Annotated in this window: 44 protein-coding genes; 38 read left to right on the top strand and 6 right to left on the bottom strand. The window is 54.1% G+C overall.

The genetic code is table 11. From position 1 onward, the window contains the following. The first annotated feature begins 412 nt into the window (after positions 1-412). The 6 genes from ACR0JR_RS21870 (at position 413) to ACR0JR_RS21845 (ending at position 5,111) form a co-directional block, all read left to right on the top strand. Complete coding sequence (locus ACR0JR_RS21870) at positions 413-712, top strand: hypothetical protein (protein ID WP_480458142.1); 300 nt, start codon at positions 413-415, stop codon at positions 710-712. 55 nt (positions 713-767) lie between these two features. Next, positions 768-1,382: a hypothetical protein gene (locus ACR0JR_RS21865; protein WP_480458141.1), complete on the top strand. Its 615-nt coding sequence runs from the start codon at positions 768-770 to the stop codon at positions 1,380-1,382. Between the two features lie 60 nt (positions 1,383-1,442). Further along, entirely contained in the window at positions 1,443-1,748 is a 306-nt protein-coding gene (locus ACR0JR_RS21860) for a hypothetical protein (RefSeq protein ID WP_480458140.1), read from the top strand. A 42-nt stretch (positions 1,749-1,790) separates the two neighbouring features. After that, the gene (locus ACR0JR_RS21855) at positions 1,791-1,964 is read left to right on the top strand and encodes a hypothetical protein (protein ID WP_480458139.1); all 174 of its coding nucleotides are present in this window, start codon (positions 1,791-1,793) and stop codon (positions 1,962-1,964) included. Between the two features lie 782 nt (positions 1,965-2,746). Further along, positions 2,747-4,180 (top strand): hypothetical protein, encoded by a 1,434-nt coding sequence (locus ACR0JR_RS21850; RefSeq protein ID WP_480458138.1) that lies wholly within the window; start codon positions 2,747-2,749, stop codon positions 4,178-4,180. Further along, positions 4,170-5,111 carry a metallophosphoesterase family protein gene (locus ACR0JR_RS21845; RefSeq protein WP_480458137.1) on the top strand — a complete coding sequence of 314 codons (942 nt, stop codon included), beginning with the start codon at positions 4,170-4,172 and terminating at the stop codon, positions 5,109-5,111. The genes ACR0JR_RS21850 and ACR0JR_RS21845 overlap by 11 nt, the downstream gene beginning before the upstream one ends. Here the strand turns inward: ACR0JR_RS21845 and ACR0JR_RS21840 are convergent, their stop codons facing one another. Next, positions 5,112-5,870: a DUF4956 domain-containing protein gene (locus ACR0JR_RS21840; protein WP_480458136.1), complete on the bottom strand. Its 759-nt coding sequence runs from the start codon at positions 5,868-5,870 to the stop codon at positions 5,112-5,114. 182 nt (positions 5,871-6,052) lie between these two features. On the opposite strand from ACR0JR_RS21840, the gene ACR0JR_RS21835 reads away from it, so the two are divergent. The 5 genes from ACR0JR_RS21835 (at position 6,053) to ACR0JR_RS21815 (ending at position 11,371) form a co-directional block, all read left to right on the top strand. Continuing rightward, positions 6,053-6,985: an SdiA-regulated domain-containing protein gene (locus tag ACR0JR_RS21835; protein ID WP_480458135.1), complete on the top strand. Its 933-nt coding sequence runs from the start codon at positions 6,053-6,055 to the stop codon at positions 6,983-6,985. A gap of 218 nt (positions 6,986-7,203) precedes the next feature. Next, the gene (locus ACR0JR_RS21830; protein WP_480458134.1) at positions 7,204-8,748 is read left to right on the top strand and encodes a ShlB/FhaC/HecB family hemolysin secretion/activation protein; all 1,545 of its coding nucleotides are present in this window, start codon (positions 7,204-7,206) and stop codon (positions 8,746-8,748) included. 832 nt (positions 8,749-9,580) lie between these two features. After that, a complete protein-coding gene (locus ACR0JR_RS21825; RefSeq protein WP_480458133.1) occupies positions 9,581-9,877 on the top strand; it encodes a hypothetical protein in 297 nt (98 codons plus the stop codon). Positions 9,878-10,122: 245 nt separating this feature from the next. Then, on the top strand, positions 10,123-10,497 hold the full coding sequence (locus ACR0JR_RS21820) for a DUF4345 domain-containing protein (protein WP_010443491.1): 375 nt from the start codon (positions 10,123-10,125) through the stop codon (positions 10,495-10,497). 106 nt (positions 10,498-10,603) lie between these two features. Further along, a complete protein-coding gene (locus ACR0JR_RS21815) occupies positions 10,604-11,371 on the top strand; it encodes a DUF302 domain-containing protein (protein WP_480458132.1) in 768 nt (255 codons plus the stop codon). A gap of 109 nt (positions 11,372-11,480) precedes the next feature. Here ACR0JR_RS21815 and ACR0JR_RS21810 read toward each other — a convergent pair whose 3' ends face one another. Continuing rightward, a complete protein-coding gene (locus tag ACR0JR_RS21810) occupies positions 11,481-11,804 on the bottom strand; it encodes a hypothetical protein (protein ID WP_480458131.1) in 324 nt (107 codons plus the stop codon). A 124-nt stretch (positions 11,805-11,928) separates the two neighbouring features. Between ACR0JR_RS21810 and ACR0JR_RS21805 the strand changes: the two genes are divergently transcribed. Then, positions 11,929-12,750 carry a hypothetical protein gene (locus ACR0JR_RS21805; protein WP_480458130.1) on the top strand — a complete coding sequence of 274 codons (822 nt, stop codon included), beginning with the start codon at positions 11,929-11,931 and terminating at the stop codon, positions 12,748-12,750. Positions 12,751-12,938: 188 nt separating this feature from the next. On the opposite strand, the gene ACR0JR_RS21800 is transcribed toward ACR0JR_RS21805, so the two are convergent. Further along, entirely contained in the window at positions 12,939-14,471 is a 1,533-nt protein-coding gene (locus ACR0JR_RS21800) for a phospholipase D family protein (protein ID WP_480458129.1), read from the bottom strand. Between the two features lie 194 nt (positions 14,472-14,665). Between ACR0JR_RS21800 and ACR0JR_RS21795 the strand changes: the two genes are divergently transcribed. Then, complete coding sequence (locus ACR0JR_RS21795) at positions 14,666-15,847, top strand: adenylate/guanylate cyclase domain-containing protein (protein ID WP_480458128.1); 1,182 nt, start codon at positions 14,666-14,668, stop codon at positions 15,845-15,847. A gap of 118 nt (positions 15,848-15,965) precedes the next feature. Here the strand turns inward: ACR0JR_RS21795 and ACR0JR_RS21790 are convergent, their stop codons facing one another. Beyond that, entirely contained in the window at positions 15,966-17,576 is a 1,611-nt protein-coding gene (locus ACR0JR_RS21790; protein WP_480458127.1) for an arylsulfatase, read from the bottom strand. A gap of 243 nt (positions 17,577-17,819) precedes the next feature. On the opposite strand from ACR0JR_RS21790, the gene ACR0JR_RS21785 reads away from it, so the two are divergent. Together ACR0JR_RS21785 and ACR0JR_RS21780 are read left to right on the top strand one after the other, a co-directional pair. After that, positions 17,820-18,806 (top strand): DMT family transporter, encoded by a 987-nt coding sequence (locus ACR0JR_RS21785; protein ID WP_170547144.1) that lies wholly within the window; start codon positions 17,820-17,822, stop codon positions 18,804-18,806. Between the two features lie 108 nt (positions 18,807-18,914). Continuing rightward, positions 18,915-19,382, top strand: coding sequence for a transglycosylase SLT domain-containing protein (locus ACR0JR_RS21780; RefSeq protein WP_480458126.1), 468 nt, complete (start codon positions 18,915-18,917; stop codon positions 19,380-19,382). Positions 19,383-19,793: 411 nt separating this feature from the next. Here ACR0JR_RS21780 and ACR0JR_RS21775 read toward each other — a convergent pair whose 3' ends face one another. Further along, positions 19,794-20,447 (bottom strand): GntR family transcriptional regulator, encoded by a 654-nt coding sequence (locus ACR0JR_RS21775; protein WP_480458125.1) that lies wholly within the window; start codon positions 20,445-20,447, stop codon positions 19,794-19,796. Positions 20,448-20,656: 209 nt separating this feature from the next. Between ACR0JR_RS21775 and ACR0JR_RS21770 the strand changes: the two genes are divergently transcribed. The 12 genes from ACR0JR_RS21770 to ACR0JR_RS21715 all read left to right on the top strand — a co-directional run bounded on the left by ACR0JR_RS21770 (position 20,657) and on the right by ACR0JR_RS21715 (position 34,717). Further along, positions 20,657-21,739 carry a Gfo/Idh/MocA family protein gene (locus ACR0JR_RS21770; protein WP_480458124.1) on the top strand — a complete coding sequence of 361 codons (1,083 nt, stop codon included), beginning with the start codon at positions 20,657-20,659 and terminating at the stop codon, positions 21,737-21,739. Between the two features lie 102 nt (positions 21,740-21,841). Further along, on the top strand, positions 21,842-22,852 hold the full coding sequence (locus ACR0JR_RS21765; protein ID WP_480458123.1) for a sialic acid TRAP transporter substrate-binding protein SiaP: 1,011 nt from the start codon (positions 21,842-21,844) through the stop codon (positions 22,850-22,852). 29 nt (positions 22,853-22,881) lie between these two features. After that, the gene (locus tag ACR0JR_RS21760) at positions 22,882-23,457 is read left to right on the top strand and encodes a TRAP transporter small permease (RefSeq protein ID WP_480458122.1); all 576 of its coding nucleotides are present in this window, start codon (positions 22,882-22,884) and stop codon (positions 23,455-23,457) included. Further along, on the top strand, positions 23,454-24,749 hold the full coding sequence (locus ACR0JR_RS21755; RefSeq protein ID WP_170473842.1) for a TRAP transporter large permease: 1,296 nt from the start codon (positions 23,454-23,456) through the stop codon (positions 24,747-24,749). Before ACR0JR_RS21760 ends, ACR0JR_RS21755 begins: the two co-directional genes overlap by 4 nt. Then, positions 24,716-26,638, top strand: coding sequence for a bifunctional sugar phosphate isomerase/epimerase/4-hydroxyphenylpyruvate dioxygenase family protein (locus ACR0JR_RS21750; protein WP_480458121.1), 1,923 nt, complete (start codon positions 24,716-24,718; stop codon positions 26,636-26,638). Before ACR0JR_RS21755 ends, ACR0JR_RS21750 begins: the two co-directional genes overlap by 34 nt. Then, the gene (locus tag ACR0JR_RS21745; protein WP_480458120.1) at positions 26,638-27,453 is read left to right on the top strand and encodes a citryl-CoA lyase; all 816 of its coding nucleotides are present in this window, start codon (positions 26,638-26,640) and stop codon (positions 27,451-27,453) included. Before ACR0JR_RS21750 ends, ACR0JR_RS21745 begins: the two co-directional genes overlap by 1 nt. Beyond that, the gene (locus ACR0JR_RS21740) at positions 27,443-28,630 is read left to right on the top strand and encodes a Gfo/Idh/MocA family protein (protein ID WP_480458118.1); all 1,188 of its coding nucleotides are present in this window, start codon (positions 27,443-27,445) and stop codon (positions 28,628-28,630) included. The genes ACR0JR_RS21745 and ACR0JR_RS21740 overlap by 11 nt, the downstream gene beginning before the upstream one ends. Further along, positions 28,620-29,294, top strand: coding sequence for a hypothetical protein (locus tag ACR0JR_RS21735; protein WP_480458117.1), 675 nt, complete (start codon positions 28,620-28,622; stop codon positions 29,292-29,294). The genes ACR0JR_RS21740 and ACR0JR_RS21735 overlap by 11 nt, the downstream gene beginning before the upstream one ends. Further along, a complete protein-coding gene (locus tag ACR0JR_RS21730) occupies positions 29,287-30,477 on the top strand; it encodes a Gfo/Idh/MocA family protein (RefSeq protein ID WP_480458115.1) in 1,191 nt (396 codons plus the stop codon). The genes ACR0JR_RS21735 and ACR0JR_RS21730 overlap by 8 nt, the downstream gene beginning before the upstream one ends. Positions 30,478-30,631: 154 nt before the next feature. Next, complete coding sequence (locus ACR0JR_RS21725; protein ID WP_480458113.1) at positions 30,632-31,546, top strand: sugar phosphate isomerase/epimerase family protein; 915 nt, start codon at positions 30,632-30,634, stop codon at positions 31,544-31,546. Next, the gene (locus tag ACR0JR_RS21720) at positions 31,527-32,936 is read left to right on the top strand and encodes an aldehyde dehydrogenase family protein (protein ID WP_480458111.1); all 1,410 of its coding nucleotides are present in this window, start codon (positions 31,527-31,529) and stop codon (positions 32,934-32,936) included. Before ACR0JR_RS21725 ends, ACR0JR_RS21720 begins: the two co-directional genes overlap by 20 nt. Then, a complete protein-coding gene (locus ACR0JR_RS21715; protein WP_480458110.1) occupies positions 32,936-34,717 on the top strand; it encodes a thiamine pyrophosphate-binding protein in 1,782 nt (593 codons plus the stop codon). Before ACR0JR_RS21720 ends, ACR0JR_RS21715 begins: the two co-directional genes overlap by 1 nt. A gap of 711 nt (positions 34,718-35,428) precedes the next feature. Here the strand turns inward: ACR0JR_RS21715 and ACR0JR_RS21710 are convergent. After that, positions 35,429-35,836, bottom strand: a complete 408-nt coding sequence (locus tag ACR0JR_RS21710; RefSeq protein ID WP_480458109.1) for a DUF6629 family protein — start codon at positions 35,834-35,836, stop codon at positions 35,429-35,431. Positions 35,837-36,172: 336 nt separating this feature from the next. Here ACR0JR_RS21710 and ACR0JR_RS21705 point away from each other — a divergent pair, with 336 nt between their 5' ends. The 11 genes from ACR0JR_RS21705 (at position 36,173) to ACR0JR_RS21655 (ending at position 46,269) form a co-directional block, all read left to right on the top strand. Further along, positions 36,173-36,346 carry a Flp family type IVb pilin gene (locus ACR0JR_RS21705; RefSeq protein WP_010443521.1) on the top strand — a complete coding sequence of 58 codons (174 nt, stop codon included), beginning with the start codon at positions 36,173-36,175 and terminating at the stop codon, positions 36,344-36,346. A 134-nt stretch (positions 36,347-36,480) separates the two neighbouring features. Then, entirely contained in the window at positions 36,481-37,296 is an 816-nt protein-coding gene (gene cpaB / locus ACR0JR_RS21700; protein ID WP_480458107.1) for a Flp pilus assembly protein CpaB, read from the top strand. A gap of 23 nt (positions 37,297-37,319) precedes the next feature. Further along, positions 37,320-38,888: a pilus assembly protein TadG-related protein gene (locus ACR0JR_RS21695; RefSeq protein ID WP_480458106.1), complete on the top strand. Its 1,569-nt coding sequence runs from the start codon at positions 37,320-37,322 to the stop codon at positions 38,886-38,888. Positions 38,889-38,893: 5 nt separating this feature from the next. Continuing rightward, complete coding sequence (locus ACR0JR_RS21690) at positions 38,894-39,400, top strand: TadE/TadG family type IV pilus assembly protein (RefSeq protein ID WP_480458104.1); 507 nt, start codon at positions 38,894-38,896, stop codon at positions 39,398-39,400. After that, complete coding sequence (locus tag ACR0JR_RS21685) at positions 39,397-40,092, top strand: TadE/TadG family type IV pilus assembly protein (protein ID WP_480458103.1); 696 nt, start codon at positions 39,397-39,399, stop codon at positions 40,090-40,092. The genes ACR0JR_RS21690 and ACR0JR_RS21685 overlap by 4 nt, the downstream gene beginning before the upstream one ends. A gap of 24 nt (positions 40,093-40,116) precedes the next feature. Next, positions 40,117-41,325: a CpaE/TadZ family protein gene (locus ACR0JR_RS21680; protein ID WP_480458102.1), complete on the top strand. Its 1,209-nt coding sequence runs from the start codon at positions 40,117-40,119 to the stop codon at positions 41,323-41,325. A 14-nt stretch (positions 41,326-41,339) separates the two neighbouring features. Continuing rightward, positions 41,340-42,728, top strand: coding sequence for a TadA family conjugal transfer-associated ATPase (locus tag ACR0JR_RS21675; RefSeq protein WP_480458101.1), 1,389 nt, complete (start codon positions 41,340-41,342; stop codon positions 42,726-42,728). A gap of 3 nt (positions 42,729-42,731) precedes the next feature. After that, positions 42,732-43,703, top strand: a complete 972-nt coding sequence (locus ACR0JR_RS21670; protein ID WP_170703700.1) for a type II secretion system F family protein — start codon at positions 42,732-42,734, stop codon at positions 43,701-43,703. A 10-nt stretch (positions 43,704-43,713) separates the two neighbouring features. Beyond that, entirely contained in the window at positions 43,714-44,715 is a 1,002-nt protein-coding gene (locus ACR0JR_RS21665; RefSeq protein WP_480458100.1) for a type II secretion system F family protein, read from the top strand. A 224-nt stretch (positions 44,716-44,939) separates the two neighbouring features. Further along, positions 44,940-45,794 (top strand): helix-turn-helix transcriptional regulator, encoded by an 855-nt coding sequence (locus ACR0JR_RS21660; protein ID WP_480458098.1) that lies wholly within the window; start codon positions 44,940-44,942, stop codon positions 45,792-45,794. Next, positions 45,784-46,269: a prepilin peptidase gene (locus tag ACR0JR_RS21655; RefSeq protein WP_480458096.1), complete on the top strand. Its 486-nt coding sequence runs from the start codon at positions 45,784-45,786 to the stop codon at positions 46,267-46,269. The genes ACR0JR_RS21660 and ACR0JR_RS21655 overlap by 11 nt, the downstream gene beginning before the upstream one ends. Positions 46,270-46,643: the final 374 nt, after the last annotated feature.

The raw sequence follows: 46,643 nt of genomic DNA, 5'->3' as shown, positions 1-46,643 counted from the left end.
TGGCGCGACAGCTGGTATCGAGTTCCTGGGCGACGAAGGCGCATTGTGAGCAGTCTGCTGCGTAGCCGATAACGGCTGCGCAGCACTGGCTTGATCTGCTGAGGTTCGACTTGGTTTGTAGAACCACCATCATCGTATTCGCGGTCCTGTACCTGTTGGCGTTGGTTGCATTCTTGACGGGCACATTTGGCTGGTTGGGACAGGAACGAGACCCCTTGTCCGGAGTGTTCCTACTGCCGTTGGGACTACCTTGGATACTTGTAGCGGAATTAATTTCGGAGTCCGCCAGGCCGTGGTTTGCAGCGATTGCGCCGATGCTCAACATTTTGGCGCTGGTTTTCATTTGCAGATGGGTTCGCAGTTTACACCAGAAATGAAGGCGGAGCTCTGTCTCACCAAAAGGGAGGAACACATGGGAAAAGTGATCTTGGGAATTGTGATCGGGCTCGTCCTCGGCGTGGTTGGGGCGATGACCTTGGGTGGTGGGGCCGCGATGGGTGTCGGCGTTGCGACAGGCTTGTCCGCCGGTGTCTGCTCCACATTGAAAGGAGCACAGGCCGAGAACCTGATCACCGCTGACCAAGCGGACCAGATCCTCAACCGCGTTAATTCCGAGATGGCGTCACTGCAAGGAATTGAAACGACAGATGAGATCGTCGGCAGTGCACAGGCATGCGATGAATTTCTGTCAAAGTTACAAGAAGCGAAGTGACGTTCCGCTTTGTACGGAACAAGACTGTAAGTACAAGCCAACGGAGAACCATCTGATGAAACCCTTTTTAATCAAACTCTTCACACCCATGTTCGCAATCGCGGGCACTGCTGCTTTTGCAATGTCAGAAGCCGACGATGCGTGTATTGACCATTTGCGGCAGGTGGGAGGACCAGACGGTCAATCAGGTACGATTGAAAGTTCACAGTTCTCGGAAGCCGGTACGCTGGTCATGCTGCGAGATGCAGGTGGAACACTTTGGCGCTGCATCGCGTACAAGGATGGAAGCATCGGCGAGATGTCGGTTGTCGAAGCGATGGATGATGGCGGTGGAGCAGCGGCAGGCGCCACCGGTTCTACCGGTAGCCAACGTGTCAAATTCGATGCTGGCTCCACCGGCGCTGAACTCGTTGATGAACTCGCGCCCGGAGCGTCGCAGCAATATATTCTCGGTGCCAATAACGAACAGTTCCTTTACGTCCGCATTGCTCCGCGAAATGGCTCTTTGGACTACGTTATTCGTAACCCCGATGGTTCTGAACTGTTAGGATTGATGTCGGCGGACAAGGAGTATCGAGGACAGCTTTGGCAAACTGGTGACCATGTCGTTGAAGTTATTAACCGGGGAAATGCGCAAGTTGACTACAACGTCATATTTGGAATCGAGTAAGACCACGCGTGAGTTGCACTGGATTTTTGGATTGCTGGAGACCAGAAACGGAGAGAAGAAATGAGAACCAATCTATCGCTGCTTGGAGGCGCAGTTTGTGCCCTTGCTTTGGCGGCATGTGACGATAACGGGGGATCAGTGGATACTGGGTCGCCAACCGTCGGCAGTTCAAGCGACCTTTCGTCTTTTGAAGGTGCGCGCGCCGGTCAGGCTGAAATGGGCATCCAAAAACTCGGATTTGAATTCATCCGAAGCGAAGGTCTCACCTCGTACTGGTTCAACCGGAATACAGGCGCTTGCGCGCGCATTACTACATCTGAGGGTCGGTATTCAGATGTCACCATGCTTCCTTCCTCCGACTGCTGAATTTTGTCCGGATTAGTTTATAAAAGTGAAGGAGGCTGAGAAATGCACTTCGATCTTGCACACGCTGTGGTGACTGTTGCAGCTTTGATAGTCACAAACCTGGCATTGAAATCTGCCGGGGTGATCAACGAAGAAAACAAACACCAATGGAACTGGAAAGTTGTTCTGGCCTACTTCGTAGTCGTCTTTCTCATCAATCTGGTGTGGCCAATTTGAAACTTCAGGACGGGAAGCCAACCGCCCGCCTTACATGGTTACCGTGAACGAGCCTCTCCGCGGGACTCCCGGCAAGAAAAGCGTGAGCATCGCTGGCTGAAAACAGAAAGGAATACGCATGCGGTTTTTGACGTCCCTCATATTCATTGGTGTTCTTGCAACCGCGGCGAATTCTGATGTGACCAGTCGAAACGGTGGCCCAAGCAACAGTCAAATGCTTTCAAAGGGTGGCGACGGAGGAGTTGATGGTGTCGCTTTTTTTCGCGTAGTCTTAAGCGGAGTATTGTATCGCTCTGGTTTCAAAGGCGGCGACAAGGACCGAACGGGCCTGAGTGAAGGACAACGCGAAACTTTGTGCAGTGAAGGGTTTTCCACCGGGTTTTACGCCGACTTTGGCAAAAACACTGAGTACGGTCGCACCAGTTGTGGAAACGAATCCTTTGACTATCAAAGTGCCAGATCCTCCCGACCCGGTGCTGTCATGGCTTCCATACACGAGGTGATTGAAAACCCTGGAAAAGGCCCTGTCCTGGTGCACTGCATGTGGGGCGTTCATTCCTCGGGTGCATTGTCGGCAATGGCGCTCGTTCAGTTTTGCGGTTGGACGGAGGAAAGGGCCAAGGAATATTGGAATGATGCCCGAAACGGGGCGCCTTGTTCAGGCGGGTGCGACCAGTGGATTGACACAAAATTCTCCAACTTCAGTGTCGACCCAAAGTTGAAAATCTCCACCGAACAACAGGCAGCGATTTGCCCTAAATGATACCGGGAGGACTATCCAAATGAAGTTCAATCTTCTGGGGTCACTTGCTCTCATTGCACCCACTGTCTTGTGGGCGAACGACGATGTTCTCGGTGAAGCCACGACATTTGATAGTCCCAACGGCGTTACTGAACGCTGTATTCGGATCGAAAAAGTCCCAACGGGCGTGTACAAGAACAGCGATCTTGAGGAAGAAACTGCCTATTGCGAAATCGATTTCTATGCCTCCGAAATTGCTATTTGCCCAAAAATCTGGAGCACCAGCCCAGGAATGGCCGTCTACGATATCTCGGAAGGACCTTACGTGGGGAACCGTTCTGAATTCGAGAGAAACGCTTGCAAGGAGGGGAAGGCAGCAAAAGATCTGGCCAAGGACAGGGTGGCCAAATTCAAATCCACTATGAACCAAAAGGGCACCAGTGGAACCTTTTCCACCTCGTCGCTGCTTTACTATCATTTCTCCAGATATTTCGACACGACTGTAAAAGTTCCAGTCGCCGTTTGGCGAAGCATGGACGCCCAGGCGCATTTTTCCGAGGTTGCAGAGCCTGGCCTTGCGATTTCTGGTGGCTCTCATGGCGGGCGCATGAACCATGAAGGCTGGCGGGTCTTTGCAGCTGCGGACGCCGATCCGAACTCATACCAACCGACCGATGATCTATTCACCGCAGATCGAGCGCAGATTTACGGTGTACTGCTTGATAGTCCTGGGCATCGATACGGTTCGGAAATCAACGGCACTCGCAAGTCTGGTTGGGGGAAAGGCCAAAACCGTGACTTTCAGGAAACCCCCGCTTTCTTGGCTTTGCGTTCTTCGAAACCCTTGTCAGAGGCCATTGCAGAGGGCGTCAGAGAAGGCAGAAAAGACCGGATGATCAACAAGGATCTCGGCCCCGATGTCAGCGACCAACAGATGGCATTTTGGATGCAAGAACTTACCGAGATTGTTCTCCTCGATTTCATCTTTAGCCAGCAGGACCGCGTAGGAAACATAGACTTTACACCCTATTGGTATTGGGTCGAAGACGGAAAGCTGAAGCATAAGAAAGCCAAGCACCATGAGCCAAACGATGGAGACGTTCCCGCCGACGCGTTATTGATCCGTCGCAGCAATCTAAACGACAACGATGCTGGTGGGCGTGTCGAGTATGCCAACTTCGCGAAATCTACCCAAATGCTGGAGAAAATTCGCCACTTCTCTCCAAGCACGTATCGGCGCTTGGTTGCTTTGAATAGTGATCTTCAATCTCAAGGTCTCGTCTACGGCTGGTTGTCGCGGAGCCTTGGGTTGTCAGATAGGCAGATTGCCCAAGTTGTGAAAAACACCGAGCTGGCAACGTCTATTCTCTGGGACAATTGTTCTAATGGTGATTTGATGTTCGACTTGGATCCTGTCGCATTCTTTTTGAGAAACGACACCGAGGTAGAGGCTGTGGACTGTAATGCCCCGTAAGCTTTCCACCCTTTTTGCGGCGTTCATTTGGACCGCTCTGCTCGCCAGCAAAGCGGCGGCATTGGATGTCATCGTCATATCGGATCTGAATGGAAGCTATGGTTCGGTAAGATACGATGCCCGCGTCGACAAAGCGATTGAGCGCATAATCGAGATTGATCCCGATTTGGTTATTTCGACCGGAGATATGGTTGCGGGACAGCGCATTCCCAACTTGTCCGACAAACAGGTCAGGGAAATGTGGAAGGCGTTTCACGAGGCCGTATCAGATCCTTTAGAGGCTGCCGGCATTCCATTTGCGGTCACGCCTGGAAACCACGATGCCTCCGCCTATCGTGGGTTCGAGCGTGAAAGAAAAATATACGCAGAGGAATGGACGCCGAGAAAACCAGGCGTCGATTTCCTGGTTTCTGATGACTACCCGTTCTTCTACGCATTTGAGATGCAGGGCATTACGTTTGCGTCTCTGAATGCAACGACCCTAGGTCCCCTATCCGGCGACCAGCAGGACCGGCTACGGGAATTGGGTGCAGACGGAGACCCTATTGTCACTTTCAGCCACCTCCCACTTTGGCCGTTCGCGATCCAGCGCGAACGAGAAATCATCGGTGACCCTACACTTGAGAAGATCTACCTGGAAAGCGGTGTCGTTCTGCATCTGTCAGGCCACCATCATGCCTTCTATCCAGGTTGGAAAGACGGTGTTGCTTACGTCTCCCAAGCTTGTCTGGGAGGTGGCCCCCGACGGCTTATCGGCTCAAAAGCCAGATCACCTCACAGCTTCACTCATGTTACGTTCCAGCCAAACGGCGAATTTGGGATAGCAGTGTATCGAGGACCTGATTTCGAAAGGTCGGTAAACTTCAAGTCGCTCCCTAAAGAGATCAGATCCCCGAATGCGGTGTTGAAACGATTAGACCTTGTCAAATGACTAGAGATTGAGTTTCAGTTCAACTTTTTCTGGGACCAGATCGTTTACCATCTCTTCGATCCGGGCTTCTGAAAGTCCTCCCGAAGTAATGAAAAGCAATGAAACGCGAGATTTGCCGGGAACGTGGTGTTTTCTAACGAGCTTCCAGCCAGCGTCTGCGGCCATGGCTTCAATGGCGCCGCTGACGTTCAATGAGTGCTCTTCGTCTGATGCCTTGAGGGAGACTTCGACACCCTTGTTGCGTCCACCAAGCCAAATGAAACACCAACACACAATCGCCACCAGAGTGGCCATCAGCGGCAAGCCCAAACCGACCGCAAGACCAAGAACAGTCACGATTATCATTTCGACAGTGTCCACCGGATCATCGAGATTGGAGCGGAACCTCAGCAACGCGCCGATGCCAAAGATAACGAAACCGATCATTGAACCGTGCTGAACTACCAGAAAACCAACCGCCATGCCGATAAGCGCATATAGAAAGAAAAGCCTTGGCATAAATATGTCGCGGACGCTTCTACGGGCTTTACGTCTCACCGGATGATAGACGATCAAACCAGCCAGAATGATCGTGACGATCACATCGAGAGTGAAGAAATACAGTTCCTGTTTGCCACGAAACTGCGTCCACCGGCGTTCGATAACGATTTCCGACCCCGAAGGCCCGGCCAGCATCGTCGCAGGGTCGACTTGTGACACCGCAGCACCTGGCAACAGCAGCATCAACAACACGGTCACAAATGTGAGGGTCGTATTCAACTTTTCTTCCTTCCTGCTCACGCCAAAGGCTTACGCTTCACCAAAGGCACATCGTGCCCTATTCAATTCAATCGCAACAGGCGGGATCAGGTAAAGAGATTACAGTGCATTCTTCGGACATCGTGTCCGGACTGTGATACGAACGCTGATACAGGGATGTGGTCCAAGCGCGAGAGAATCCAATGACAGAAAACAGATTGTTTTCGTCAAAAGCTGAAATTTCACGGTGTTTCTGCAATCTTAGAAGACTCGCTGTTGCGGCCAGCTTGGTTTCGGCAGCCTTCTTGCCTTGGACCGATTTTGCCTGCGCCGAAAGTGCTGGTTTGGTTCTGGTCGATAAATTCAAGGTGGCAGACAAATCAGAGGGATTTTCAGAGCCTTCCGGTTTAGCAATGTCTAACGCTGAAGGCTTCTTGTGGTCTGTAAGTGATGCCGAACCTAAACTGCACCTACTCGGTGTCGACGGGGTATTAGGAAACTCTTTCAAGTTGCCAGCATTGGCAGGATCAGATTTGGAGGGTGTTGCACCTCGAAAAGATGGATCTGTCTTGGTGCTTCAAGAAACTGACCGATCAATCCTAGTCGTTCACCCAACTGACCCCATTCAACTGACTACAATACCTCTCGCATCTCTCAAAGGTTACCCGACCGCCGCTGCTTTACTCATCGACAACCCTTTGAACAAGGGCCCCGAAGGCATCGCCGTTGACCCGGAATCTGGGCGGGTCTTCGTTGGCATTGAGGGACAACCAAGGTTGTTAATGGTGTTATCACCAGAGCTAGACGAAATTATTGAGATCATTCCTTTAGCCCGCAATGCAGGTTTTATCTCCGAGCGTGTAGATGATGATGAACTGGATTTGAGTGGCCTGGCATGGTCCCGGTCCTCGCGTTCTATTTGGATTGTGAGTGACAAAAGCCGTCAGATCTTCGTCTACAATCCAAAATCCAAATCAGTAAAGTCTATCAGTTTGACGTTCACAGAAGATGGAAAACAAAAAGAAGTTAAACATCCCGAAGGGATCGCTCTCGATGAGACCAGAGGGCTTCTCTATATCTTGACGGACGATGCCAAGAAATCGCGGCTTTATGTTTTTGAGCAACCCGAGTTGTGAGGACTGTCCTACTAGTTCTCTACTCTAACTGGTTGAGAAGCAGGTTTTGTAATTGAGCGCCGCCGTATGTGCGGCGTACTAAGTAATTCTGCGCTCTGTTCGATATGTTTCTAAAAAACATCACCCATCAATGTATTCGAATAGCGTCAGGTTCACATATGCGAACCACGTAATAACATCGGGTTTCAATATGCTCAGTCACCTTAAGGTTGTCAAAAATGCCCGTAACCAACTCGGTTGTAATTACGATCATTTGCACTCTTGTGGCCACTGCATCAGTTCCCAAAAGTAGCAGTGCCCAAACCTGGGACGTCGCATCCCGGCATTCTGTCAGCGGCGCAACGGTATATGATACGGATGAGCTGTTAACGTTTGCCGGTCAGTTGGCCTTTAATCGGTCAGGGCGCATCACAGCGGTGGAGGTCGCATCAACGATCACTCAGATCTACCGAGAAGACGGTTACTTCTTGGCTGAGGCCTGGCCTGGTCCCGATGGGCAGAGCATAATTGTCGATGAAGGGCGTATTCAAACCATCGAAATCGAAGGTGTAGATACGCGCACGTTCCAAACTTTGGAAAAGATCTTTCGCCCCCTCACCACCGCATATCCAATAACTCTCAAACGATTTGAGCGGGCCGTTATGTTGGCCGAGGACATACCCGACTTGGACGTGTCGACCGAACTTGATTACCCGGATCAAGCTGGTGCGCGGCTGAGGGTATTGGGAGAGCCACTGCGAAAACAAGCCGGTAGTGCGACACTCGACAACCCTCCGCGTGAGCTTGGAGAAGCGCTCAGCTTCTATGCCGTACAAGAGTTTTATTCAACGCTGACCGTCGGGGATTTGCTGCGATTTGAGGGATCAGGCAATTACAATTGGGACAAAGACGATGAACACTCTTTATGGGGCGCTCTTACCTATCGCACGCCGCTGAACAGCAATGGTCTGTACGGTGAGATCTTCTACGGGAACATAAACGCAAAACGTGACCTCTCGGGGGACTTTGCAAGAACAGATATTGACGGCGAGAACTTCACAGTCGCGATGGGTTACCCCGTGATCCGCGATGTGGCCCGCTATGGGTATCTTCTGCTGGATTACCGCATTTCCGAAGCGGACTCAGTCAGCGGCGGCGTTCCATTGTCTAGTGACGCGAGTGTCGTTGGCCTTACATATCTTTACGGGCAAAACTACCCAAAAGGACAAGCTCTGGAAGCGGGGCTAACCTTATCTTTTGGTGACAATGACAACGACACCACAGACGCAAGTTTTGACGACGGGGACTCTTCGTTCTGGCATCTACGAGGCGGCGTCGGATACGAAAGCCCGCTAACGGGTTTGTCTCCCAACACAGCTTGGCGCACCGAGATCTGGGGGCAGTACACAACAGACCGGCTGCCCTCAGTCGAGGAGTACTTCCTCGGTGATCGTTATGCTTTGCGCGGATATCGTTTTGACGAAGTGGATGGTGATTCCGGGATTTCCGCGATTTTCGAAGTGTCTCATTCCTACTTCCCCAGTTCCCAGAGCATACATCGCTTAACACCCTTTGCCTTTTTCGACGTGGGTTACATCTCGAACAATGACCCTGCGAGTTTCGAAGTTGATAATGCTACACTGGCCTCAACAGGTCTGGGTTTGGACATCGAGTTTAAGCGAAACCTATTCCTGTCCGGATATGTAGGTGTCCCTTTGAGAGACGGCCCTTTGACCGACTCTGGCGATCCTGGCGCGTATCTTGCTCTGACAACAAGTTGGTGAGGATGTTATGAAACGGAACCGCATTGCTTTGCTCGCAGCAGCTTGTTTGTTTGCAGAACTGGCCGCTACGCAGGTCGTCGCGCAGGGAAATCACTACGGGTGGTGCCGAGGCGTAGGGAACCCACACCAGTCGAGCCAAGGGTGCGGGCAGGCTGGTGGGCAAGGGGCAGGTAATCAAGTTACTGGCCCAACTCAGCCGGTGGCAAATCAGTTGCCGCCTAAGGGAACGCCGCAAACGCCCACGTCCGTTGCTGTTCCAGTCCTTGCGCCGGGCGCGGTTCCGAACGCAATTCCCGGTCAGGTTCCTATTGCGACACCGATAGCGGTTCCTGGTCAGGTTCCCACGCCGGTAGTAGCGCCGACCCTAACTCCGCCTCTGGCACCAAACGCGACACCAAACCGGGTTCCGACAGCCGTTCCAAATCAGGTTCCGCCATTGGCTACTGGTCCTACCGCGGTGCCGCCGCAAGTTCCGACTGCAACTCCCAATCAAGTTCCGATAGCTATCCCTGGCCAGGTTCCGCCTCAACCTACCGGCCCAACAGCAGTGCCGCCACTTGTGCCCACCGCAACACCAAATCAGATTCCGGTCGCAGTGCCCGGCCGTGTTCCGCAACCCAGCGGCACTACAGCGACACCACCGCTTGTCCCAACCGCAACCCCCAATCAGGTTCCCACGGCGGTTCCTGGTCAGGTTCCACAGTTGACACCGAAACCTACGGCAACTCACGTGGCAGTCCCAGGACATCCGAATCCACAAGGCGTCGTGACAATCATGCGCCCTAAGCCGAGGCCGACAACCGGTACTGTCCAGCAACCTGGCACAACACAAGTGACCCACCATTTAACCCACCAAAGCAATGCGAAGAAACACGATCACGTCGCAGCAACACCTGGACGACATGACCCGCACGACCTACCGAGATTCCGCAACGCGGCGGCCAAGGAAGACTGGGAATGCGTTGCCAGCGGATTTGGACAGCGCCGGTATGATGCTGGGCGAGGCGTATTGCTCAACAACGGAGCGTTGCGGCACCTCGGAAACGTGGACGCTATGGCACGAGATGTCCCTGCACGGCATCCAAAACACTCTGGATGCATTATCTCGGTTAAACGAAAGCAGCAGTAGCGCCAGTCTGGTAAAGGCACATCTAGAAACCTTAGAGGAATTCTTCCGAGTGGGAAGCTGGTTTCTAACCAAGGTTAAGTTGAAGAATAGACATCAACCGAAGGTGTCATCTCTCAAAAGGTTAATGAGGCATACAATATGCCTTTCTGATTGCTGTTTGGGCATCCGGCTCGGATCATCGGTTGCCTCAAAAAACCGATTGGGAATTCGCAAAAGAGCGAAACCTCTACGAGAAGGATTCCTCCATGAGTGCTAGATTGGTACTTTTGCTTGCTGCCGTCGGCCTCGTGCCAATTGCGTTATCATACGGTCTGATGCCCGGCAGTTCGATCCCAGTTTTGCTGGGATTTCCTGTGGAAGGGACGAACCAAACCCACGTGTTCCGAGCGATTATGGGTCTTTATCTGGCAAACGCTTTGTTTTGGTTAGCGGCTGTGGCGAAACCAGATTTACAACAACCGGCGCTTTGGGTTCTTTTTTTGTTTATGTCGGGACTGGCAGTTGGACGCATGCTAAGCATTCTTATCGATGGAGTTCCAAACGGGGTACTTCTATTTTTTCTTGCGGCCGAGATAGCTTTTGCAGCTCTGGCGGCGGTTTCCTTGAGAAAAGTACAATGAAACAGGAAGTGTTAAAGTGCTGAGGTTTTTCTTTGTTCTCTCGATGATTACAACCGCGTCGGTTTTGACCTCCGGTCTTGCACAATCGTCGTCTGTTCAGACTGCGGTGGACAAAAACTTTTTAGAGCTTGAGACTGCCGTTGTCGAAGCGGGAGCTACTCCAATCGCATCGATAGATCACGCGCGTTTGGCCAAAGCTGAAGGCGTAGAAATGCCAGCATCACGTGTACTCATTTTCTCTGATCCAGAGATAAACACGCCCATTCTGGAAGAGAACATACGAGCAGGTCTGGACCTTCCTTTTCGCGTTCTCTCATTCGATCAGGATGATCGCCCGCAGATCGCCTATACAGACTCTCAGTTTCTCAAAGTGCGGCATGGTCTGAATGACACCCAAGCGTTAAATACATTTGAGAGCAAGCTGCTCGAAGTTCTGAACGGCTTGGATGCAGCACCAGCGCCAACCAGCGAGTTGTTTGCCGACTATGGGGTCATCGAACTGCGATCTCAGCGCAGCGTACCAGAGGCAGTCGAACGTCTCAGGACAGCCGTAATGGGGCAGGACGATACTGTCTGGTTTGGGGAAATCGATTTTGCGACGGAAGCTTCCCAACAGGGGGTGGCGCTGCCGGATACGGTTCTCTTGCTGTTCGGCGGACCAGCACCCGGTGGCGTGGCAATGGCGGGCTTTCCGGCAATTGGTTTGGATGCCTTTTGCCAAAAACTACTGGTTTATGCGAATGAAGAGGGCGGCTCCGTAGTCATTTTCAATGACATCGCTGCCTTGGCGGAGTTGCACTACGGTTCCTCTGCGGAGCCTCATCACGGTTTGAACAAACTACTTACCTCAACATTTCGCACTGCAATTGAGTAGCCGCTGGTTGGAAGTCACAATTTTTCTGAATTGCTATATTCCGTATTTGGCTGCCCATTCTGAGCTGGGTACACTGCTCAAACTGAATTCAAAAAATGCTCTATTTCCACTAGTCCAGGTACTCAGGTTTCTTATCTATGTGAGCGCTGTGCTTGGCGTCCAAGTAGAACAAACGGCCGTCGACAAGTTTGACTTCTAGGTCTGGTGTATAAAGCTTAGGCCTGTACCGACGCCCTTCATAAGCCGCTAGCGCCGCTTCTTTGTTTGCAAATGCTCTTCCGGTTCCCATGTCGATTGTGCAAGGCTGTGGCTTAAGCGAGACCACACGAGGGTCGACCTGCATGCAACGAACCAGTGCTGCTTCCATTTGGCTTTCGAGCTGAATGACGCCTGGGAACTTGACGCCAGACATTTTGCCAGCGCGTTTTTTCATTCCGCGCTTGTGAACGCGTCGGGCCGTCGGGGGTGCGTGTCGATGTATCCTCATACGGGCTCTATACATGCATCCATTCGCATTGGCAATGGGCTTGATGCGAATAAAACAATTGCGACCGATGATGACTGAAGACGAATTTCAAGATTTGGCCAAAACTGAAAACTGGATTGCCCTCGGAGCGTGGCTGAATCGCGTTGTCCAAGACAGCCAAGCCTGCGGGTACGCGTTTCCGGACGATGCACTCCAAAGCGTTGCCGCTATTAGAGGCACAAAGCCTGCAAGCCTTCGCAATCCGATGTCCGCGGCGAAATGGTTAGAACAGAACCGACCCGATCTTTTTGAATCAAAGCCCGACTGGCTGGCCATGATGCAAGTTATTTTGCTTTCAAGGATAGATCGGTATGACCCTAGGAAATCCAAAGAGATAGCTGATGCCGTTCTTTCAGGGGAGTTATCTCAGGCGGAAACTAAGTCTATTCTTGATGAAGTTCGATTGGCGGAGAAGCCTGCGGTCGTGATTGCTAGAGGTGGTTTTGGCGGCCAGCGAAGAGCCCGAGACTTCGAAGTAAACGCAAAAATGCTTTTCAAACAGAACACTAGTGACATCTTCAATGTGGAAAATTTGACTGTTCGAGAAGGCAAAACGTTCGAGCCTCTTGCCACAGACCTAATCGTATACAAAGGCTCGGAGCCTTTTGCAGCGATTGAGATCAAAGGCCCGAGGAATAGAATTGATCCTGGCTACTTGATTGACCAACTGGCAAGAGCAGCACTTCTTTTGAGAAAGGTTCCTCAAGTACTATACGTTGTTCCTGAGCAATCTGAGTACAAACTGGGTGAACTTGTAGCGATACGAGACAAACTCGAAATCGAAGGAATTAAATTTGGGACATTGCCGGAGAAAAGTCGGCTCGCACCAAAAGATCTAAAAGTTCTGGGATGATGCATTCTCTAATGTTGGGTGTTATGCCGTGCGCGAAGGTCTGCAATGCGCAGAAAGCGGACTTTGCAAATTCTAGCTTTCGGGCAAACCAAATGACAGGCTGGAAACGATCAACAGGCGTTTTCTACCCAAGGCTGCCGTTTTACAGGCCGGAGTTCTCTGGTAGCATCGGCTATCTGCCAAAAAACCTAAAGCTGCGAACCAATTGGTAAAATACTTAGAAATCCAGCAACTATGTGATCCCAGGCCGATCCCGTCGGCTCGGATTGGTATTCAATTACATTGCCATCATCGCCTTTTGTCGTCCATTTAAGCTGACCAGCTTTCTCGAGCGTCACGTTATATGTGTATGCGGGTAGCGCGTCGTCCAAGGCACCCATGGTCTGTGTAGCCAATGCTGGCGAGTCAATCAGAATTCCCATCTCGGTGTTGATGTTGACAGAACGTGGGTCCCAGTTGAATGACCCTACGAACAAGTATCGGTCATCAACTGCAAACGCCTTGGAATGTAGACCTGACCTGGATTGAGCCCAGTTAATACCCCGGCGTTGGACCTGATAGGCGTCGGGTCGCAGCTCATAGAGTTCTACCCCACCGCGCAGAAGTGCTCGGCGTTTCTTGGCGTAGTGCGCGTAGACGGGTGCGACGTCATTAGATGCAAGTGAATTGGTTACAACCTTTACGTCGACGCCGCGGCTTTCCAATTCGGTCAACCATTTCACACCGTTGTTGCGCGGCACGAAATAGGCAGAGACGATGTTCACCTCACTGCTGGCATTCTCAAAGTACGGAAGCAATTGAGATGCCAGAACGGGACTTGAGTTCTCGAGACCGGCGGCTTTTGACGGCGGATCAGCATAAAGCTTCGCAGGCAGCCAATCCAGTGACAGGGCACCATCTGCGAAGTTCTCTTGTGCTGACTTTCTGAGAGCCGCGCCATACTGCGTTTGCTTCGCTTCATCGACCAGTTCGTTCAACCTGACTCGCGCATCACCAAGGTCAAATTCCTGAGGTTCTCCAACAACCACCCGAGCTGGTACGGCGAATTCGCTGTTCCAGTAAGAGTCAAAGCTTCGCGACACCTCGCGAACAACCGGGCCTGCGGCCAGAACATCCAGATCAGCATAGTTCATTTCTTCCCGTGCGAGAAAGTACTCGGCGCCGATGTTTCTCCCACCCACAATCGTGAACACGTTGTCTGCTGTCATTGACTTGTTGTGCATTCTGCGATTGATGCGTTTGAAGTCCGTCAGCCCCGCGATCAACAGGCTTTGATCTCGCCAAAAAGGATTGAACAACCTGATCTCAATATTTTTGTGATTGTCCAACGCGGCCGTCATCGCGTCATAACTGGACGTATCCATGTCATCCAGTAGCAATCGGATGCGAACACCCCGATCTGCCGCCTGCAAAAGACTGGCCGCAAAAAGGTGGCCCGTTGGGTCGTTGTGCAGCAGGTAGTATTGCGCGTCTATCGTTTGCTCAGCCGCAGCCGCTAACAGCAAACGTGAAACAAGCGCTTCTTCGCCGTCACTGATCAGCTTGACCCCCGACCGACCGTCTTTGGGATCGCCAAGCCGGTTGGCTGCCTGACTAAGAGCTGTGCGCGAGTTTGCCGGAAGCGAGGCCGATAACGTCTTTTCATAGGTGCGAGTTTTTGGAGCGCAAGCAACAAGAGTCAGCGCGCACCAAACACAAACCACAAACTTCCATCGCGTCATCAGCTTCCTCCATCCCCGTATCCTAGGTGACTACGCCGAGACGGGTGATTGCAAGTTTGTTCTGTAAAACATGAGGTTGTTTCGCTTGTCGTTGTTGATTTGGTGAAACCCTCAACTGCCCCATGCAGGTATGTGATTTTGACGCAACCTCAATTCAAACGTACTCTACCAGCAACCAAGCGCAAACGAGAACCATGTCTGATCCCGAACACAGAAATGACTCTGCCGCGGAACCTTCGCCGCGTGCCGTGGACGACGGTATCGGCGTGGCAACAGAGGAGTTCAGAATTTCGATGCCAATCGGGATCGGAGCTGTCTTGGCTGCTCTGGCTTCTTTGGCCACGTGCTATTCCGGGATTCTACTGACCTATTTGGTTGGTTATGAAGCGCTTTCCATAAACCCTCATGTGCAAGCGGTGCTCATGTGGGTGTTTGCATTATTGGCGGTTAGTTTCTTATGGAGAGACCGGAAACGGCATGCCAAGGAGCTTCCACTCGTCCTCGGAGGGATTGCTGCCGTCATCCTGATTGTCACGCTGTACTTCGGCTATGACGAACGTGTCGAAGCGCTCGCCTATGTGCTCTTGGTGATCGCGGCTTTGCTAAACCAGAACTTTATACTCGATGCTTTGAACCACACGGTTCGCAACCAGACACATGAAATAGAGGCATTGAACGAAAGACTGACCGAGAAGGTAAAGCGCCAGGAAGGCGAGATTGACAGGCTGGCACGACTCAAACAATTCCTTGCTCCTCAGGTTGCGGAGCTTGTCGTAGAAGAAAATTCTGACGAGCTTCTTAAAACTCATCGTCGATACATCGCTTGCCTATTCTGCGACATCCGCAATTTCACGGCGATTTCCGAGGCGATTGAGCCAGAAGATGTCATCACCCTTCTCCAGCATTTCCACGATGAAGTCGGTCATTTAGTTGCCCAACACAAGGGAACAATCGGATACCGAGCCGGAGACGGATTGATGGTGTTCTTCAATGATCCGGTGCCCTGCGATCAGCCCGTTCTGCAAGCCGTGCGGCTGGCTAAAGAAATAAGCGAAGCCTTCGAAGGAATACGAGCACCCTGGCAGAAACTCGGGCACGCGATGGGTTTGGGTATTGGGATCAGTAGTGGTTACGCGACGCTTGGGCTTATCGGGTTTCATGGTCGCGCCGACTACACCGCAATCGGTGGTGCTGTGAACACCGCATCTAGGCTTTGCGATTTTGCCAGCGACGGGCAGATCCTATTAAACCAACGGGCGCTTCTAGACATAGAACAACATGTGGAGACCGAAGAACTGGGGGAACGGGAACTGAAGGGCATCGGTAGCCCTGTGCAGATTTTTCGCGTTATCAGTCTCTTTGATCAAGCAAAGTGATGCTCTCTCTTGTTAGGACTTCAATCGTTCATTGTTTTTTGAAGGTCCGCTTAGGGCTGAGGGCAGTCATTTACTTGGAGTACAGAGATGGACGGTTATGATCCCTGCGTTAAGCCAACTATCCCTCTGCTGTTTCAATTTTCCAAGCCGCTAGCAGCCTCGGAAGCACAAGATCCCAATCCATAACACCTGTCTGTTTGGCCCAGTTATTGTATTGACTAATCAAGCCCGCCTCCAATTCGGCGTTGCTCCCTCTCAAATCAGTCAACTCCGTGCGATCCGCTTCGATGTCATAGAGTTCCCAATCTTGCCCATGCTGCCTGACAAGTTTGAACTGACCCAGCCGTACCGCCGAATTTCCTTCATGTTCGAAAAAGATAGGCTCTTCTCGTGTCCAATCCTTGCCGCGGAACAGGTCCATCAACGACTGCCCTTGCATAGGCTGAATTTCGTGACCACCAACCTCACTTTGGTACTGGCATCCTGTTGCCTCTAAAATAGTGGGTAACACATCAACGACATGACAGGCGGCGTGCGCGTTTGCTTCTGAGGCAAACCCATTGGGCCAATGCGCTATTAGCGGCGTCGATATGCCGCCTTCATGAACGTAGTGCTTGAACAACCGAAACGGCGCATTCGAGACATTCGCCCACGGCTTGTCGTAGCTCTGATATGTCTGGGCATCGCCCGGCATAATGTCGGGGCGGTTTCCCATTTCAATGGGGCGGCCGTCATTTGTAGTATCCGGGAAAAATTTTGCCCATCCGTCTTCCGCCATGAATTCCGCGCAGCCACCATTGTCAGACAGGAACAAAATCAAGGTGTCTTCAAACTGCCCCAAACGCTTTAACGCAGCGATAAGTCTACCGATAGATTGATCCATCCGGTCTACCATCGCAGCATAGGTGGCCATCTTTCGTGCCTCCCAATCGGTATTGTGTTCGGCCTCCCAGGGGTGAACGGCAACATCACGTGGAGAAATTTTCCAGTTCTTCTGAAACAGGTTCATGCTGTTCATGGTTTCGTGCCGTGCGGTACGGATTGTGTCCCAACCGCCTGAATACACCCCGTCATAGCGAGCGATGTCCTCGGGATGGGCATGCAGGGGCCAATGTGGTGCAGTATGCGCGAGATAAAGAAAAAAAGGCTGGCCGTCGGGTGTTTCCTCGATCATTTCAATTGCTTTGTCCGTGATTGCATCTGTGAAATAGAAGTCATCCGGGAATGTCATGACACGGCTGTCATCTTCGAGCATGTAATGCGGCGAGAAGAAGTGGGTGACGCCATCGACGATCCCGTAGAAGCGATCAAACCCGCGCTGTCTCGGCGTCGGATGCTCAACATCTCCGACCCGCCAGCTGTCGACTTCGCGCGCCATGAAGTCACCGGCGACATGCCATTTGCCGGACATCAATGTCCGATAGCCACCTGCACGTAGGTGTTCCGCTATGGTGGCGCTGTCATTACGTAAAAACCCCTGGTATGCGGGCGTACCCAGGTCGGCCCCCATGTGACCCACGCCGGCGTTGTGCGGATACAACCCGGTCAAAAGAGATGCCCGCGTCGGACAACAGCGAGCGCAGTTATACATTGCTGTAAGCAGCACACCATCTCTTGCAAGGCTATCGATATTTGGAGTGCGTATTTCCGATCCGGTGGCACCCAAATCTGCAAAACCCAGATCATCGGCCAGGATCAGTATCACATTCGGTCGTTTTCTTGTCGGCATTTGGGGGCTCCATTGCTGCACTTATGAGCTTACCTCATTATCGGTGATGATCTTGCCTCCAAGCGACGCGACGATAGTGGGGAGAGGGAGGTTGACGACCACGGCCGTCGGCACAGAGGCTTCGAGAGCGAGAATGGAAACGGCTCCGGAAGCGCGTCGCGGATATTTGAGCGAACCGCTGTGTCGCAAAGCGACGTGACCTACTGTGTGACCCATGGTAGTGGCCCAAAGAAAGGGCACTTCATGACAGCGGAACAAAAACTACATAACCCGACAGCTGGTATTGCGTTCGTACTGATCGGAATATTGGCGATTTCTATCAATGATATGCTGATCAAATTCCTGTCTGGCGGTTACCCCTTGCACCAAATGGTGTTTACTAGATCGTTGATCGGGATCGGGTTCAGCTTTGCCCTTGTCCAGATGGAGGGCGGTTGGCGCATCCTGAAAACCGATCAGCCGGGACTTCACCTTTTGCGGGGACTGCTGATTGTCATTGCCAATCTGACATTCTTTACGGCTCTGGCGGTAATGCCGCTGGCAGAAGCCACCGCTGTTTTCTTCGTAGCCCCCTTGATGATCACATTGCTGAGTATCCCATTGCTTGGCGAAAAAGTTGGGCCGATGCGGATTGGCGCCGTGCTTGTCGGATTTTTGGGCGTAGTGATCATGACTCGCCCATGGGAGGCCGGTGGAGAGCGTGAAGTTGGTCTGTTGATGTATGCCCTGCCGGTTCTTGCTGCTTTCACTTATGCCCTCAACAACGTGCTAACCCGTTTTCTTGGCGCAAAGTCCAAGGCCTCAGCAATGGCTGTTTACATTCAGGCGTGCTTTATCGTTGTCAGCCTGTTGTTCTGGTCAGTGGCAGGGGATGGGCGTTTTGCGAACGAGTTCGAGAACGAAAGCTTGATCTTTTTACTGCGGGCTTGGGTTTGGCCCGAAGGGTCTGACCGTTGGTTGTTTATCGGCTTAGGATTCAATTCTGCAATCATCGGGTATTGCCTTGGCCAGGCTTACCGCATGGCAGACGCAGCTACAGTGGCACCGTTTGAATATGTCGGTCTTCCCATGGCCATTTTCTGGGGATGGGTCATCTGGGGCGAGCTCCCAAACCTGCCTGTCGCTATCGGTATCGCACTGATCTTGGGGTCAGGATTGTTTGTCTTTTTGCGTGAGCGTCAGAAAAAGAGGCATGTCGTTACTGAAAAGAGAGTGCACCGTCGGTACTAGGTGCCAAATCGAATCTGGCTAAATCCCGCCCAACAATACCTTGGGATATTGAATATCAATCGTAATTGAGCGCTGATGAATCTTGTAGTTAATGAGATGAGAATTTTGATGCGATACACAGTCATTCTTGCCGCGCTATTTATTACCGCTTGCGGCAAGGAACCCGCAGAGCCAATTACCCGACTTTATCCCGGTGAGACCCCTGAGCTGCGTCTGATGATCGACGAAACTGCGGATGCAAACGGTGTGCCGAGGAGCCTGGTACACCGTGTGATCCAACGAGAAAGCGATTATCGTCCCAATGCTCGAAATGGCCCATACTACGGCCTGATGCAGATTCTGCCTGCGACAGCGCGCCAGATGGGATTTCGCGGACAGCCTTCCGACCTCTTGGACGCTCAGACCAACCTGACATACGCCGTGAAATACTTGCGCGGAGCTTGGATGGTTTCAGATGGAAACGAGCCCGAAGCGGTCTTGTGGTATGCACGTGGGTACTATTACGAGGCGCGAAACAGATGCATGCTTGTGGCCACCGGGCTTAGGGATACTGAGGTACGAAAGTACTGCGGCTGAAGCCCTTTCCACAGGAGCTAGATACAGCTTCAAATTAACCGTAAAGAAGCTCCTCCACACGAATTTCCTGAATGAAATCAAGGGAAGGAATGCAGTGTTATGCGCCCCCCTACATCTAGTTGTAGGTGCGCCAAAACCTCGAAGAAAATTGGCAGGAGCTCCCTAAGAGGAAGGGACAGTTAGATGCCCGACGCTCGCATCGGCTGCAATTCATGCAAGCGACTGATACATTTGAGAAGTTCAAAGCATTGTAGAAGGGTCTCGCTGAACACAAAGCTTGTCTTGCTTACTTGGAGGAACAAAAAAGAAAACTCGAACTCGGGGTGGCAGCCGCACGCGAACTGCGCGAAATCGAAAGAAATCGAGGGCGAGTCGCGAGTGATCTATGGCAATTCAATTAGTTGTGGCAGGCTACATGGCCTCTAACGTATGTGCGAGGCCATTTCGAATATGATCCACTAGCAGCTTTTTGGCTGTATCCGCGTCTCTGGCCAAGGCGGCATTGAACATGCCTTTATGCTCCTCGACGGCTTCTTCGCCGCGATAGGTTAGTACAAGCATTTGATAGCGCAGGTATTTATCGTAGATGATCGAGTGCAGCGTCAGAAGGTTCCTGGAGTTGCACGCCGCGATCATGGCTTGGTGAAACTCCCAATCATACCGTTTCCAGGTTTCTTTCTCAGAGTCATCTCCCTTTAGCAGCTGCTGTTCCATCAGGTGCAGCTTATGGTGCGCGGCGACAAGGTTGCCTTCCCAATCCGTGTCGCCGTTTGCGATCGACAATTCCAATGCGTGGCATTCCAACAGGGCGCGCAGCTCTGCGATCTCGGTCAGGTCTTCACGGGAAACTGGCGTAACCAGAAATCCTCGCTGCTCGGGAGCTTCGACAAATCCGTCGCTGGCGAGCCTGTTCAGCGTTTCACGAAGCGTCGAAAGGCTTGCCGAATACCGCTCTTTCAAAGCGTCCAGCTTAAGTTTCGAGCCGGGTTTCAACTCTCCGAAAATGATATCCCGTTTGATGCGCTGATACGTGCTTGCACCTATCGTAGACGGCTGCTTCGCCATGCATTTCACCCGATATTCTTGGTTTCCTCGTTCATCTATCATTTTTGAAGGTCATCAGCAATCCAAACTGATGTATGGTAAAAATAAAAATATCATACATTATTGCGGAATCGGAAAAACCCCAATACGGTCGTGTTCAAATTGGGCGTTGCAGCCTAGTCGCAAACATCGGATCCAGAGCTTTTTTGGATCCTCCGGAAGGAACCAAAGTGCCTCAGAACTTTCGCATTGCCATCGTCGGCATTGGCCTTGTTGGGCGTCGCCACGCAGATGCAATACGTGCGTTGCGTAATGTCGATCTTGTTGCATTTGTCGATCCCAGCGACGAAGGCCGCGCGTATGCTGATGAACATGGGGTCGCGTTTTACGAGACTCTTGAAGAAATGTTCGCCAATCAGACCCCGGACGGCGCTGTGCTGGCGACCCCAACGACACTTCATGTCGAGCAGGGCCTCACGTGCATACGGCACGGTTGCCCCATACTCGTGGAAAAGCCGATTGCCGTAGAAGCTGCTGCGGCACTAGAGCTTGTTCAAGAGGCGGAGAAGGCAGACGTACCGCTTATGGTTGGACACCATCGCCGGTACAATCCACTGATCAAATCGGCCAAGGAGGCGATCTCTGATGGGCAGATCGGTGATGTTCGTGCAATCCATGCGAATTGTTGGTTCTATAAGCCCGACGAGTATTTTGACACTGCGCCCTGGCGAAAGAAACCTGGCGCGGGACCCATCTCGGTTAATCTTGTCCATGACGTCGATCTTCTGCGGCATCTGGCCGGAGAGGTCGTAACCGTTCAGGCGCAATCGGCTGCATCGCAGCGCGGCTACGACAACGAGGATGTTGCTGGCGCGTTGCTGACGTTCGAAGGCGGAGCCATTGGCACCATAAGCGTGTCTGACAGCATCGTCGCGCCTTGGAGTTGGGAGATGACGTCTCAGGAATATCCAATCTATCCATCAACCACTGAAAGCAGCTACATGATCGGTGGCTCTCATGGGTCGCTATCCGTCCCTGACCTCCGGCTCTGGAGCTATCGGGGTGAGCAAAGAGATTGGTGGACCCCCATTTCGTCCACAGCGCTCAAGAAGGGCGCCTCAGACCCTTTGGTTAATCAACTTAGGCATTTTGTTGAAGTGGCCCGGCACGAAGCCGAGCCTATTGTGTCGGGATGGGAAGGTTTTAGAACGCTTCAAGTCATTGAGGCTATTCAGAATTCTTGCAGAACAGGCGAAACGATCAGGATAGAAAGGTTTCAGCAAGCACCGATCGCAAATGTTTCGGTTGTATAAAATATCAGATATTTTGTAAAAAATCTTGCAAAATGTCCAAAATAGGTCAAAACTTGGAATCGTCAAAAAAGAAGCATCAATGATGTCTCAGGGAGGAAAAAAGTGACTTTCAAACTTACACGCCGGGCTGCTGTGTCAGCCCTGGTCGCCACCGGTGTTCTGTTCAGCGCAACAAGTGCAGCGCTGGCGCAGGATAAAGTGCAACTTCGCCTCGCAACCTCGGGGTCGGAAACCGATCAGCGTTCGGTTGCCATGGCCGAGGTTTTCGCGCCGATGGTCGCCGACTTCGCGAGTTATGAACCCAGCTATAACGGCACCATCTTTGCACAAGGTACCGAGTTGGACGCGATCAGCCGCGGCAACCTGGAAATGTCGATTACCTCGGCGCAGGAACTGGCGCAGTTCTTCCCAGAGTTTTCGATCTTTACCGCAGGCTATGTCCATCAGGATGCAGCGCATCAGGTCGCCGTTTTCAACGATCCCTTGATGGACGCCTTCAAGCAGAAGGCCGAAGAGGAACTGGGCGTCAAATTGCTGTCGGTCATGTATCTGGGCCGTCGCCAGGTAAACCTGCGCCAGCCCAAGGATGAACTGACGGTTTCGACGCCAGCCGACTTGGATGGCGTGAACCTGCGGATGCCGGGCACCGATGCATGGCAGTTCCTGGGCAAGGCGCTGGGCGCGGCTCCAACACCTATGGCGTTCTCCGAAGTCTATACCGCTCTGTCGACCGGTGCTGTTGACGGTCAGGACAACCCGCTGCCGACCGTTGTGGACGCAAAGTTCTACGAAGTGACCAACCAGATCGTTCTGACGTCACATCTGGTGGACCTGAACTATATTGCCATCGGCAAAGAGGTTTGGGACAGCCTGACCCCTGAACAGCAAGCTAAGGTTCAAGAAGCTGCAGATGCAGCTGCTGAATCGGGTCGCCAAAAGCAGCTTCAGAAAGAAGAAGATCTTGTAAGCTTCCTGAAAGAGCAGGGCATGGAGATCTACGAACCCGATCTCGCAGCGTTCCGCGATCAGGTACAATCCATGTATCTGGACAGCGAATTCGCCGGTTCGTGGCCCGAAGGCGTTTTGGATAAGATCAACGCTCTGGGCAACTAAGCCTGCATTGCAAGGGAGGGAGAACCGCAATGAAAGACTTCATAAAGGGGTTCTCCCGACTGACCGAAGCGATTGCCGGCGGGATGCTGGCGGCAATCTTCCTGATATTTCTGCTGCAAATCCTGCTGCGGTACTTCTTTACCCCTGCAGGATGGACGTTGGAACTGATCGGCATCCTCTGGGTTTGGGTAATCTTTTTCAGCTGCGCTTTCATCGTGCGCGAGCGGGATCACGTAAAATTCGACATTATCTATCTGTCTGTGCCCCGACGCGTCCGTCAGGTCTTTGCGATGCTGGCAGCCGCGGCAATCGTGGTCGGGATGCTCTACAGCTTTCTGCCAACTTGGGACTACATCGACTGGATGAAAATCCGCAAGACCGCGACCGTTCGCAATCCCTTCTCGGGTGAGAAGATACCTCTGCGCACCGTTTTTTCGATCTATGCCGTGTTCATGCTGGTCGTTGCTGCGCGGTATGCTTGGCTGTTCTTTGACATCATGCGCAACGGCCCACCAAAAACCGAACTTGAAATGGTTGTGGGATACAACGTGGTCGACGACCACCCTCGCGTTGACGTGGAAGACGACGAGGACGTAAGCAAATGAGTTTTGAACTTCTTTCATGCCTGCTAACCCTTTTTGTTCTGGCAGGCATCGGGACCCCTATCGGCTATTCCATCCTTTTGGCGTCACTGATGTATCTGGGTGTCGCTGGTCTTGACGTCGCGCTGGCGGGTGAAAAAATCCTGCAAGGTTTCTACAAAAGCACGATCCTGCTTGCCGTGCCTTTGTTCATAGTCGCGGCCAATATCATGAACGCGGGGTCGATCACCGACCGCTTGCTGAACTTCTGCGTCGCTGCGGTCGGGCGGTTCAAGGGCGGCCTCGGGCACGTCAACGTGGTTGCGTCGTTGATTTTCTCAGGAATGTCTGGCTCGGCTGTCGCGGATGCTGCCGGGATCGGCAAGATCATTATTGAGATGATGACCAAGGATGGCCGTTACAGCCGGGGCTATGCCGCCGCAATCACTGCGGCGTCGGCCACCATCGGTCCGATCATTCCGCCCTCGATCCCGATGGTTTTGTACGCGCTCGTTTCCAAGGCGTCTATCGGGTCGTTGTTCCTTGCTGGTATTCTGCCGGGCCTGATCATGGGCGTCGTTCTGATGGCGATGAACTACTATCTGGCTGGAAAGCGAAACTTTGCCCTGGAAGAACCCATTCCCCTGCGCGAGTTGCCCGCAAAAACCGCGAACGCATTTCCGGCGCTGTTGATGCCCGCGATCCTGCTCTACGGTATCTACGGGGGTGTCACCACACCGACCGAGGCCGCCGCCGTTGCTGCATTCTACGCCCTGCTACTGGCAGCGTTCTTCTATCGCGCCCTGTCGTTCCGTGGTCTCTATCAGGTCTTCGTTGACAGTGCCCGTTCGTCGGCAGCCGTTGGGGTAGTCATCGGCGGCGCGTTCATTCTGAACTTCATCGTCATTCAAGAGCAGATTCCACAGTCGATCTCGGCCTTGCTGGAGGGTTCGGATGTTAGCCCAATTGTGTTCCTGATCCTCGTAAATCTGCTGATCCTCGCGCTGGGTTGCGTGTTGGATGCGACGACGATCATTCTTGTGATCGTGCCCCTGTTCATTCCAACCTGCGAAGCGCTTGGGATTGATCTGGTGCATTTCGGAGTATTGGTCGTCGTAAACTCGATGATTGGTCTGATCACACCGCCCTACGGAATTCTACTCTTTGTGATCAACGCCGTGACGGACATTCCGCTGCGTGAGATCATCTCGGAAATCTGGGCCTTCCTGGCGGTGCTTATCTTCGCCTTGATAATCATGATGCTGATGCCTGATCTGGTTCTGTGGTTGCCGCGCATGTTTGGGTACCAGGGCTAATGTGCCTGTCGGTATCGACAACATCCATCCCCGGCGATTTGGCAGAGAAACTGCATGCCATCGCCGGGGCAGGATTTGACGCGGTTGAACTGCATGAACCGGATTTGACTGCCTTTGACGGGTCACCATCGCAAATCCGGGACATTGCCTCAGACCTCGGGTTGAAAATCTGCCTGCTGCAGCCGTTCCATAACCTTGAAGGTCAATCTGGCGGCGGTCGACAGCGCGCCTTTGATCGGCTGAAGCGCAAACTCGATCTGATGGGCGAGTTGGGCACAGAACTGCTGCTCATTGGGTCTGCCTTTGAGATGGACGCCGACGCCACCGAAGATCAGGTGATCACGGACCTCGGGGAAGCGACCGAGATTGCAAAGGCGATGGGGGTACGTCTGGCCTATATGGGCTTGCCCTGGTCCGACCTCATCCACTCGGACGCACAGGCGCTGCGGATTGTCGAGGCGATTGACAGCCCGCATTTCGGGTTGGCCTTAAACTCCTTTTTCTCGCTGGCTGACGGGTCCAAGCCCGCGCGCCTTCGAGACATTCCCGGAGAGCGCCTGTTCCATGTGCAACTGTCCGATGCACCCCGGCTTGAAATGGATATCCGCAGGCTCAAGCGGCATTTCGGGCTCTTGCCGGGGCTTGGATCGCTGAACCTAGCGGGCTTCGTACGGGTGCTGTCCCGCGCCGGATACACGGGGCCTTGGTCCATTGCACGTGTCAACGAAGCAGCGCCGGAACCCGGTGGTCAAACGCTGGCGCGTGACTGTTACAGATCGCTGGTGAACCTCTTGGATGAGGTATCCCGGACCGAGCCGGGAACCGACTTCGGCATCTCGGATCTACCGGAACGCGTCTATGCGTCAGGCTTTGAGTTCGTCGAATTTACAGCGGATGAAACAAGCGGCGCGCAGCTGGCAGACATGCTGTCAGCAATGTGTTTTCGAATGGAGCGAAAACACGTCACCAAGTCCGTCGAGCTGTGGCGGCAGGGCGCTATAAACATCGTTGTGAATACCGAAAAGGAAGGTTTTGCCCATTCGGCGTTCCTGGGCCATGGTCCCTCGGTTTGTGACATGGGATTGCGCGTCAAAGACGCGGATCAGACGGTTCAGCGCGCGACCGCGCTGGGCGCTCCTGATTTCTCTCAGCCGGTGGGGACCGGAGAGTTGGATATCCCAGCCATCCGAGGTGTCGGTGGCAATGTCGTTCATTTCATCGATGAGAAATCCGATCTGCATCGGGTATGGGACATCGAGTTTGAGCCGGTTGCGAAAACCAAGGCGACCCAGCCTGCTGGTCTGCGCCGTATCGACCATCTGGCACAGACCATGCGCCATGATGAGATGCAAAGCTGGCTGCTTTACTACATTTCAACTTTTGAGATGGCAAAGTCTCCTATCGTGAACGTCGCCGACCCGTCCGGCGTCGTGCAAAGCCAAGCTATTGAAAGCCCCGAAGGCGAACTGCGACTGAACCTGAACGGGGCCGTAGGGCGGCGAACTCTGGCGGCGTCTTTCCTTGAAGATGGATTTGGGGCCGGTGTTCAGCACATCGCTTTCCAGTCGGACGATATTTTTGAAACGTCGGATCAGTTGCGTAAATCAGGCTTTCCCAGTTTGACGATCCCAGAGAACTACTACGCCGATCTGCAAGCGACCTTCGGATTGGATGATGATCTGATCGCCCAACTGCGCGAGGGCAACATTCTCTACGACCGGGCAGCGGGTGCCGAGTATTTTCAGATATATAGCCGCCCGATATTTAACGGCTTCTTCTTCGAAATCGTTGAACGCCGTATGGGCTATGCTGGTTATGGCGCGCGCAACGCGCCCATTCGCCTTGCCGCGCAAAGCAAAACCCAGACGATGAAAGAGGTGCAAACATAATGACGAGCGATGAAAAAGCGGTGCGCCAATGGTGGCGCACCTCCATCATCGACATGAAGCCCGGCCAGATCGCGTTTCGTGGAAATCCCATCGAAGACCTGATCGGGAATGTTACCTTCCCTCAGATGATCTGGCTGATGGTGCGGGGCGATCTGCCCAGCGACGCACAAGCGCGCCTGTTCGAGGCCGCTTTGGTCGCAGGCGTGGATCACGGTCCACAGGCCCCCTCAATCGCGGCTGCGCGTATGGCGGCCACTTGTGGGGTAGGTCTAAATAATGCGATGGCGACTGCGGTGAACATGCTGGGCGATGTGCATGGCGGAGCAGGCGAACAATGCGCCGAGCTGTACTATGATATCGCGGTTCGCATGGATGCGGGAGCTTCGCTGAATGACGCTGTTCGGGACGGCTTGGACAGCTGGCGCGAGACGTACGGCAAGATCGTCTCGGGCTTTGGCCACCGTTTTCACAAGCCTGTCGACCCACGCGCACCACGATTGATGCAACTTGTTCGTGATGCGGCGACAGAAGGCACAGTTTCTGGCCGGTTTGCCGATATCGGAGAAGAGGTTCAGGCCGAACTCGGCCGACAACGTGGCGGTCGACCCATCGCCATGAATATCGATGGCGCGACAGCCGTGATCTTCTGCGAACTTGGCTTTCCCGCGCCCCTGTCGCGGGGCCTGTTCTGCCTGTCCCGCTCGGTCGGAATACTTGCCCACGCTTGGGAGCAGATGAACCAGGGTGGCCGCAACAAAGGACCCATGCCCCCGAATTACTTACCCCTCTACGAAGACAGGAATGATGATACGTGAGACATCGAAATCCTTCCGGGTCGGCCTTATCGGCTGTGGTCGTATCAGCGATATCTATCTAAAAACATTATCGAAATTCTCTAGCGTCGAGGTCGTGGCGTGCGCAAGCCTTGATCCTTCGGAAAGCCGCGCCAAGGCGGATCAATACGGCATCGCCAACGCCTGTACACCGGATGAGGTGTTCAACGATCCGACAATTGATTGCGTTTTGAATCTGACAATTCCAGCCGCGCATGCGGAAATCAGTTTGCGCGCGTTGGAGGCGGGCAAGCACGTCTATTCCGAGAAGCCGCTGGTTATGAATCGAACGGATGGTAAGGCGATCCTGCACATGGCCTCTGAAAATGGGCTACTGGTCGGTTGCGCGCCCGACACATTTCTGGGCGGTCGCTGGCAGACCGTTCGGCGCTTGATCGACGAGGGTGTAATTGGCAAACCCACAGGGGTTTTTGCCCATGTCGGTACCCACGGGACGGAGCGCCATCATCCCAACCCGGATTTCTATTACCAAGCGGGCGGAGGGCCCTTGCTGGACCTTGGGCCATACTATTTGACTGCCATGATCTGCTGTCTTGGACCAATTGACCGTGTCGCCGGAATGGCGCGGCGGACATTTGACCAGCGGATGATCGAAAACGGCCCGCGCAACGGCGAATGGATGGATGTCGAGGTCAACACGCACTCCTTAAGCCTGCTGCAGTTCTCTTCCGGAGCCATAGGGTCGATGACCATGAGCTTCGACGTTTGGGACAGCGAAACGCCACGGTTCGAAATCTATGGTGAAAACGGCACCATCAGCATTCCTGACCCTGACCCGGTTCATGGAGCTAACATCTTTCAAGGGGATGTCTGGCTGAAAACGGGGGACACCTCTCGCTGGTCTCATCAACCTCGTCCAACCGGTCGAGAAGACTGGCAGGTGGTCGAGAACAAACACGGGTTCAATGAGGACAGCCGCGGGCTCGGCCTTTTGGATCTGGCCCTGGCGGCACAAGAAGGACGCCAACCCCGCGCAAGTGGAGCGCTTGCCTACCACGTTTTCGAGGTCATGGACGCAATCGAACGGGCGCCGAAATTCGGCGCCTATCAGACGATAGAAAGCCGTTGCGCGGCACCCGCGCCTCTGCCGGTCGATTTCCTATTGAATGAAAGGAAGGAGCTGGTCCATGCCGGTTGAGACACTCGACTTTGCCCAACCATTCTTTCGCGTCCAGCACATTACTGATGAAGACAGAATGTCTGTCGAAGGTCGTGCAATTGTTTTGAACCTTGGGGAACGCGACCTTTCGGTCGTGGATCAGAACGTTGCACCGCTTTCGTCTGTCATCGTGCAAGACAGCACGCTTAGCGGCGTGGAACGTTCAGTCATTGTCCACGGTTTCGACGCCCATGTCGATGACAACGCGCTGTTCGCACGGGTGAAAGATACATGGCCATCTGCCTTTGATGTTCGCCAAGAAGAGCGTCTGCGCGGTGTCAGCCACTACATGTCGCCAAAGGTCTTCGTGGGTAACGTCGGACTGACCATGTACCATTCCGGCTCGGTTCCACTGAATGTCGGATTGCACAAGGATCATCCGTTCTGCCCGGTTCCGGGGTTTCGCGAAGTGCATACCCAGATCGTAGGCTTTGGCAAAATGCAGCAATGCCGAGAACGGGACGTTGAGACGCTTTATCTCGAAGAGTTCATGGCCCCGGGCACGACGCACAAGCCGATTTATGACGCCGATGGCAACTATCCCTGGCATCAGTACGAGACGATTACGCCCAGCATCTTCATGGCGGTGGAAATACTGCCCGACGGCGCACGGGCCCCGGACATGGAGGTTCAGAATGGCTGAGCGGCTTCTACCCGAAGACCTGAACTTCGACGGCCCTTTCCCTCGGTTGTCTCGCCGTTTGCGGCTGGGCGTTGTTGGCGGAGGGCGGATCTCTGTCACGCAAGCAACGGCCGCGCGGATGACCGACCGGTGGGAGGTCACCGCAGGTGCGCTCAGTTCTGACGCCGCGCGAAGCAAGGCGCGCGGGGCCGATTGGTTCCTGCCGGCAGACAGGTGCTATGCGTCGTTCGACGAGATGGCACAGGCCGAGGCGGCGCGCCCGGATGGTGTGGATGCGGTGATGATCACCACCCCGAACCACGTTCATTTCGACGCGGCCAAAGTCTTTCTGGAGGCGGGCATAGACGTGCTGTGCGACAAGCCCCTGACCAACGAAGTCGCCGAGGCAGAAGGGCTTGAGGGGATCACCGCGCGCACGGGGCAGGTCTTTGCCGTCGGCTATGCGATGTCATGTTTTCCGGTCATCCGGCAGGCCAAACAAATCGTGGCCGAAGGCGGCATCGGTAAAATCAACCAAATCCACGTCGAGTTTATGCAAGACTGGATGACGCCCGAAGATGTGGCTGATGCGCCTCATGTCAAATGGCGGCTGGACCCAAAGATTTCTGGCCCGACCAGCTGTGTCGGCGATATCGGCACCCACGCCGCGCATCTCGCCAGTTTTGTCTCGGGCCTGCCCTTGACCAACCTAAGGGCCGAGTTTCACGTCTGCGGCGCGCCAAAGCCTTTGGAAGATACGGTGTTCATGTTCACCCGTTACCAAAATGAAGTTCCGGGAACCCTGATGGCAACCCGCCTTGCCCCCGGAAATCGGGGTGGGTTGCGCCTGCGCATATTCGGGAACGAAGGAGGCCTCGAGTGGGACTTGGAGAACTCGGAGCAGCTGAAGTTCAATCGGTTTGGTGAACCGGATCATATCATCAGCCGAGGTCACGGGCATGGCATCGGCCCCGGCGCGGAACGTTTGATCCGAACCGCGCGCGGCTTCCCCGAAGGGATTATTGAAGCCTGGGCTAATCTTTATACTGAGTTCGCAATGGCAGTGGCCGCGCGCCGGGATGGCGTCGCGATTCCGGCCGATTGGCTGACCTATCCCAGTGTCGATCAAGGCGCAGACGGTGTTCGATTCATTGATGCCTCCGTGCGCTCTCACCAGTCCGGAGGCGACTGGGTCACTATCTAAAGCTTTGCCAATACGAAGGTTAAGCACGCCCGGGCTATTGCCCGGGTATTTTCATTTCCTGCTCAGTATTAAAAGTTGATATTTTAAAAAATATCAGATATTTTTTACTACGTGTGATGAATTTTAGATTCGCAGACACGTGGAGCTGTCGTTCATGGTGAAACCCGAAGAGGCTGGCACAAGCCCCTCTCTCTATTCCTTGGCGCATCTGACGCTGATTGGCTGTACGCCGCCCGAGCTGGTCTATATCGCCGCGCGGGCCGGTTACGATGCCGTCAGTCCCCGGTTCATTCCGATGCATGTGCCCGGAGAATTCACCCAATCCCCGATCGACAAGGCGCAGGTGCAGGCCACCAAGACGGCTCTTTCGACAACCGGCCTAAAAGTCCTTGATGTTGAGATTGCGCGCATCACCGAAGACGTGGACCCGCGCGGCTTTGAGCGCTCGTTGGAAATCGGCGGCGAACTCGGCGCCAAACGCATGATCATGAGCGCGTGGACCAACACCCGCGATGATCGTGACTTTCTTATCGACGTCTATTCTGAGACCTGCGAACTGGCCGCGCCTTACGGGATATCTGTGGACCTTGAGTTCCCAAGCTTCTCCCGCTTGCGCACTCTGGATGAAGCACTGGATATTGTCCGCGCCTCTGATCAGCCGAATGGCGGTATTCTGGTCGATACGCTTTATCTGCACCTAAGCCGAGTAGATCTCGGGGAGCTATTGCACGTCCCTTCGGACCTGTTTCACTTCCTGCATATCTCCGACTGCTTGCCCGGCATCGCCGACACGCGCGAGGGCATGATCCAACTGGCCCGCGATGCACGGTTGTACCCCGGCGAGGGCTGGATCGACTTCACCGGCATCATCGAACGGATGCCACCCGTCGACTATTCCATCGAACTACCCAACCAAAGTCGCGTTGCCGAGTTGGGGTATGAAGAACACGCGCGTCGCTGTCTCAGCCACGCCAAGCGAACATTCGGCGAGGCGCGGTCACAGCGCCGTATGCCCGATGCAGCAATTCCAAAACACCAAGAGGACTATCATGGGCAAAGAGCTCACTGAAAACGACCGCAATATGGCGGCCGATATGCTGGCACGCGCCCGCGCTGCCATGGCCGAGATCGAGGATTGGGATCAGGGCAGGCTGGACCGCCTGTCTCAGGCCATTGCGTGGTACGCAGGAAACGAGAAAACCTTCACGCGTCTAGCCCAGCAAGGCGTGGACGAGAGCGGTATCGGAGATCGTGCGGGACGTCCAGCAAAGCGGTTCAAGATTCACATGGTGCTGCGCGATGTCCTGCGCACGCCATCGACCGGTATCGTCGAAGTCGACGAAGAAAAGGGCCTGGTTAAATATGCCAAACCTGCCGGTGTGATCGCGTCTCTGATCCCGATGACCAATCCTGCGATGACACCACCGGTGACCGGCGTTTCCGCCGCCAACGCCCGGAATGCCGTCATCTTTAGCCCGCACCCGCGAACAGCGCATACCACTTATGAAATGGTCGAAGTCATGCGCGCGGCTTGTCGCGCTGCAGGGGCCCCCGAAGACCTGTTCCAGTCGATCCGCAAACCATCGATCCCATTGACGCAGCACCTCATGGAGATCTGTGACCTGACTCTGGCAACGGGTGGCAAGCCCATGGTCAAAGCAGCCTACAGCTCGGGACGTCCTGCCTATGGCGTCGGTGCGGGCAATTCGTCCATCGTCATCGATGAGACCGCCGATCTGGACATCGCCGCGCAGAACACTCGCATTTCTAAGACTTCCGACTTTGGGTCTGGCTGTTCGGCTGACGGCAACATCATCATCCAGCGCTCGGTCTACGACGATATGGTCAAGGCGCTGGAGGCCGAAGGCGGATACCTGTGTTCGGACGAAGAGAAGTCGATGCTCGAAGCGGCCATGTGGGACGACAAAGGCAACCGCACCTTCCCGACCATCGCCTGTCCGCCTCAGCAAACGGCCAAGGTCGCCGGGTTCTCGATCCCGGATGATCGCAAGTTTCTGATGGTTGAAAATCAGGGGCAAATAGGGCCGCAGCACAAGTTCTCCAAGGAAAAACTGACCACACTGATGGCGCTCTATCACTTCGACACATTCGATGATGCGCTGGAAACGGTCAGCCAGATCTACAACACTGGTGGCAAAGGTCACTCCTGCGGCATCTATAGCCACAATGACGATCACATCGATCGGTTGGCGCGCTTGGCTCCGGTCAGCCGCATGATGGTGCGGCAGCCTCAGTCAAAGGCCAACGCAGGTGCCTGGACCAATGGCATGCCTATGACCAGCAGTCTGGGTTGCGGCATCTGGGGCGGCAACATCACCAATGAAAACGTCACCATGAAACACATGATGAACTACACCTGGGTCAGCCGTCCGATCCCCGAAGATCGCCCCTCGGAGCCGGACCTGTTCGGTGAATTCTACGGACAGGAGGTTGCGTGATGGACGCAAGCAAGCTGGAAGGCAAAACCGTCGCCGAACATATCGTTGATTTTCTCGAACGCCGTGAGGTCAAGCACGTTTTCGGCCTGTGCGGCCATACGAATATCGCGGTTCTGGCCGCGCTGGCGGAAAGTCCCATTGATTTCGTCACAGTACGACACGAACAAATCGCCAGCCACGCGGCGGATGCATATGCCCGCGTGACGGGCAAGGCCTCGGTGGTCTTGTCTCACCTCTCCCCGGGTTTGACCAACTGCGCCACCGGGGTCGCCAACGCGGCGCTGGACTGTATCCCTATGGTCGTGATCGCAGGTGACATTCCCACGCATTACTACGGCAAACATCCGCATCAGGAGGTCAACCTGCACGCGGACGCCGCCCAGTGGGAGATCTATCGCCCCTTTGTTAAACGTGCGTGGCGCGTTGATCGGGCCGATCTGATGGCCGAAATCTTGGAAAAGGCGTTCCATCTGGCTGAAAGCGGTCAGCCCGGGCCGGTGCTGGTCAACGTGCCGATGGACATCTTCTCCGAGGTGATCCCCTCGGACAGCTTCGACCGTATCCGCGACAACACGCGCACGCTCAAGAAGCCGTCAATTGACGATGAAACCGCGCGTGAAATCATTGAAGCACTCGCGCAGGCCGAAAACCCCGTCGCTTATGTCGGCGGGGGTATCCTTCTGGCACAAGCTAGTGAGGAATTGCGCGAATTCGTTGAACATATGGGGCTGCCCGTTGCGCATTCACTGATGGGTAAAGGCGCGTTGCGGGACGACCATCCGCTAGTGTTAGGCATGACCGGATTCTGGGGTACCGAATTGGTCAACCAATCTTGCCTGAACGCGGACTATATCTTTGCCGTAGGCACAAGGTTCAAAGAGGCCGATTGCTCCAGCTGGTATCCCGGCTACACGTTCAACATTCCCGGATCTAAAGTCATTCACATCGACATCGAACCGCAAGAGATCGGCCGGAACTATCCCACCGAAATCGGTGTCGTTGCGGACGCCAAGGCCGCGTTGCGCGTCCTCAACCGGGTTGCCCGCGAGATTTATCCGAGCGGTTTCAAACGCCCCGCGCTTGAACAGAAAATTGCTGAATTCCGGACTAACTTCAAAGAGCGCAACTTGGAAATGGCGACCTCATCTGCCTTTCCGATGATGCCAGAGCGTATTCTGGCGGATACCCGTAAGGCACTGCCTGAAGATGCGATCATCACCACTGACGTTGGATGGAACAAGAACGGAGTAGGGCAACAGTTCGATATCCTGACTCCCGGCTCGATCCTAACACCGGGCGGGTTCGCCACGATGGGCTTTGGACCTCCGGGTGCCATCGGCGCGAAGCTGGCGGCACCTGATCGGGTGGTGCTTAGCCTGGTCGGCGATGGTGGGTTTGGTCAAAACCCGTCAATGCTGGCAACAGCTGTCGAACTTGATCTGGGCATCATCTGGCTTGTGATGAACAACAACGCGTTTGGGACCATCGCAGGACTGCAAAAAGCGCATTACGGCCTGACCTATGGAACAACCTTCCCTGGATCGGCCGAAGCACCCGCAAACGGGCCGGGCTATGCCGACATAGCGCGGGCCTATGGTGCAGAAGGACACAGGCTCAGCGCTGCTGACGAGTTGTTGCTCGCATTGGAGGCGGCAATCGCCAGTGGCAAGCCAACGGTTTTGGATGTCCCGATGATCAACAACCCAACGCCAACAACCGGACATTGGAACATCTTGGATATTTATTCGCCGGACAAAGACGTTTCTCACGTCGCGACATAAATAGGCTGCGCGCAGCACACTCCACTGAAGGTTTGGTTCGCGCAGTTCTAATATGATTTCATCCTCGTGGAATTGGTTGAGGAAAATTTATACAGTCTTGCCAGCAGCGGGTTGTGGAGCTTCAGGTCCAGACCAGAGAGTGGTTCGTCCAACAACAAAGCCTATCCCTGTTTGGCGGTATCTTCCTTGCCAATGCCCTCGCAATGGGATTGGCGTTTGGATGTTTGTCTCTGCTATTTGGGATCAGGCTAATGCAAAATCGTCCAAAACCACCCGTTTCGCCATAGGCGAGTGAACTTTCGTTTTGGGTTCAACGCGGTCATCTGACAAAAACTGTCGGATGACGGCTTTCAAGCAAATGCATCCTGCCAGTACCTAAACACATTTTTCAAAAGGTCCCTCAACCTTTGGCGGGCCCACCTAAGCGGTCCACCTCCCAGTAGTGAAACTTTAGAACGAAGTAGATATAGGCAGACAAAGCAGCCGCAACGAAGCACCAGATTGACGTGAAGGCATGAGAAGCAAAAAAGAACCCCAAAGCAACGGAAACGACAATTAGATACCCGAAACCTCGCAAACCTTTATCGCTCGATCCTACAAGCGGAACGCAGATCACCAAAGCGTAGAAAACACGTGCAAAGTTCCTCGTAATTTCGGAGGGGTACGTTTCTATGTTTTCATACTGAATGGAGTGATGAACGAGGCCAATATCTAGGTTTTCTGGTGACAACAACACTGGTAAGTAAAGCAACAAGCCAAGGCAGAAACCAATTCCGCAAATCCCTTGGAATATGAGCCTGCGACGCCGGTTACTTTCGATCGAAGCCGCGGACAGCGGAACCCAAAACGGCCAAAAAAAAAATAGGCAAAGAAAAGAAACGTCAACGCAGCTGCCGAAGAAGGGTTCGCCGACGGGTTATCAATGGACACCCACAAAAAGCCTTCGGACAATTGCTGAATCCCAAAGAAAAGTGGAAAGCTGGCTAGCGGAAGAAATCGTTCGCCCATTTTCAACGCCAAACGTATCGTAAGACCACTGCAGGCTATGATTGCTGCACCGGCTACAAAACTGGCTTGTGATGAGAAACACATGCTTAGACCACCTTTACCGTTTTTCATAGCTGAAGTCGTTGAGGCAAAGAACACTTTTCATTCCGAAGTACTGGCTTGTGCAGCAAAGCCGCCTGGTACCGCAATTAGCGGCCCGTCAGTTGGGAAAGAATCACGGATCTGGCCATTCAGATTCCGTTAAGGAATCGGGCCAATTTGCGGCAAAGAACCGGCTAAACTGCCAAATCTTACAATCTTAACGTGTATTTCTCCGTGGTTTGGAGGATGCGGCTCCCTGATGGCGGGACCTAACCTTGTGGAAGGCTCCGTCCGTATGGGGGGGTTAGAACGCCGCGAATTTGGGCGGCATCCATGAGTAACTAGTGAGTTAACTAGGAGAGTAAAATGTTGAAGCTTTATGTAAAGATGAAGACCATGGCACGCGACGAAAGCGGCGCGACCATCGTGGAATACGGCGTCGCCCTGACCATTGTCACGGCGATTGCAGTGGCCACTCTGACCGCTTTGGGCGCCGACGTTAACGGTCAGTTCACCAACGCGGAAACCCTGATTCCTTAATGAAGACAAAGCACGCGGTGCACCCAGTTCCGCGTGCTTATCGCCCAGGATAAATTTTTTGATCCGCTGGCAAAGTGCAACCGTTCAGATCGGTTCATTCGAAAAACGCCAGGAAATAGCTGAAGGAGCACCAGATGAGACTCTCTGCCATTTTCACTGCATTGACGGGCCTGGTCGTAGCCGGAGGGTCGGTTTACGTCGCTCGGGATTACATTCAATTTGACGCTCAGTCCGCAAATGTCGAGGCCGAGAGCGAGATGGTGAGCGTGGTCGTTGCATCGCGCGATATTTCGTTTGGTGAAGAAATCGAGCCCGGCGCGCTGACAACCATTGACTGGCCCCGTGGTGCTGTACCCGTGGGCGTCTTTACAGACTACGACGACCTGATTGCGGCGGCCAGCATGCCGTCCCGTCGCGCTCGTCGCGCAATTACTCAGGGTGAACTGATCCTGAACAGCAAGGTGTCCGACTTTGGTGAAAAGGTCACCATCGTTCAGACGCTGGGCGCAGATCATCGCGCCATGGCCATTGAGGTTGATGCCGAAACCGCCGTAGGGGGCTTTGTCACCCCCGGTGATCGGGTCGATGTAGTAATGACCACTGGCGAAAAAAGAGACATGCACGCCGTCACAATTTTGCAAAACATCAGGGTCATTGGTGTTGATCAGGAATCTGACGAACAGACCGACCAACCCGTTGTTGCACGTACTGTTACTGTTGCCGTTACCCCGGATCAGGTCCAGCGCCTTGCTCTGGCGCAACGTGCCGGTCGGCTGAGCCTCACCTTGCGGTCCATTGATGACACCGAGGACAAGACGCTGACCATGACGCGACTTAACGATCTTCTGATTGATGAGCCGGTTGTTGCGCAGGACATCAAAGAACCGGTGCGTAAAACCATAGTCCGGGTCCGCCGCGGCACCGAAGTGACAGAATCCATCATCAACTGAATCGACCAACGAAGGTTTCGACCGTGTCCCTCGCTCAATTCATACGTCAATTCCGTAGCTCCGAAGACGGCGCGATCCTGGTCTTTGTTGCGGTGGCCCTGTCGGTGATGGTCGGAATGGCCGCCCTTGCATTCGACATTGGTCGGGTGACCACCACTCAGTCGGAATTGCAGAGCTTTGCGGACAATGTTGCCCTTGCGGCTGCGGGGGAACTTGATGGTCGCCCGGATTCAATCACCCGCGCCACGAATGCGGCTGCAAACATGATCCGCGACCGTCAAAGCTTTGGCATTCGCAACAAGGATCAGCTGTTGTCCGGTGCAACGGATTACCAGCTGCGGTTTTACGAAAACCCGCCGACCACTGCGACTGATCCCGCCCAACCCGCGCAGTTGCTGGATTCGACCGATCCTGCCAGCGGGCCGATTGCGGCATTTGTTCGGGTGACCGTCGACACGCACGAGGTTGGCACTCCGCTGGCGGCGGCAGCGGCGGCTCTTTTGGGCAATGCGCAGCCTTTCTCGAGCGTCAACGCCGATGCCGTAGCAGGCTTCACCCTGATGGCCTGCGACATCACCCCCATGTTCATCTGCCTGCCGCAACCTAGCCTTGATCTGACCGAAGGCCAGTTGATTAGGATGGTAAGTCAGGGCGGCAATGGCCATTGGGGTCCCGGAAACTTTGGTTTTTTGTCTTCTAATCAGAATCTGGCCATCGACGCGTCTGGTGCCTGCGAACCTGCACCAAACGGTCAGGAAGATTCATGTGCTCTGGCCGCATCGCGCGCTGTTTCCATGTGCTTCAGCCAAAGAGCCGTTGAAACCAGACCGGGTCTGAGCGTGGGCAACATGGTTGCTGGCTTTAACACACGTTTCGACCGATTTGAATCCAGCGCCAGGCAGTTCAGCAACGGCTCGCGCTACGACGTCGACAATTTCGCCTCTTCTCCGCATGTCCTGGACGGTTGGATCACTGCGGGTAACGGAAACAACTGCACCAGCCAGCTGTCGCCCACTTATGATGCGAACGGGATCCTTGATCCGGCCGCGACCGTTGGGCTGCCACTTGACGATTGTTTTGCCAGCGGCACTTGCCCGACACCTCGCATAGGAAATGGCGTCTTTACTACCGGGCTTACTGAGTATCTTACCATCAACTATGGCGCAGATTTCAGCGGCCCTCTCCCGACTGGCATTCCGCCTTGGTTCCCGACTGGTGGCACCCGGTACGACATCTACAATGCAGAGGTCACCAACCAGGCCGCTCTGGAAGCTATCCTGACCGCCGGTGGTAAAGCTGAAAGCAGCATGCCTTCGTGCCAACCCCCCTCTGCCGGTCGTGCCGATCCCACGCGTCGTGTCATCACCGTCGCCGGTATCGATTGCGCGACTTTTCAGGATGAGCTGAACGGCGGGTCGGGCGCCATTCCGGTGACAAGTTTCATCGAGATGTTTCTGATCCGCCCCTCGGAATCCGGCAGCACCGGTGCGAACGCCGTCATCTATGGTGAGGTCATTCAGACCGTATCGGATGGCATCGGCGGCGCCGGAGTCGGCGGCATCGTTCACGATTTGGTTCAGCTTTACGAGTAATGATCATGTTTGGTGCCTCCCATCATATCAGCAATACCCTTAGCCGGTTCCGCAACGACCAGTCCGGCGCGGCGTTGGTCGAGTTTGCGATCCTTTTGCCAATCCTGTTAGTGACATTTGCCCTGATCGTCGAAGGGGGGCGGATTTTCTGGTCCTATCAAAATGCGATCACGGGGGTTCGGGACACTGCCCGTTATGTTGGCCGGATCGCCCCGTCGGACATGTGCACTGCCTCGCCAAGCGCTGCTATCGGCGATTTTCAAACCGCTGTCTCGAATACACTGACGTCGCTTTCGACCACTGACATTGCTGTTGGTCTGGACTCGCTGTCCCTCGAATGCGTCGGCAACGCAGGTGAATACCGGGTTTCGCCCACACCAGTGGCCGTCCTGACCGCGTCACTGACGATTTCAAACCTGCCATTCACGCCCCTGTTCCAACTGGTCGGAGGCACGGCAACGGCGCAGATCCAAACCACGATCACAGATCGCAGCCGGGTGTTTGGACCATGACCCGCCGCATTCACAAGATAACCCGCGAAATGTCGCGACTTGGCCGTCATGAAGATGGGTCGACGGTCACAGAGCTTGCCTTTGTCCTGCCGTTGTTCCTTTTGATTTTCCTGGGCCTGATAGATTTCGGCAGATTGGCCTTCCACTATGTGGCTGCTGAAAAAACAGCACAGGTCGCCACTCGGATGGCTGCAGTGATGCCACCCGCATGTGGCGGCGTTCCGACAACCAACAGCCGAGGCACCTATACCGATATCACTGGCCCGCGGTTTGGAACCAATTGCAGTTTCGCCGCTGGCGTCTGTGTCGAACCGGCCACCACCATATGCACCGGTGCGGCGCCCGCGAATGCAGCGGCGCAAACCACCGTGACCGACATCTGGAACATGCTTCAGTTTGCCGTTCCCAACGATCCCACCGCAACTTTTGACGAAAGCAACATCACGTTCACTTACGACTTCGACCCGGAAATGAATTTCCTCGGTGGCCCTTATGTACCGATGGTCACAGTGACAATCGAAGAACTTCCGTTCCGGTTCGTCTCTCCGTTGGGTTCGATTGCAGCGCTGGTTTTGGGCGGCTCAACGCCAGAAACCGATGCGCTGACCACCGCGACAACGGGCTTCAAAATATTTTCCGACTTTAGCGCAACCCTTCCTGGCGAAGACCTCGCCAGCGGAGTCAACGGTTGAATTTCTAATCATGGGAGCTGAAAAATGACTCAAAAATCATTAGCCCTAATCTCTGATAATGAGGCGATTAAGGATTCAGTCGCCCAGGCCGTCGACCGGTTCGACGATCTTTCGCTAGAGACACATTTCGGGACCTTGTCTTCGGTAAACGGTCGCGCCTGTGATCTGATGGGTGAAAATGACCTGCTGGTGTTCAGCTTTTCAGGCGAATTGGATCTGGAAACTGTCAGCGATCTTCGTCGTAGCACCGGTTCGCGCGGCACCTTGCTGGCACTTAGCGACCGTGACATCTCATTGACCGAAGCGCGTGCGCTGAACAAATCAGGAGTAGATGAGATTCTGCCCTATCCCATCGGGCAGGACGAACTGGCCGAACAGATTCAGCGTCTGACGATCGACAAGTCCTTGCTGCCGACCATTTACTCGCCGCAACCGCAGCGACTGGGGCAGATCATCAGCGTATGCCCGGCCCGTGGTGGCATCGGCGCGTCGACACTGTCCATCAACCTGGCCGACCAATTGCAGGGTTATTCCGGCATCTTCCGGAAAAGGACGCGAAACAAGGTCGCTGTCGTAGATCTGGATTTGCAATTTGGCACGGTCGCGACGTCCTTAGATTTGCAGTCTTCCTCGGGGCTTTTGAGAATGGCCCAGGATGGTGTCATGCCGGACCGGACTTTCCTTCAGCAATCTTTGGTGCAACATGCATCCGGTTTGGAAGTCCTGAGCGCGCCCGAAGAATTCATTCCTCTGGATGTTCTGACACGCGAACAGGTCAGCGCGCTGATCGAGACTTTGCGTCTGGAATTCGACTTTGTTGTTATCGATCTGCCACGTGCGCTGGTCGATTGGCTGGGCGCAGTAGTTACCGCGTCAGACAGGATGCTGATGGTGGGTGACAGCTCGGTCTCTTCGGTGCGCCAAGCCTGCCGTTTGATCGAATTCTTCACAAAAGAGCGGCTCGAACCTCCGGTTGAGATCGTCATCGGCCAGGAAACGAAACCGACATTCCGGTCAAGCCAACATGTCGAAGCTCAAAAGGCGCTGGAACGCGAATTGCGCTTCTGGCTGCCAAGCGACGCGCGCCACGCAAAACAGGCGCTGGATCGGGGTCAATTGCTATCGCAAGCCTCAGGCAGCTGTGCCTTGTCCAAGGCGATCCGCACGATGGGTCAGAAAATCATGAATGAAACAATGGTCGGCAAAACCGGCCTGAGAAACAACGCAGCCTAATTGGAGTCTAAGGGATGTTTGAAAAGTTTACACGCGCCGGGCGAACCAATGAGGCCGAAGTAATCCAGCTTAACCAGCATGCAGAGCAACTGGCCCAAGAAATTCAGCCTGAGACCACAGCAGAAGATACCGAACTGGCCGACTGGCTTGAGCTCAAAAGCACTTTGCACGAGGCTTTGCTGGAGCGGTTGAACCTTTCGGTGATCGAAAAGGTTGAAAAAGACGTGCTGCGGCGCGAAGTCGCCGGGGTTGTCGGCAGCGCTTTGTCCCAAACTGGCAGGCCACTGAATACCGAAGACTTTAATCGCATCGTCGAAGAACTTCTGGACGAAATTCTGGGTTTTGGCCCATTGGAGCCATTGCTGGCCGATCCAACGATCAACGACATTCTGGTTAACGGTTATCAGACGGTCTATGTCGAACGCTCTGGCCTGCTGGAGCGCGTGCCGGTGCGGTTCCGCGATGAAAAGCACCTGCTGCGGGTTATCGACAAGATCGTCAGCAAGATCGGGCGTCGTGTCGATGAACGGCAGCCTTGGGTGGACGCCCGGCTGGAAGATGGCAGCCGTGTCAACGCAATCATCCGCCCCTGTTCGATTGATGGCCCAAGCGTTTCAATCCGTAAATTTGCGCAGTCAAAACTGACGATGGAAAAGCTGGTCGCAAATGGCGCTCTGAACGACGCCGCCGCGCGGTTCCTGCAATCGCTGGTATACGCGCGACTGAACGTTCTGATCGCCGGCGGGACGGGGTCGGGTAAGACAACGATGTTGAACGCCTTGTCTTCGTATATCGACCATGGCGAGCGTGTCGTCACCATTGAAGACGCAGCAGAACTGCAACTTCAGCAGGGGCATGTTGTGCGACTGGAAACACGCCCGCCATCTCCGTCCGGCGACGGCCAGGTCATTCAGCGTGATCTGGTGCGCAACGCGCTGCGTATGCGTCCTGACAGGATCATTGTCGGTGAGGTTCGCGGAGCGGAGACTTTCGACATGCTTCAGGCCATGAATACGGGCCATGATGGTTCGATGACGACTGTACATGCGAACTCGGCGCGCGATTCATTGGGCCGCCTGGAACAGATGGTCACGATGACGGGTATCGAATTTCCCGCCGCAGCCATTCGATCCCAGATCGCGTCGGGGCTGCACTTTATTGTGCATCTGTCGCGGTTGGCGGATGGATCGCGCCGCGTCACCAGCATTTCGGAAATAACCGGGATGGAAGGTGAGATCATCACCATGCAGGACATCTTCGTGTTCCAGAAAAAGGGACGCGCGGAAAACGGCGAAGTGCTTGGTCAGTTTGTTCCCACCGGGATTCGTCCAAAATGCTATGACTTGCTCACAGCTGCTGGCGTCGATCTCGAACCCGAGACTTTCCGAGTATCAGGAGGCTGAGGCATGACCAGTATTAACACAGCCGAACTTCTTAACTATCTGACGCTGGCTTGCGTCTTCGTTGGAATTTTCATGCTGATTACCGGTGTGTTCCACTTTGCCCGTCGCGGTGAAAACCACGCCGAGGCTCGCAACCGCCGAATGCGCATGGTCCGGCAAGGCGTTACCGATGAAGATCGGCTCGCCTTGCTGCTTCCCGAGACTCAGACAGGGTTTTTTGCAAAGATCCCGTTTTTTGGGAACTTGCCGGACACGCTAGTTCAGGCGGGACTGCATGTTTCAGCGAAGAATTTTGTGCTGCTTTGCCTGTTCGGCACCTTGGCGATCGCAATCGCCGGTATGATGTTTCTGCCGCCCTGGCAGGCAGCCCCGATCGCACTCATCCTGGGTGTGCTTATGCCTGCTTTGGTGGTGAAATCGCGGCAGGCTGAACGCCAAAAAGCTTTGACCAGTCAGTTGCCCGATGCGCTAGAGCTGATGGCGCGTGGCCTGAAAATTGGCCACCCGGTCAACACCTCGATCAAAGCGGTCGCGGACGAGATGCAAGACCCTATCGGGTCCGAGTTCGGCATCATTTTCGACCAGATCAGTTTTGGCGACGAATTGCCCGACGCAGTTCAGGACTTTGCTGACCGGGTCGGTTCGGAAGATGCACAGTACCTGGCGGCAAGCATGGCAATCCAACACGGCACTGGTGGCGATCTGGAGCGGATCGTGTCCGTTCTGGCCACCGTGGTCAGACGGCGCATTGCATTGCGTGCGCGGATCAAAGCCATTTCCGCAGAAGGACGGCTGTCCGGGTTTCTTCTGTCGATCATTCCTCTGGTGATCATGGGGTTAATGACGATCAACGCGCCTGGATATTACACCGACGTCAGTGACGATCCCGCATTCATCAAACTTGCAGTGTTGGTTGTCGTTCTGATGGTCTCGAACGTCATCATCCTGCACAAACTTGTCAATTTCCGTATCTGAGGGCAATTTCATGGAAAATATTCTGGAAATTATGTCGCTTCGTTTCGGGCTGCCAGCCGAAACAATGCTGCTAACCGTCTTTGGTCTTGGCGTTTTGCTGGTGTTCGTCGCCGTAACCTCGGCGTTAAGCCGCCGCCATCCAGCGGCTGTCCGTATCGCCAATCTGCGCGCCCAAAGGTATGAGGCCCGCAATGACCGTGGACTGTTGCGCGAAACTCTCGTCACCCCTAAAGGTCTTTTTAAGGCCGCACTGCCCAGTAGGGAAGCTGAGCGGCGCAAGATCGAGGATCAGCTGATTCAAGCCGGGCTGACCGGTCGAAATGCCCTGCGGATCTACACACTGACTCGGGTTTGGCTTGGGATTTTCGTGCCGATGATTGTGGGTCTGCTCATCGTTGCCTCAAGAACGCCTGGCATCCCCGTTCCCAGCGCGATTACGGGCATTTTTGAATCCATCAGCAAAGCCAACGCTATTCAGCTTATCGGTTTGCTGACGGCCGTCGGATATTTTGTTCCCGCAGCCTGGCTGAAGCATCGCCGCAAAGAACGTCAGCAGCGTATCCGCGATGCATTCCCAAATGCTCTCGACCTGCTGCAGATCTCACTTCATGCTGGACTGGGCTTTGATGCCGCTATGACACGGGTCGGGAACGAACTGGCGCTGGCCTCCCCTGACCTAGCGTTTGAGTTTCTGAACACCCAGCACGAGATTCAGGCCGGACGCCCCCGCGCAACTGCGCTGTCTGACATGGCGCGGCGTACAGGGGTTGATGAAATCCAGTCTTTTGCCACTGTTGTCCAGCAATCCATACGCTACGGGACCAGTATGTCCGAAGCTCTGACTACCTATGCGTCTGAAATGCGGGACTCACGCGAAACACGAGCGCAGGAACTGGCAAACCAGCTACCGGTAAAGATGTCCGCTGTTCTGGCCGCGCTGATGCTGCCGACGCTGATCATCATTACCGCCGCACCTTCGATGATTCGATACTTCCGGGGCTTTGGGGCGTAGAATTCCCGCCCGTATCCGCCGTAATTGCGTGTTCGGGCGGGTCATGTTTCCAAAACGAGGACAAACGGGCGTCTGGTTTCGGCAGATTTTGCCCAGTTTAGAGAGAAAAGAGTAAGCTTTTAGGTAGTTAAGTGGAGTCCGGCCACACAAAAAATCGTGACGCAATCGACGGGTGGGGGTGTCTGTCGAAAGGGTTGATCGGGTTTCGGTCAATGTTAAACGGTATGAATAGTTTGTTTTCGGCGCATCGTTTCGCGCCCGGTGCAGGGGCACCAACGTCAGAACTTCTAAAAGTCGTAGCTGTCCTTTGCCAGGCGACTCAGGGGAAAGTCCCACTGCTAAATGCACTGCGCGAAACAGCTCGCGCAATTGATGCGGAAGTCGTTTCAATCAGCCGGGTGGACCTGCACGGCAATCAGAATTCGGCAAAAGTGCTGAGCTACGACGCCAATCACAACACGCCGGACAGCTTCAGTGGTTTCAATTTCTGCATCGCGCCTGCCATTTGCGGAAACAACATGAGCCGGGCCAAACTCGGGTCCGCTTGGTTCGGTGGACAGGATGACCTGTCCGAATACGAACATCTGTCAGAGTTCTATGCGTTCCGCAGGTTTTCCGAGTCAGTTTCCATTCTGCTGGAACGACAAAATGGTGTAGCTGACTTTCTGGAATTGCATTTCAGCCACCCCATCTCTTCGGCCGTGGTAGATATTCTGAGCGTTCTGGGCCCTGTTCTGTCGGATTGCTGGAGGAAAAGATCTCTTGGTCGGTTTTCCGAAGCGAAGCTGAAAAACACGCGCCGAAAGCTTATCAAGAAAGAACCAAAAAGCATTTTGTCTATGGACAACCCTTGTCGGCTGAGTCGCTCGGAATATCGGGTTTGCCTCTTATTGGCGAGGGGATTGAACAACAACGCCTTGTTGTCCGAGCTGTCGATTTCAATTTCGACACTGCGTACGCATCTTCGCAATATCTACGTCAAAACAGAAACGTCATCTCAACCCGAATTGATCCATGATTTGCTGACCCCGATGGTCAAGCGCCAATCGCTGAATGCGGGTAGCGAAAATGTCGCCTGAAGTCGCGCAGTTCGTCCCTTTGATCGTCATTACTCCGCTTTTGGCTGCAATGGCATGGAATGACCTAAAAAACCTCAGGATATCCAATAAACTGGTACTGATAATGCTCGCCGCTTTTGTTCTCTCCGCGCCCGTGTTTCTATCCTTCCACGAGACGGTATACCGCGCGGTCTTCGGCGTCGGCGTATTTGTCGTTGGTTTTCTTGGCTTCACGCTGCGCCTGTGGGGTGGAGGCGACGTAAAGGCAATCGCCGCGCTGACATTGTTTGTGCCCAGCTACTTTCTTTTGCTGTTCTTTTACACTTTCACCCTGTCCATGGTCGTGGGCATGCTGTTTGTGATCACTAGCCGCTCGATAATTGGATTACCGGAATGTCGCTGGCTCGCATTGCGACCAAAAGCCAGCTATCCAATGGGTGTATCGATAGCCATGTCGGGTGTATTATTGCCCTTGGTTGCGATGGGTTTGGGGTAGTACTTCCAGGGTAGTCTTAGGCCTTATAGCCGATAAATAACGGTTGCTGGAGTGCTATAGCAAAAAGGAAGGCCTATAGGTATCTGTCGTAGCAGGTGGTAACGCGTCTCAAGTCTTTCAACCGGCCGAACATGATCTGGGGTGGTGTGTTGAGCACCACATCGCTTTATGAACTGTGAGGAAAATTCATTTTTGCGGTTTTCAGGTTGTTGGCGACATCGCTTACCCGAAATGAGTCCACTTTGACCTATGCTGCGCGATGCCCCAATGACAGCAACGCGGAGAGGCTGTGTGAAAACTCCCGCTGTTGCCGGAGAGATGGTATGCTTTCGGCATTGGATGTGGAGGCATTCCATGGGGCAGTTTATCGAAGG

The sequence above is a fragment of the Ruegeria sp. AA3 genome (assembly GCF_056542905.1).
This window is presented reverse-complemented; position numbering and strand designations above follow the sequence as displayed.

Excerpts from the sequence above, each read along its gene's own strand:
- cpaB (WP_480458107.1), top strand. The coding sequence starts at position 36,481 with ATGAGACTCTCTGCCATTTTCACTGCATTGACGGGCCTGGTCGTAGCC.
- ACR0JR_RS21775 (WP_480458125.1), bottom strand. The coding sequence starts at position 20,447 with ATGGCGAAGCAGCCGTCTACGATAGGTGCAAGCACGTATCAGCGCATC.
- ACR0JR_RS21730 (WP_480458115.1), top strand. The coding sequence starts at position 29,287 with ATGGCTGAGCGGCTTCTACCCGAAGACCTGAACTTCGACGGCCCTTTC.
- ACR0JR_RS21680 (WP_480458102.1), top strand. The coding sequence starts at position 40,117 with ATGACTCAAAAATCATTAGCCCTAATCTCTGATAATGAGGCGATTAAG.
- ACR0JR_RS21660 (WP_480458098.1), top strand. The coding sequence starts at position 44,940 with ATGAATAGTTTGTTTTCGGCGCATCGTTTCGCGCCCGGTGCAGGGGCA.
- ACR0JR_RS21685 (WP_480458103.1), top strand. The coding sequence starts at position 39,397 with ATGACCCGCCGCATTCACAAGATAACCCGCGAAATGTCGCGACTTGGC.
- ACR0JR_RS21705 (WP_010443521.1), top strand. The coding sequence starts at position 36,173 with ATGTTGAAGCTTTATGTAAAGATGAAGACCATGGCACGCGACGAAAGC.
- ACR0JR_RS21725 (WP_480458113.1), top strand. The coding sequence starts at position 30,632 with ATGGTGAAACCCGAAGAGGCTGGCACAAGCCCCTCTCTCTATTCCTTG.
- ACR0JR_RS21785 (WP_170547144.1), top strand. The coding sequence starts at position 17,820 with ATGACAGCGGAACAAAAACTACATAACCCGACAGCTGGTATTGCGTTC.
- ACR0JR_RS21805 (WP_480458130.1), top strand. The coding sequence starts at position 11,929 with ATGACTGAAGACGAATTTCAAGATTTGGCCAAAACTGAAAACTGGATT.
- ACR0JR_RS21800 (WP_480458129.1), bottom strand. The coding sequence starts at position 14,471 with ATGACGCGATGGAAGTTTGTGGTTTGTGTTTGGTGCGCGCTGACTCTT.
- ACR0JR_RS21870 (WP_480458142.1), top strand. The coding sequence starts at position 413 with ATGGGAAAAGTGATCTTGGGAATTGTGATCGGGCTCGTCCTCGGCGTG.
- ACR0JR_RS21715 (WP_480458110.1), top strand. The coding sequence starts at position 32,936 with ATGGACGCAAGCAAGCTGGAAGGCAAAACCGTCGCCGAACATATCGTT.
- ACR0JR_RS21745 (WP_480458120.1), top strand. The coding sequence starts at position 26,638 with ATGACGAGCGATGAAAAAGCGGTGCGCCAATGGTGGCGCACCTCCATC.
- ACR0JR_RS21820 (WP_010443491.1), top strand. The coding sequence starts at position 10,123 with ATGAGTGCTAGATTGGTACTTTTGCTTGCTGCCGTCGGCCTCGTGCCA.
- ACR0JR_RS21760 (WP_480458122.1), top strand. The coding sequence starts at position 22,882 with ATGAAAGACTTCATAAAGGGGTTCTCCCGACTGACCGAAGCGATTGCC.
- ACR0JR_RS21670 (WP_170703700.1), top strand. The coding sequence starts at position 42,732 with ATGACCAGTATTAACACAGCCGAACTTCTTAACTATCTGACGCTGGCT.
- ACR0JR_RS21690 (WP_480458104.1), top strand. The coding sequence starts at position 38,894 with ATGTTTGGTGCCTCCCATCATATCAGCAATACCCTTAGCCGGTTCCGC.
- ACR0JR_RS21735 (WP_480458117.1), top strand. The coding sequence starts at position 28,620 with ATGCCGGTTGAGACACTCGACTTTGCCCAACCATTCTTTCGCGTCCAG.
- ACR0JR_RS21655 (WP_480458096.1), top strand. The coding sequence starts at position 45,784 with ATGTCGCCTGAAGTCGCGCAGTTCGTCCCTTTGATCGTCATTACTCCG.
- ACR0JR_RS21865 (WP_480458141.1), top strand. The coding sequence starts at position 768 with ATGAAACCCTTTTTAATCAAACTCTTCACACCCATGTTCGCAATCGCG.
- ACR0JR_RS21780 (WP_480458126.1), top strand. The coding sequence starts at position 18,915 with ATGCGATACACAGTCATTCTTGCCGCGCTATTTATTACCGCTTGCGGC.
- ACR0JR_RS21755 (WP_170473842.1), top strand. The coding sequence starts at position 23,454 with ATGAGTTTTGAACTTCTTTCATGCCTGCTAACCCTTTTTGTTCTGGCA.
- ACR0JR_RS21860 (WP_480458140.1), top strand. The coding sequence starts at position 1,443 with ATGAGAACCAATCTATCGCTGCTTGGAGGCGCAGTTTGTGCCCTTGCT.
- ACR0JR_RS21795 (WP_480458128.1), top strand. The coding sequence starts at position 14,666 with ATGTCTGATCCCGAACACAGAAATGACTCTGCCGCGGAACCTTCGCCG.
- ACR0JR_RS21790 (WP_480458127.1), bottom strand. The coding sequence starts at position 17,576 with ATGCCGACAAGAAAACGACCGAATGTGATACTGATCCTGGCCGATGAT.
- ACR0JR_RS21810 (WP_480458131.1), bottom strand. The coding sequence starts at position 11,804 with ATGAAAAAACGCGCTGGCAAAATGTCTGGCGTCAAGTTCCCAGGCGTC.
- ACR0JR_RS21710 (WP_480458109.1), bottom strand. The coding sequence starts at position 35,836 with ATGAAAAACGGTAAAGGTGGTCTAAGCATGTGTTTCTCATCACAAGCC.
- ACR0JR_RS21720 (WP_480458111.1), top strand. The coding sequence starts at position 31,527 with ATGGGCAAAGAGCTCACTGAAAACGACCGCAATATGGCGGCCGATATG.
- ACR0JR_RS21855 (WP_480458139.1), top strand. The coding sequence starts at position 1,791 with ATGCACTTCGATCTTGCACACGCTGTGGTGACTGTTGCAGCTTTGATA.
- ACR0JR_RS21665 (WP_480458100.1), top strand. The coding sequence starts at position 43,714 with ATGGAAAATATTCTGGAAATTATGTCGCTTCGTTTCGGGCTGCCAGCC.
- ACR0JR_RS21830 (WP_480458134.1), top strand. The coding sequence starts at position 7,204 with ATGCCCGTAACCAACTCGGTTGTAATTACGATCATTTGCACTCTTGTG.
- ACR0JR_RS21740 (WP_480458118.1), top strand. The coding sequence starts at position 27,443 with ATGATACGTGAGACATCGAAATCCTTCCGGGTCGGCCTTATCGGCTGT.
- ACR0JR_RS21845 (WP_480458137.1), top strand. The coding sequence starts at position 4,170 with ATGCCCCGTAAGCTTTCCACCCTTTTTGCGGCGTTCATTTGGACCGCT.
- ACR0JR_RS21835 (WP_480458135.1), top strand. The coding sequence starts at position 6,053 with ATGACAGAAAACAGATTGTTTTCGTCAAAAGCTGAAATTTCACGGTGT.
- ACR0JR_RS21850 (WP_480458138.1), top strand. The coding sequence starts at position 2,747 with ATGAAGTTCAATCTTCTGGGGTCACTTGCTCTCATTGCACCCACTGTC.
- ACR0JR_RS21675 (WP_480458101.1), top strand. The coding sequence starts at position 41,340 with ATGTTTGAAAAGTTTACACGCGCCGGGCGAACCAATGAGGCCGAAGTA.